The following is a 46086-nucleotide window of genomic DNA, read 5'->3' as shown; positions in this document are numbered from 1 at the left end:
CCGGGGGGGGGCGCCCGCCGTCCCGGCGGCCGCCCGGGTCGAGGCGACGACGACGATGGCGGACGCCGGGGGAGCGGACGTGGCCGCGTCGTGCGCCACACGGTCCGCGGCGTCCGCGGACGGCGCGGCGCCGGCCTCTCCCGGGCGTCGCCACTCGCCGCGCTTGCCGCCGCTCTTCGCGACGACGCGCACCTCGGTGAGGACGGCAGCGGGATCCACGGCCTTGACCATGTCGTGCAGGGTGAGCCCGGCCACGGCGACGGCCGTGAGCGCCTCCATCTCCACTCCCGTGCGCCCGCGGGTGCGCGCCACGGCCTCGATGGCGACGGACCCGTCCTCGCGGTCGAGGGCGAAGTCGACGCGCACCGAGCTCAGCGGGAGGGGATGGCACAGGGGGATGAGGTCGCTGGTGCGCTTCGCGCCCGCGATCCCGGCGATGCGGGCGGTGGCGAGCACATCGGCCTTGGGGAGGTCGTCGGCGGCGATCGCCGCGACCACGGCCCGCGTGGTGCGGAGCAGACCGCGCGCGACCGCTTCGCGATCGGTCTCGGCTTTGCCGCCCACGTCGACCATGCGTGCGCGTCCGTCGGCATCCAGGTGACTGAACTCGGTCATAGGGTCCAGACTGTCACGTCGGCTCCGGCCCGCAGCGACTCCACGTCGGCGGGAACGTCGATCAGCACATCGGCGCGGGCCATCGCCGCGACGAGGTGGGAGCCCGGTCCCGAGACGGGCGCCACGACCCCGTCCGCCCACCGCCCGCGCAGGAACTGGCGCTTGCCGGGAACCGAGTGCACGGCGTCGGCCAGGCGGGCGCGCTCCGGACCGATCGGCGGCAATCCGGCCGCATCGCGCAGCGGCCCGCGCAGGAACACCACGAACGACACCTGCGTGCTCACCGGGTTGCCGGGGAAGCAGAGCACCGGAACGCCGTCCACCACGGCGGTCGCCTGCGGTCCGCCCGGCTGCATCGCCACGGTGGTGACGACCGCGCCACGCGGCTCGAGCACCTCCCTGACGACTTCGTAGGCTCCGCGCGAGATTCCACCGGATGTGACGACGAGATCGCTGTCCGCGACGGCACGGTCGAGCAGCCGAGCGAACGTGGCGGGGTCGTCGTCGCTCGCCTCCTGCGATGACACCACCGCACCTGCCTCTTCGACCAGCGCGGCCAGGGCGATGCCGTTGGCGTCGAAGATCCGGCCGAACGCGGCCGGGCCGCCGTCGGTCACCAGCTCGGAGCCCGTGGTCAGGATGCCCACCCGCAGCCGCGACCGCACCGGCACACTCCGCACCCCGGCGGCGGCGAGGGCGGCCAGGTGGCGGGGTGCGAGGAGGGTTCCCGCGGGCACCAGCACCTCGCCGCGGCGCAGGTCGCTGCCCCGCTCGCGCACGTACTCACCGGGACGGCGCGGTCGGCGGATCTCCACGACGGCGCCGCGGAGGTCGTCGTCGCGACCGAGCACGAGCTCGGTGTCCTCGACGGGCACGACCGCGTCGGCGCCGTCGGGCATCGGCGCGCCCGTCATGATGCGGATGGCCGTCCCGGAGACGTGGCGCACGGCGACGACATGTCCGGCGGGGATGTCTCCGGCGACCTCGAGGGCCACCGGCGTCCGCTCGACATCGGCCGCCCGAACGGCGAAGCCGTCCATCTGCGCGTTGCGGAACAGAGGAAGATCGACCCCGGAGCGAACGTCGGACGCGGTGATGCGGCCCCGTGCCTCCGCCACCGGCACCGCGTCGATGGCGGGTCCGGCCGCCCGGGCGAGCAGCCTCGCGACGGTTGCGGCGTGCTCGTCCACTGTCGGGCTCATGGCTCCCAGTATCGCGCCTCGTCGCCGGAGGCGGGTCAGGCGACCGTGACGGTGATGCTGTGCAGGCCCGTCGCGCCGTCCGGGACGACGTCCTGCCGCTTCGCCGTCTGGACCGTCCCCCGGGCATCGGTGGCGCGCACCGTCAGGGTATGGGTGCCCCGTTCGGCCGCCCACTCGTACTTCCACTGCCGCCAGGTGTCGATGGAGATGGCGTCGGCGAGTTGCGCAGGGGCCCAGTCGCCGTCGTCCACGCGCACCTCGACGGCACTCACGCCGACGTGCTGCGACCAGGCGACGCCGGCGACGGCCACGGTCCCCGCCTTCACCTGGCGTCCCTCCGCAGGGACGTCGATGCGGGACGACAGCTTGACGGGGCCGCGCTCGGACCATCCCCGATCCGTCCAGTAGGAGGTGACGGCGTCGAATCGGGTGACCTGCAGTTCCACCACCCACTTCGTCGCCGAGACGTAGCCGTAGAGGCCGGGGACGACCATGCGCACCGGGTAGCCGTGCTCGAGCGGGAGCGGCTGGCCGTTCATCCCGACCGCCAGGATGGCCGCTCGATCGTCGGTGAGCGCCTCGATCGGCGTGCTCGCCGTCCAGCCGTCCTGGCTGCGCGAGAGCACCATGTCCGCCCGCGCGGTCGGAGCGGCGCGGGCGAGCAGATGCCGGATCGGGTAGCCCAACCACCGCGCGTTGCCGATGAGGTCGCCCCCGACCTCGTTCGAGACGCAGGTGAGGGTGGTCACCGACTCCTCCAGCGGCAGCGCCAGGAGCTCGGCGTACGTCAGCTCCACCTCGTGCTCCACCATCCCCGTGATGCGCAGCCGCCAGTCCTGCGGCTGGACCCCGGGAATCTGGAGTGCGGTGTCGATCCGGTAGAAGTCCGCGGCGGACGTGACGATGGGGGACAGGCCCGGGACCGCGAACGACGCTCCCGCCGGGATCGGCGGCGCGGCCGTCGCGGGCGCCGGGAGGTGGAAGGCCGCCCGGGCCGCCGCGGCCGCCCGGTATCCCGTCGCCACGATCTGGCCTGCCAGGACGCCGATCGCTCCCGCCACGGCCGTGCCGGACGCCGCCAGAACGAACCGCCGCCTGGTCACCGCGCCGCGCGGCGCCACCCTGGTCGGTTCGGTGCCGCGCAGCAGCCGGATCAGCCACGCGAGGATCAGCACGCCCACGAGCCCCGCGAGGACCGAGGGGACGGCATCCACGATCCCCGCACCGGACCGGGTCAGGGCGGCCAGCACACCGACTCCTGCGCCGACCGCCACGAGGACCCGCCCGAACGGCGGACGACGCAGCTCCAGCCAACCGGCGAGCGCACCACCGACCAGGACCAGCAGGGCGAGCAGTGCGACCAGGAACACCTTGTCGCCCGTGCCGAACAGGCCGATCACGGCCTCCTTGACCCACGCGGGCGCCAGGTCGATCACCAGCGACCCGACAACGAGCACCGGGCTGCCGTCCTGCACCACGAAGGCGCTCACCAGCTCGGCGGCCCCGACGCCGCCGACGACGCTCGCGAGACCGGCCAGGGAGGCACGCGCGCGCATCGACATCATGATCGAAGCGTAGGGGCGCCGGCTGTGCGCCGGAAGAGAAGCCGGCGCGCGGCATGAGAGCCTTGGAGTCATCATGACGTCTCCTGCACCCGTCCGGCTCCGCGTCGACGACATCCCCGGGCACACCGGGCCCGGCACCGCCGACGAGGACGCCGTCTACGACACGTTCGTCTCCTGGGCGGAAGCCGGCGGCATCTCCCTCTACCCGGCGCAGGACGAGTCCGTCATCGAGATCGTCGCCGGCGCGAACCTGATCCTCAGCACGCCGACGGGCACCGGCAAGTCCCTCGTCGCCGTCGCCGCCCACTTCGCCGCACTCGCCCGGGGGGAGCGCAGCTACTACACCGCGCCGATAAAGGCGCTCGTCTCGGAGAAGTTCTTCGCCCTGGTCGACATCTTCGGCGCCGAGAACGTCGGGATGATGACGGGCGACTCCGCCGTCAACGCCGACGCCCCGATCATCTGCTGCACCGCCGAGATCCTCGCCAACCTCGCCCTCCGGCACGGGGACGAGACACCCGCCGGCCAGGTCGTGATGGACGAGTTCCACTTCTACGCGGATCCCGACCGCGGGTGGGCCTGGCAGGTGCCCCTCCTCACGCTCCCGCACACCCAGTTCGTGCTCATGTCGGCGACCCTGGGCGACGTGACCGCGCTCGCCGCGGACCTGACGCGCCGCACCGGCCGCGACACGGCGACGGTCACCGGCGTCGAGCGGCCCGTGCCGTTGCACTACTTCTACGAGCTCTCGCCCATCCACGAGACCATCGACGACCTCCTGCACACCGGGCAGGCGCCGATCTACGTCGTCCACTTCTCGCAGCTCGCGGCGCTCGAACGCGCGCAGTCGCTCTCGAGCGCCAAGATCGCCGACCGCGAGCAGCGCGACCGCATCGCGGAGCTCATCGGAGACTTCCGCTTCACGACCGCCTTCGGCAAGACCCTCTCCCGGCTCCTGCGCCAGGGCATCGGCGTGCACCACGCGGGCATGCTCCCCAAGTACCGTCGGCTGGTCGAGCAGCTCGCGCAGCGCGGGCTCCTGCGCGTGATCTGCGGCACCGACACCCTCGGCGTCGGGATCAATGTGCCGATCCGCACCGTGCTGCTCACCGCGCTGACGAAGTTCGACGGAACGCGGATGCGGCAGCTCAACGCCCGCGAGTTCCACCAGATCGCGGGCCGCGCCGGTCGCGCGGGCTTCGACACGGCCGGCACCGTCGTCGCGCAGGCGCCCGAGCACGAGAGCGAGAACCTCAAGGCGATCGAGAAAGCGGGCGACGACCCGAAGAAGCGGCGCAAGATCGTCCGGAAGAAGGCCCCGGACGGCTTCGTGTCGTGGGGCGAGCCGTCGTTCCGCAAGCTGATCGAGGCGGAGCCCGAGACGCTCGCCTCGTCGATGCAGATCACCAGCGCCATGCTGATCAACGTCATCGGCCGCGGCGGGGACGTCTACGGGCATGTGCGCGCACTCGTGTTCGACAACCACGAACCCTGGAAGCGGCAGCTCGCCCTGGCCCGGCGGGCGATCGAGCTGTACCGCTCCCTCCTGACCGCCGGAGTGATCGAGAACGTGGCAGGCGAGATCCGGCTCACGGTCGACCTGCAGCCCAACTTCGCCCTCAACCAGCCGCTCTCTCCGTTCGCGCTCGCCGCGTTCGAGCTCTTCGACGCCGCGTCGCCGCAGTTCGCTCTCGACATCGTCTCGGTCGTGGAGGCGACGCTGGACGATCCGCGTCCGGTGCTCTCGGCGCAGCAGTTCCAGGCGCGCGGGGAGGCGGTCGCCGCGATGAAGGCCGAGGGAATCGAGTACGACGAGCGCATGGAGGCGCTCGAGCAGGTCACGCATCCGAAGCCGCATGCGGAGCTGCTCGAGGACGCCTTCGCGACCTACGCGTCCAGCCAGCCCTGGGTGGCCGACTTCGAGCTGAGCCCCAAGTCCGTCGTGCGGGACCTCTACGAGCGCGCCATGACGTTCGGCGAGTTCATCGCGTTCTACAAGCTCGCACGCTCGGAGGGCGTCGTGCTCCGCTACCTCTCCGATGCGTACCGTGCGCTCGGGCAGACCGTGCCGCTCGACCTGCGCACGGAGGAGCTGCGCGACATCATCGAGTGGCTCGGCGAGCTGGTGCGGCAGGTGGACTCCAGCCTGCTGGACGAGTGGGAGGAGCTCGTGCACCCCGACGCCGCCCGCCATGCCGCCGAGGCCGGCGCACTCGCACCGCCCGCGCCGCGCACCGTCACCACCAACCGGCGCGCCTTCTTCGTCCTCGTGCGCAATGAGCTGTTCCGGCGCGTGCAGCTGGCCGCCCTCGACCGGGTGCCGGAACTCGGGGTGCTGGAGGCCGAGGCCGCCGCACTGGCGGAGTCCGCCGCCCCCTCCTTCACGGAACAGGAGTGGGATGCCGCGCTCGAGGACTACTACGCGGAGCACGACGAGATCCTGACGGACGCGGCCGCGCGCTCCGGCGCGATGATCGTGGTGGACGAGTCGACCGCCGCCGCAGAGGGTGTCTGGCGGGTGCGTCAGATCCTGTCCGACCCGGCCGGGGACCACGACTGGGGGATCAGCGCCGACGTGCTGCTGGAGGCGTCCGCGCGGGCCGGGGTGGCCGTCCTCCGTGTCACCGCGGTGGGGCGTCTCTGACGATTTTGACGCCGGACCGCAGGCGTGTGAGTATCTACACGGTCGCTTGATGGCGCGCCAGGTCACTTGCATGACATCCCGGTGAACGGTTGGATCGGGGTGGACCGCATCCCCCACACGAGAAAGTATCCGGTGGACCTCACCCTCATCATCGTGCTGGTCATCGCGCTGGCCTTGTTCTTCGACTTCACGAACGGTTTCCACGACACCGCGAACGCGATGGCGACCCCCATCGCGACCGGCGCCATGAAGCCGAAGGTGGCCGTCGCCCTGGCCGCCGTCCTCAACCTGATCGGCGCGTTCCTGTCCACGGAGGTGGCGAAGACCATCTCCGGCGGCATCATCCGGGAGGGCTCCGGCGGGGTGCAGATCACACCGGAGCTGATCTTCGCCGGCCTCGTCGGCGCGATCGTCTGGAACATGGTCACCTGGCTGTTCGGGCTGCCCTCGTCGTCCAGCCACGCGCTGTTCGGCGGTCTGATCGGCGCCGCCATCGTCGGGGCGGGTATCGGGGCGGTGGACTTCGTCGTCGTGCTCGACAAGGTCATCCTCCCCGCCCTCATCGCGCCGGTCACCGCCGGTGTCGTGGCGTACTCGGCCACGAAGCTCGCCTACTGGATCACGCGACGCTATGACGGCCGTCCCGACGGGCGCGGAGGGTTCCGGTACGGCCAGATCTTCTCCTCGTCGCTCGTCGCACTCGCGCACGGCACCAACGATGCCCAGAAGACGATGGGCGTCATCACGCTCACCCTCATCGCCGCCGGACTCCAGACGGCGGGAACCGGCCCCGAGCTGTGGGTGGTCGTCTCCTGCGCCCTCGCCATCGCGATCGGCACGTACTCGGGCGGCTGGCGCATCATCCGCACCCTCGGTCGCGGCCTCACCGAGGTCAAGCCCGCACAGGGCTTCGCGGCCGAGACGAGCACCGCAGCGACGATCCTCGCCTCCAGCCACCTCGGCTTCGCCCTCTCGACCACGCAGGTCGCTTCCGGTTCGGTCATCGGGTCGGGCCTCGGCCGTCGCGGTTCGTCGGTGCGCTGGGGGACGGCAGGGCGCATCGCGATCGGCTGGCTGCTCACCCTTCCCGCGGCGGCCATCGTCGGCGCCGTCGCCGCGCTGATCGCGGGACTCGGCCCCGTGGGCATCCTCGTCGACACCGTGCTCGGCGTGGTCGTCGTCGCCCTCATCTTCTGGCTGTCGCGGCGCAACCAGGTGCACAGCGCCAACGCGGTCGAGCCCGCCCCCGTGCAGGGTCAGAGCGAGGTCGCCGCCTCGGGCCGCGCCGTCAAGATCAAGAAGGTCAAGCCGCTCAAGAAGGAGCGCGCTCGCAAGGAGTCCGCATGAACGGCATCGACTGGGTCGCCTTCCTCATCGTCTTCGCGGCCGCCATCGTGGGGGCGTGCGTCGTCGTGAGCCTCTACGCACTCGGCACGCGCCTGCTCGCCGTCGCCGGGCGCGCGCTCTTCGTCGAGCCGGTGGAGTTCACGGACGCGATCACGGTGATCACGCCGGAGGAGGCCGCGAAGGCCCAGCGCAAGGCCGCCAAGGCCCGCAAGAAGAACCCGCTGACGGACGGCCAGAAACGATTGGCCCTCACCGGCGCCTACGCCTGTTTCGTGCTCACCGGCTGCGCCGTCCTCTACGGCCTCTACCTCATCATCCCGTTCTTCCACGCCTGAGGTGCCGCGAGGTTCACGTCCTTGCGCTCAAATCGCGGATCTAGCGGCAACGACGTGAACTTCGGCGGCGGTCGGGTCAGTCGGTTCCGCGGAGGCGGGCGACGGTGCGCATGAGGTGGTACACGACGATCGCCGCGATGGTGCCGAGGGCGATGCCGTTGAAGGTGAGCTGACCGAGATTGAGCGTGAAGTCGGCGATGCCGACGACCAGCGCGGTCGCCGCGGTGAACTGGTTGACGGGCTTGGAGAAGTCGACCTTGTTGTCGAGCCAGATCTTGACGCCGATGATTCCGATCAGGCCGTACAGGGCCGTCGTCACGCCGCCCAGCACACCGGCCGGGATGGTGTTGATGACCGCGCCGACCTTGGGGGAGAGGCCGAGGAGCACTGCGACGATGCCGGCCACCCAGTACGCGGCCGTCGAGTAGACCTTGGTCGCCGCCATGACGCCGATGTTCTCGCCGTACGTCGTCGTGCCGGAGCCGCCGAAGAATCCGGCGACGGTGGTCGCGAGGCCGTCCGCGAAGAGGGCGCGGCCGGTGAGCTTGTTGACGGACGGGTCGGTCAGCTGTGCGACGCCGCGGATGTGCCCCACGTTCTCGGCGACGAGCACGAGCACGACCGGCAGGAACGCCGGCAGGATGCCGAAGGTCGCCCCCGGATTCTCGAAGGGGTTGGCAGGCAGGGCGAAGGTCGGGAGCCCGATCCAGTCCGCCTTGGCGACCGCCGAGAAGTCGACCTCTCCCATGACGACGGCGAACACGTAGCCGACGGCGACGCCGACGAAGATCGACAGCCTCCCGAGCAGGCCCTTGAAGAGCACCGTGCAGAGGATGACTGCGAGCAGGGTGACGAGGGCCGTCCACGGCGCCTGGACGAAGTTGTTCTTGGCCGCGGGAGCCAGGTTGAAGCCGATCAGCGCCACGATCGCACCGGCCACGACGGGCGGCATGAGCGCGTCGATCCAGCCCGTGCCGGTGAGGATGACGATGCCGCCGACGAGAGCGAGCAGGATGCCGACCGCGACGATGCCGAAGAGCGCGCTGCCCATCCCGTTGCTCGCCGTCGCCGCCGTGATCGGCGCGATGAAGGCGAACGACGAGCCCAGGTAGCTCGGGAGGCGGTTGCCGGTGATGAGCAGGAACAGGATGGTGCCGACACCGGAGAAGAGCAGTGTCGTGCTGGGCGGGAAGTGCGTGAGCACCGGGACCAGGAAGGTCGCGCCGAACATGGCGACGACGTGCTGGGCGCCGAGCCCGATGGTGCGGGGCCAGCTGAGACGCTCGCCGGGGAGCACGATCTCGTGGGCGCCGACGTTCTTTCCGTCGCCGTGCAGGGTCCAGGGCAGGGCCATTCAGGGTGTCCTTCGCTCGTGGAAATGGGAATTAGGCTTGAGTGCGGCGCGTCGCGCCCGCGAATCCGCTCCGAATGTTCAGAGCACGTTCATCGACACATCCGCTTTCGAGATAGTACGGGAGATCACCATTTCCGAATCGACCACCGCACCAGCGCCGACCGGCACGGGGCGCCTCGACCGGTTCTTCGAGATCACCAAGCGCGGCACCACCTGGGCGACCGAGGTGCGCGGAGGTGTGCTCACGTTCGTGACGATGGCGTACATCGTCATCCTCAACCCGCTCATCCTCGGCGGGACCCCGGACGTCTCCGGCCACTCGCTGCAGGGCGCGCAGGTCGCGGCCGTCACCGCGCTGAGCGCCGGAGTCATGACCGTGCTGTTCGGTCTCGTGGCGCGCCTGCCGTTCGCGTTCGCCGCAGGCCTCGGCATCAACTCCTTCCTCGCGGTGAACGTGGTGCAGGTGCTGACGTGGCAGGAGGCGATGGGCCTCGTCGTCATCAACGGTCTGATCATCGTGCTGCTCTCGGCGACCGGCCTGCGCAAGCTGATCTTCAACGCGGTCCCCGCACAGCTCAAGACGGCGATCACGGTCGGCATCGGCCTCTTCATCGCCTTCATCGGCTTCGTCGACAGCGGCTTCGTCCGCAGCACGAACATGTCGTCGCCGCCCGTGCAGCTCGGCGAGGCGGGATCGATCGCGACCGTCCCGACCCTGATCTTCCTGCTCGCCCTGGTCATCATGGGCGTGCTCATGGCGCGCAAGGTGAAGGGCGCCCTGCTCATCGGCATCGTCGCGGCCACCGTCGTCGCGATCATCGTCGAGGCGATCTGGCCGGTCGGACCGTCGCTGGGCGGCAAGAACGCGGGAGGCTGGAACCTCACCGTCCCGCAGCTCCCGAGCTCGCTGGTCTCGCTCCCGAACCTCGGCCTCGTCGGGCAGGTGGACGTGTTCGGCTCGTTCGGCCGGATCGGCGCACTGGCCGCGATCATGCTCGTCTTCACGCTCGTGTTCACGAACTTCTTCGACGCCATGGGCTCGATGACGGGGCTCGCGCGCAGCGCCGGCCTGGCGAAGGAGGACGGCACGTTCCCGCGCCTGCAGCCCGCGCTCATCGTGGAGGGCGTCGGCGCCGTGGTCGGCGGTGCGACCTCCTCGTCGTCCAACACGGTCTTCGTCGAGTCCGCGTCGGGAATCGGCGAGGGCGCCCGCACCGGGTTCGCGTCCGTCATCACCGGCGTGCTGTTCCTGCTGGCGATGTTCTTCACACCGCTGACCCAGGTGGTGCCGCTCGAGGTCGCCGCCGCCGCCCTCGTGATCGTCGGTGCGCTGATGGTCGTGCAGATCCGGCACATCGACTTCGGCGAGTTCTCGAGCGTGCTGCCGGTGTTCCTGACGATCATCGTCATGCCGCTGACCTACTCGATCGCGAACGGCATCGGGGTCGGCTTCATCAGCTGGGTGCTCGTGCGCTCGCTGTCGGGCAAGGCCCGCGAGATCAGCCCGCTGCTCTGGATCGTGGCCGCCGGCTTCCTGATCTACTTCGCGCGCGGTCCGATCGAGGCGTTCCTGCCGCACTGAACGCGGTGATCCGGCTCGGGGTAACCCCCGAGCCGGATCCGGGGGTTTCCCCGATGCCGCGGGCCCGAGCGCTCCGCTTGACTGGAGTCATGACCAGCACCACCACCAGCACCCCTCCCTCGACCGCCCCCGCCGCCGTCCCCGCTGCAGCCCGCACGCTCAGCGTGACGAGCTTCGTGCTCGGCCTCGCGTCGATCGTGTTCGGCTGGACGTTCGTCGCCCCGATCGCGGGCCTCGTCGTCGGCATCCTGGCCCTCGGCCGTGAACCGCTCGGCCGGACGTTCGCCATCTGGGGAATCGTCCTCAACGCGCTCATGCTCTTCGGCGTCCTCATCGGCCTCGTGCTGGCCCTCGCAGGCATCGGTCTGGGCCTGACGTTCCTGCCGTTCGCGTTCCTCTGACCGGCCGGGGTCGTCCCTCCTGAGAGAATGGAGGGATGGAACAGTCCCCCCTCGGCCCCCGCAGCTACGTCGTCCGCGGCCGCAAGACCGAAGCGCAGCAGCGCGCGATCGATGAGCTCTGGCCCGTCTACGGCGTCGAGTTCGACGGCTCTCCGCTCGACCTCGACACGCTGTTCGGCCGTGTCGCCGAGCGGACGGTCGAGATCGGCTTCGGCAACGGGGAGAACCTCCTGACGCTCGCGGAGCGGCATCCCGAGCGGGACTTCCTCGGTGTGGAGGTGCACGGGGCCGGCGTCGGGCGGGTCCTGGCGGGGGCGCGCGACCGCGAGCTCACCAACATCCGCATCGTGCGCCACGACGCCGTCGAGGTCTTCCACACCGGGCTCGCCGCGGGCGGCATCGCCGAAGTGCTGATCTTCTTCCCCGACCCCTGGCCGAAGGCGCGGCACCACCGGCGCCGCCTGGTGCAGCCCGAGTTCGCGAAGCTGATCGTGCGTGCCCTCGCCTCCGACGGCGTCCTGCGGCTCGCGACCGACTGGGAGCCGTACGCCGAGCACATGGTGGAGGTGCTCGACGCCGAGCCCGCCCTCGTCAACGTGGCGGGCGCAGCGCACTACATCCCGCGGCCGGAGGACCGCCCCGTCACGAAGTTCGAGCGACGCGGCGAGAGGCTGGGCCACGCGATCTTCGACCTGGAGTACCGTCCCCGTCCGTAGGATGGGCGCATGACCACTGGGCTCACCGCCATCGGGCAGACCGTCGCCGCTCTGCGCACCGCCTTCGACAGCGGGGCGACGAAGCCCCTCGGCTGGAGGGTCGCACAGCTGCGTGCCCTGCGCCGACTGCTCACCGAACGGGCGCCGGAGCTCGAGGACGCCCTGCTGGCCGACCTCGCGAAGAACCCGACCGAGTCGCAGATCGCCGAGATCGGCTTCGTCGTGGGCGAGATCGACCACATGCTGCGCAACCTGCGCCGCTGGCTGCGCCCGAGGCGCGTGAGCGTGCCCGGCGCGCTCCTGCCCGCGAAGGCGTCGACGATGCTGGAACCGGTGGGGGTCGTGCTGATCATCGCGCCGTGGAACTACCCGGTGCAGCTCCTGCTCGCGCCGCTGGTCGGTGCGCTGGCGGCCGGGAACGCCGTGCTCCTGAAGCCGTCCGAGCTCGCGCCCGCCACGTCCGCGGCGATGGCTCGGCTGATCCCGCAGTACCTGGACACCCGGGCGGTCGCGGTCGTCGAGGGCGCCGTCGACGAGACCACCGAGCTGCTGACGCACCGGTGGGACCACATCTTCTTCACCGGCAACGGGCGCGTCGGCCGCATCGTCGCGACCGCGGCCGCCCAGCACCTGACGCCCGTCACCCTGGAGCTCGGCGGCAAGTCGCCGGTCTACGTGGACGATTCGGTCGACCTGGGCGCGGCCGCCCGCCGGATCGCGTGGGGCAAGTTCATGAACGCGGGCCAGACCTGCGTCGCGCCCGACTACGTGCTCGCGACCGCCTCGGTCTCGGCCCGGCTCGCGGACGCGCTCCGCGTCGCCGTGCACGAGCTCTACGGCGACGACCCCGCGCAGAGCCCCGACTACGGCAGGATCGTCGACGACCGGCAGTTCCGCCGCCTCGCCGGGCTGCTCGACGGCTCGGGGACGACGGCCCTGGGCGGTGCTCGGGAGGCGTCGAGCCGCTACCTCGCCCCGACCGTGCTCACCGATGTCCCGCGTGAGGCGGCGGTGATGCGCGAAGAGATCTTCGGTCCCATCCTGCCGATCGTCCCCGTCGCCGACCTCGACGACGCCATCCGGTTCATCCGGGCGGGGGACAAGCCGCTCGCGCTCTACGTGTTCACCGAGCGCGCCTCCGTCCGCCGTCGTCTCCTCACCGAGACGAGCTCCGGCGCGGTCGGCTTCGGCGTCCCGGCCGCGCACCTCGCGGTCGGCGGACTGCCGTTCGGCGGTGTGGGGGAGAGCGGCGTCGGCGCCTATCACGGCGAGCGGTCGCTCCGCGCTTTCAGCCACGAGAAGGCGGTGCTGAGCAAGTCCCTCGCGCCCGACACGATGAAGCTGATCTACCCGCCGTACACGGAGGGCAAGGACCGCTTCGCGCGGGGACTGCTGCGCAAGCTGGGCTGACCTGCGACGTCTCGGATTCGAGACGGATCGTCCACCGCGCGGGCAGGGGCGGGAGGTAGGTTGGATGCTGTCGGCGGCCACGAACGGCCGACACCCCGCGCCGGGAGACTCCGGCGAGCCAACCGCACAACGAGAGGCAACGGTGCTGACCGTGAACCCCACAGCCCAGATGGACGAATCCCCGACGAAACCGATCCCGGTGCTCCCGACCGCCGTGGTCGACGCGTCCGAGAATGTCTCGGACGTCCCCGATCCGAGCGCGTCCGGCGGACCGACCCGCACGGAGACCGACTCGCTCGGCAGCCGTGAGATCCCGGCGGACGCCTACTGGGGCGTCCACACCTCCCGTGCGCTCGAGAACTTCTCGATCGCCAAGCGTCCCATCTCGGTCTACCCCGACCTCATCGTCGCCCTGGCCAGCGTCAAGCAGGCCGCCGCGCGCGCCAACCTCGAGATCGGCGTGCTCGAGCCGCACAAGGCCGACCTGATCGACCGCGCCTGCCAGCTCATCATCGACGGCCGCTTCCACGACCAGTTCGTCGTCGGCGTCATGCAGGGCGGTGCGGGCACCTCCACCAACATGAACGCGAACGAAGTCATCGCCAACGTGGCGCTGGAGCTCGACGGCCGCCCGAAAGGCGACTACGCCGCGCTCAGCCCGATCGACGACGTCAACCGCAGCCAGAGCACCAACGACACCTACCCGACGGCCATCAAGATCGCGTTGACGTTCGCCCTCGACGATCTGCTGCGTGAGCTGGGCGAGCTGCGCGACTCCTTCTCGCGCAAGGGACGGGAGTTCCGCCACATCCTCAAGGTCGGCCGCACGCAGCTGCAGGACGCGGTCCCGATGACCCTCGGGCAGGAGTTCCACGGCTTCGCGACGACCCTCACCGAGGACCACGCACGCCTCACCGAGACCAAGTGGCTGCTGGCGGAGATCAACCTCGGCGCCACGGCGATCGGCACGGGCATCACGGCCGACCCCGGCTATGCGGCGGCGGCGGTGGCGCACCTCAACGCCATCACGGGTCTGAGCCTGGAGACCGCGCCCGACCTGATCGAGTCGACCAGCGATGCGGGTGCGTTCATGTCGTTCTCCGGTTCGCTCAAGCGCAGCGCCATCAAGCTCTCGAAGATCTGCAACGACCTGCGGCTGCTCTCGTCGGGCCCGCAGGCCGGTCTCGGTGAGATCAACCTCCCACCGCGGCAGGCCGGGTCGAGCATCATGCCCGGCAAGGTCAATCCGGTGATCCCGGAGGTCGTCAACCAGGTGGCGTTCTCGGTCGCCGGCGCCGACGTCACGGTGACCATGGCGGCGGAGGGCGGCCAGCTCCAGCTCAACGCCTTCGAGCCGGTGATCGCGCACTCGCTGCTGCAGAGCATCACCTGGATGACCCAGGCGTTCCACACGCTCCGGGTCAACTGCGTGGACGGTATCACCGCCAACGAGGAGCGCCTCGGCGCGATGGTCGGGTCGTCCGTCGGCGTGATCACGGCGCTCACGCCGCACATCGGCTACGCCGCTGCCGCCGCGCTCGCCAAGTCGGCGCTGCTCACCGGCCACAACGTCGCCGACCTGGTGGTGGACGCCAAGCTGATGAGCCGCGACGAGGTCACGCGGCTGCTGTCGCCGGCGCGTCTGAGCGGTCTGGAGGCGATCACGACGGCGATCCCGGTGATCGCACCGGAGGAGTCGGCGGAGTAGCGCTCCGGCGCTCGGCCGCGAGGCGGCGCGCCGTCAACCGCGCGCTTCGGCCTCGCGGAACAGCGCCAGCATGTCGCGCCCGAGCTGGTGCGGCGCCGTCTCGCACGGGCTGTGGCCGGTGCGGTAGACCGCGAGGTGCGCGCCGAGCGCGTCGGCGTTCTCGGCGTGGAGGCGAGTCGGCCACAGGTCGTGGTCGCCGGTGGCCACGAGCACGGGGATTCCGCTGGCGGCGACGCGGGCACGCACATCCGGCACACGCTTCATGAGGCCGACCATGTCGTCGACGCTGGACCGGCGGGTGAGGTCGAACCGCGAGCGGACGAAGGCGAGGCGACTCGGCGGCACCTTGTTCTTGTTGGTCACGATGCCCCAGATCATGAGCCCGGCGCCCTGGTGGCCGTTCAGCAGCCAGCTCAGCCAGCCGATCACGCGGACCCCTCGGAAGGCCTGCCCCGGCTCGGGCGGCGTGGTCAGCAGCGTGAGGGAGCGGAAGAGGCCGGGCTGGTCGACGAGCGCCAGCTGCGCCACGATCCCGGCGAAGGAGTAGCCGAGCACGTGTGCGGGGCCGCCGTCGCGCAGAAAAGCGACGAAGTCCGCGACCAGCAGCTCGTACGTGTAGTGGCCGCCCGGCGGAGGTCCTGCGTCGGCGGACTCGTACTGGCCGGCGAGGTCGTAGCTCTGCACGTAGTAGCCGGCGGCCGCGATGATCGGTGCGAGCAGGAAGAAGTCCTCCTTGGAGCCGGTCGCACCCGGGACCATCACGACGCGCGGATGCGCAGGGTCGCCGAGGGAGGCGACGGCGAGCCGGCCGCTCGGGGCGTCGAACCGGGAGAACACCGTGCCCACCGGCGCGACGGACCAGTCGATGTCGGGCAGGGCCGCGTCGAGCCGGGCGCACTCGTCGCCGCCGCCCGTGATTCCGGGGCGTCTCTCACCGATGGACATGCCCTCACGCTAGCCGACGGCGTGCGCGAATGCAGGCAATGCCGTCAGGTGACGCGGCAGTAGGTCGTCAGATAGCCGATGCCGCCGATCGAGACGGTGACGGTCGACTTGTCGCGCAGGAACACCGGGGGAGTGCGCGAGTAGCCGGCTCCGCCCGGGCTCCCGGTCGAGATCAGCGTGCCCGGCTGGATGGTCGCCGAGTGCGAGAGGAACTCGATGATCTGGGCGACCGAGCGCACCATGTCCGCGGTGGAGGCGTCCTGCAGGATCGTCCCGTCGACGTTCGTCGTGAGCCACAGGTCTTGCGGGTCGGCGATCTCGTCGGCGGTCACGACGACCGGGCCGTTCGGGGTGAAGCCGTCGAACGACTTGCAGCGCGACCACTGCGCCTCGGAGAACTGGAGGTCGCGGGCCGTGATGTCGTTGACCACCGTGTACCCGAAGACGTAGTCGAGCGCGTCGCGAGCGGAGACGTTGCGCGCCGGTCGCCCGATGATCACGCCCAGCTCTGCCTCGTAGTCCACCTGCGTAGTGAGGTCCTCCGGCCAGGACGTGGTGCCGCCGTGACCGGCGAGCGAGTTCGGCCAGAGCGAGAAGACGGTCGCGGCCTTCTCGCTGCGCAGCTTGAGCTCGGAGGCGTGGGCAGCGTAGTTGGCGCCGATGGCGATGACCTGTGGCGGACGCAGCACGGCGGAGGCGTGGCGCAGCTCATGGACCGGGCTGAGCGGCCGGCCGGTGGCGACCGCCGCATCGACGAGCGCGCGCACGTCGGCCAGCGCGCCCTCACCGCGTTCGATCAGATCCTGCAGGTCGCGTGGCGCGTCCGGCATGATCTCGTCGAGGAAGAGGGCGCCGTCGGCGACGACGGCGGCCAGACGCGGCGACGCATCGGGGGTGGCGCTGAGGTGCGAGAATCTCACACCTTCCAACCTAACGGGGACGCGGGGTCAGTGGTACTCGACAGTCCGTCGGTCGGCGACCGTACCGGTCGACGCGGTGTCGAAGGGTGGGGTGCGTCAGGCGACGGCGCCGGGAGCCTGTTCCGCGTGCTCCTCGCGCCAGCGCCGGCGCGCGGCCCGGCGGCGCCACGGCGACTCCTCCGGCAGGTGCAGCCAGAGCGTCCCGAACGCCCAGGAGAGCCGTCGTCCGAAGCCGCGCCACGTCGAGAAGGGCCGCGCCGAGATGCCGACGGTGAGCCGTTCGTCGTAGCGGACGATCACGCCGGGGTCGAGATGGAAGGCGAGGTCGAGATCGTCGTGCACCTCGCGCATCCCGCTGTGCACGGCGTCGCGCGCGCCGGCCCACACTTCCCGGCGCATGGCGAAGTTGGAGCCGAAGATCGGCGGATGGCCCAGCCAGATCTCCATCGACCAGAAGTAGCCGCCGATGTAGAGCACTTGCCCGAGCCCGGCGATCAGCGGGTTGCCGTCGTAGAAGACGCCCGGCCCCGTGAGCACTCCGATCTCGGGGGAGTCGACGAACTCGGCCTCGATGTGGAGGAGCCAGTCGACGGGTGGACGGGAGTCGGCGTCGATGCGCGCGATGATGTCGCCCGTGGCGGCGTCGTATCCCGTTGCCGCAGCAGGCCAGATGCCGCGGACCGGCTGCTCGATCACCCGTGCGCCGGCGGCGCGGGCGACCTCCGCCGTGTCGTCGGTGCTGCCGTTGTCGACGACGATGATCTCGTCGGCTGGACGGAGCTGTGCGGCGAGGTCCGCGAGGCTGGTGCGCAGCATCTCCGCGTCGTCAAGCGCGGGGATGACGACGGTGATCGAGAGCACTGCTCGCCTCACCCCTCCCCTGCGTACTACCGGTTGTAGTGCGATCCTACGCTCAGGCGGCCCGCCAGAGGTGCATTCCGGCGTAGCTGCGCCAGGGGGCCCAGCGCGCTCCGTGGGCGCCCAGCCCCCGGGGGTCGGAGGGGAGCCCGAGGTTCGCGGCGCCGTGGCGCAGGGCGAGGTCGCCGGTGAGGAGGATGTCGGGGCTGCCCAGGACACGGAGTGCGATGTAGCCGGCGGTCCAGGGGCCGATCCCGGGCATCGCGAGGAGGCGGGACTCGAGCTCGTCGCGCGATTCGCCGACGTCGACGCGGAGCGAGCCGTCCGCGAGGGCCGCAGCGACGCCGACGATCGATGCGACGCGGCGGGCGGGGCCGCGGAGGACATCGTGTCCGTGCTCGGCGATGGCGGCGGCGGTCGGGAAGAGGCGGGTGAAACCGTCGAGGTCGATGCGCTCGCCGAGCACCTCGGTGAGCCGCGAGAGCGCGGTGCGCGCGGCGGATACGGAGATCTGCTGGCCGATGAGCGCACGGAAGACGATCTCCTCGGCGTCGACCGCGCCGGGCACGCGACGCCCGGGGGCGTCGAGGACACTGGGCGCGAGTGCCGGGTCGGAGGCGAGGGCGGTGTCGATCGCAGCGGCGTCCGCGTCCAGGTCGAGAAGTCGGCGCACCCGGGAGACGAGCGGGGCCAGGTCGGCGACGTCGGCGAGGGTGGCGTCGCACTGCACGGCGGGGGCCTCGGCCGTGCCGGTGAGGCTCAGACGCACGACGGCGGGACCGTGCGGGAGCCGGAGGGCGCGGGCGTACGAGGTGTCGCCTCCCGCCTCCAGGCCGGCCACGGAGCGCGCGGAGAGGAAGGCGAGCAGCGCGCGGCCGTCGAACGGCGCGCGGGCGGGCAGGCGAAGGCTCAGAGTGGCGCCGCCGCCCTCTGACGGCGCGGCAGGAGTCGGGCGGCGGGCCGCTGCACGGATGCCTCCCGGGGTCGTCCGGTAGATCTCGGAGATCGTCTCGTTGAACTGACGCACGCTGGTGAAGCCGGCCGCGAAGGCGACGTCCGTGATCGGGAGGTCGGTGCCGGTCAGCAGCAGGCGCGCGGTCTGGGCACGATGCGCGCGGGCGAGGGCGAGCGGGCCGGCGCCGAGCTCGGCGGTGAGCACACGTCCGAGGTGACGAGGGGTGTAGCCGAGACGCTGGGCGAGACCGGGCACGCCCTCCCGCTCGACCGTGCCGTCCGAGATCAGGCGCATCGCGCGGGCGGCGAGGTCGTCGCGCATGTTCCACTCGGGCGAACCGGGGACGGCATCGGGCAGGCAGCGCTTGCACGCGCGGAGCCCTGCCTCGTGCGCGGCCGCCGCGGTGAGGTAGAAACTCACGTTCCCGGGCTTCGGGGTGACGGCCGGGCAGCTCGGGCGGCAGTAGATGCCGGTGGAGTGGACGCCGGTGATGAACTGCCCGTCGAACCGGGAGTCACGGGCGTTCATCGCGCGGTAGCGCTCGGCGAAGACGGGGTCGTCGAGCGGGTCGGGGCGGGGGCCGGTGGTGCGTGCCATTGCCTCAGCCTGACACGCTCCACCGACTTCGGATAGCGGAAATCGGACATGAGCGCGGTCGCCGCTCACCGGTCCCGGCCACAGCCGCGCGGCCTCGCTAGCCTGGGGGCATGGATGTTCTCGACTGGCTGGCGGCGGCCCTCGGCGACGAGGCGATCGCGGCGGGCGTGCTCACCACGGACCCGGCCCTCCTCGACGCGGTCCGCACCGACCGGTCGGGCTGGTGGGCCGACGGCTCCCCGCTCGCCCTGGTCAGCGCCACGACGATCGAGCACGTGCAAGCCACCCTTCGCGCGGCGAGCGAGTTCCGCGTGCCGGTCGTCCCGCGTGGCGCGGGAACGGGTCTGGCCGGCGGCGCCAACGGAACGCAGGGGGCCATCGTCCTCTCGGTCGCCGGCATGAACCGGATCCTCGAGGTGTCAGCGGAGGACCAGCTCGCCGTGGTCGAACCCGGCGTCGTGAACTCCGATCTCAATGACGCCCTGGAGCCTTCCGGGCTCTTCTTCGCCCCCGACCCCGCCAGCCGCGCGATCTCCACCGTCGGCGGCAACATCGCCACGAACGCGGGCGGCCTGCTCTGCGCCAAGTACGGCGTGACGCGGGAGGCCGTGCTCGCCCTCGATGTCGTCCTCTCCGACGGCCGTCTCATCCGCACCGGCCACCGCACGGTGAAGGGCGTGACCGGCTACGACCTCACGGCGCTCTTCGTCGGCTCGGAGGGGACGCTGGGCGTGATCGTCGGCGCGACGGTGCGACTCGTCCCGATCCCCGCCGGGGAGCCCACGACCCTGGGCGCGATCTTCTCGGACGTGCGCTCCGCCGCGGACGCTGCGGCCCGGGTCACCGCCGCCCGGCTGCGTCCGGCGATCATGGAGCTCGTCGACGGCCCGGCCCTCGAACGTATCTCGGCCCATCTCGGCGAGCAGACGCTTGCCGCGGCGTTCGGCACGACCGGGGGAGGCGCGTTCCTCCTGGTGCAGTTCGACGGCCCGTCGGCAGCCGCGGATGCCGCGACGGCGGGCGGGCTGATCTCCGCCGCGGGCGGGGCGGTGCGGGTCGCGGCCGATCCGGCGGAGGGGGAGCATCTGCTGGCGATCCGCCGCGCCTTCCACCCGGCCCTCGCCGCGAGCGGCGAGGTGCTCATCGAGGACGTCGCCGTCCCGCGCTCCCGGATGCCGGAGATGTTCGAGGCGATCGAGCGGATCTCGCAGCGCCACGGCATCCCCATCCCGACGGTCGCTCACGCCGGCGACGGCAACCTCCACCCGAACTTCGTCTACGCGGGGGAGGAGCCGCCGCCCGCGGTATGGGAGGCGGCGGGCGAGCTCTTCCGCACGGCGATCGAGCTCGGCGGCACCCTGACGGGCGAGCACGGTGTGGGCGTGCTCAAGCGGCGGTGGCTGGCCGACGAGCTGGGCCCGGACTCCTACGAGCTGCAGGTGAAGCTGAAGTCGGTCTTCGACCCGCTCGGCATCCTCAACCCGGGCAAGGTGTTCGGCTAGACCCGCTGCGCCAGCACCGGCTCCGCATCCGCGAAGGCGCCGGCTTCGTCGTGGGAGGGCGTGTCGAAGACGTGGGCCGTGCGCACGGCCGACGTGACAGGGGCCCAACCGGGTTCGCCAGTGCGGATGAAGGAGACCGCGGCGCCGTGCACGTCGTCGGCGAGCGACTGCGGCGGATTCGCGCCGGCGAGATCCTCCACCCGCTCGAGGTCGAGTCCGTCGAACCAGAACGGCACGTCGAGGCAGTGGGAGGCCGTGCCGTTCGCCCCGGAGCGCCAGGCGAACCGGTAGAGCCAGGTCGGTGCGTCCGCCTGCCCCCTGGCCAGGGCGACGGCCAGCGCCGGTGCGCGGAAGAGGGTGTCGGTCACGAACTGGCCCACGAGGTCGGCCGTGTCGGCGTCCGGGTGCGCGGCGCTGTACGCCCCGATCGTCGCCTCCGGGACGCCGAACGAGGACAGGAGGGCGGCGGCGGGAACCGTCGCCAGCTGCTCGCGGAACGGCGTCAGAGCGCCTGTGAACTCCTGGTCGGTGGCACCGAGCAGGAGTGACTTGTCCGCGCCGGCTCCGTCGCGGAGCGCGTCGACGACCGGCTGCGGGAGGAGGTCGCCGTCGATGACGGGGCTCCACGTCAGCCCGCCGGAGATCAGCTGTCCGATTCCGGCGAGCGGATCCCCGTCTGCGCCGTCGGGAGCTGTCGCACGCGCCTGCAGTCCGAGGATGGTCTGCTCGTCGAGGGTGGAGAGCCCGGCCCTCGTCGGCTCCACTCCGCCCAGTTCCGCGACGCGGCGTCCGAGCGTCTCGGCCTCGTCGACGGCCAGGCCGCCCGCCGCCCCTGAGATGCTGATCGCCCGGTGGAAGAGCCCGGCGGCCCGCGGGACGCCGAGCAGCGTCAGCACCGCGCCGCCGCCCGCGGACTGCCCGGCGATAGTTACGGCGTCCGGGTCTCCGCCGAAGCGGGCGACGTTGTCGCGCACCCACTCCAGGGCGAGCAGCCAGTCGAGGACGGCTCGGTTGGCCGGGGCGTCCTCGATCCAGCCGAAGCCGTCGAACCCGAGCCGGTAGGAGACGGAGACGGTGACGACGCCGTCCCGGTTGAACGCCCGGCCGTCGTACCAGGGGCTCGCGGGGGAGCCGGCGACGAACCCGCCCCCGTGGATGTACACGAGCACGGGCAGCTTCGCGGCGGTGTCGCCGGGCGCGGGGGTGAACACGTTCACGTTCAGTGTCGAGTCGCCGGGGATGCTCGGCTCCGGGATCGCGGTCACCTCGGCCAGTGCCACCCGCTGGGGCGTCGGTCCGTACGCCGAGGCGTCGCGCACTCCGTCCCACGGCGCATGCGGAACGGGCGCGGCGAAGCGGAGGTCGCCGACCGGGGCCTCCGCGAACGGGATGCCGAGAAAGGCGGCGGACCCGTGGCGCCAGACGCCGGCGACGCGGCCGGACGCGGTGGGGACGACGGGAGGGGTGGGGTTCGACACGGGCGGGCTCCTTCGATCGCTTCGGGGTCGAGGCCAGCCTGCCACAGAAAACCGAGCAATGGTTGGGAAGTTCGCCGGCGGGGGTGAACCCGTTAAAAGACTCGACGCCCGGTGGTGCGGCGATGCCTGCAACGCTCCCGGGACGTCGAGTTATACCTCTAGCGTGCTCCTCCTCGACGCGATCCGCAAGACCCTTCTGCGTCGGCTCCGGCTGCGCGCACAGCGAACGGCTTTGACGCGGTGCCCGCGCACGGGTTGGATGGTGCGCATGGCAGAGAACACCAACCAGAAGCCCGAAGTCGACGCGCCCGAGGGCCCGGCTCCGGCGACGCTCGAGATCGTCGACATCGTGGAGGGGGCCGGCGCCGAGGCGACGCCGGGCGCCAAGGTCGACGTGCACTACCTCGGCGTGGAGTACGAGACCGGCGAGGAGTTCGACTCCTCGTGGAGCCGCGGGCAGTCCATCAACTTCCCGCTCAACAACCTCATCAAGGGCTGGCAGGAGGGCATCCCCGGCATGAAGGTCGGCGGCCGTCGCAAGCTCACGGTGCCGCCGGCGCTCGCCTACGGCCCGGCCGGCGGCGGTCACCCGCTGTCGGGCAAGACCCTCATCTTCGTCATCGACCTGCTCGGCGTCAGCTGAGCCGACCGCACGACGCGACGCGCCCCCTCCGGCTGCCGGAGGGGGCGCGTCGTCGTCCGGGGCTCTAGCCGTTCGGGAGGATCACCGCGCGGCCGCGGATCCTCCCCTCGTGCAGTCGTTCGTATGCCTTCGGTGCCTCGTCGAGCGAGTAGGTCTCGATCTCGACCTCCACCTGGCCGGTGCGCGCCAGATCGAGCACCTCGATCAGCTCGGCCCGGGAGCCCCAGTACGGCGTGCGGACGGCGGCGTCGTAGGCGATGCGGCCGAAACCGACCGCGAGCGCGCCGCCGCCGATGCCGACGATGGTGACATCGCCCTCCGCCGCGACCATCCCGCCCGCGAGGTCGACGGTCGGCTGCACGCCCACGAAATCGAACACGGCGTCGGCGCCGCGCCCCCCGGTGAGATCGCGCACGGCCGCCACCGCGTCGGGGTTCGACAGCAGGGTGTGCTGTGCACCGACCGTCGTGGCCAGGTCGAGCTTCTCCTGGTTGACGTCGAGGGCGACCACCGTCGCCCCGCTGATCGCACGCAGGATCTGGATGCCCACGTGACCGAGTCCGCCGGTGCCGATGACCACGGCGGTCGTCCCGGCGCCGAGCTTCGGCAGTGAGTTCTTGATCGCGTGATAGGGGGTGAGCCCGGCGTCGGTGAGGGAGACGTTGCGCACGGGGTCGAGGCCGTCGAGCGGGACGAGGTGGCGCTCGCTGTCGACGATCATGTACTCGGCCATCGAGCCGGGAGCGCCCAGCCCCGGCGGGCGGATCTGCTCCGCCTCGGCGTTCAGGCAGTAGTTCTCCTTGCCCTGTGCGCACATCCGGCACCGGCCGCAGCCCCACGGTCCGTAGACCGCGACCGCGTCTCCGGCGCGCACGCCGGTGACTCCCGCGCCGACCGCCTCGACGATGCCGGCGCCCTCGTGGCCGAGGGTGAGCGGCAGGCCGTACACGTACTGCTCGGCCGGGAGGCTCATGATGAACTCGTCGGAGTGGCACACGCCGGCGGCGGTGACCTTCAGGAGGACCTGCCCGGGTCCGACCTCCGGATCGGGGACCTCGACGACCTCGGGGCGAGAGCCGATCTCGCGATACTGCAATGCCTTCATGCCTCGGACGCTACCCGGTGCCCGCGCGGCTCTCTAGGGCCGATCGGCCCTCCGCCGGCGTGGGTCCCTCACCGCCGTCTGGTAGACTCGTCAGGTTGCCGTCTAACGGCCGCGGAGAAAGAGAGCCCAGGCATCAGGCCCCGGGCACCGCGCAACGAGAGGAAGGGGATCCCGTCTATGGCACTGGATGCTGATATCAAGAAGGCGATCATCGAAGAGTACGCTACCCACCCCGGTGACACCGGATCCCCCGAGGTCCAGGTCGCGATCCTGACCAAGCGGATCAAGGACCTCACCGAGCACCTCAAGGAGCACAAGCACGACCACCACTCGCGTCGTGGCCTGCTCCTCCTGGTCGGTCAGCGCCGCCGCCTGCTGGGCTACCTGTCGGACATCGACATCAACCGCTACCGTTCGCTCATCGAGCGCCTCGGTCTGCGTCGCTAGTCCTCGCAGAGGCAGCTCTTCGCTGACACCGCGAACTTCTTACGGACGGGCCGTCACCTTCGGGTGGCGGCCCGTTCGTGTCATCGGTCACGCGGATCCGCGCCGGGCCTCACCGCGGCGTCGTCGCGGATGTCGATCCGTGTGCGGCCGTCTTCGCCCGGGCCGATCTCGACACGTGGCTCGGCGTCCTCCTCCGTCGCCTTCGGGGCGGTGGTCAACTGGTCGGTGCGGGCGTCGTCGTGGGGCTTCTCCGGCATGGTCCCTCCTCGTTCGATCCCACCGTCCCGCGACGAGCGCCGCGGGGCAACCCCTCGGCATCCTGTTCGGCTCCCTCGTCACTCGTCGCGCAGGGCCGTGGCCTTCCGGGCCGCGAACGCGCGGTCGACCAGCGTCGCCGCGACGAGTGCCGCCGCGACGAGCGCGATCCCGATCGTCACACCCACGAGCCCCAGCACCGGCGACGCGAGGGGGAGGAGCAGCACGAGCAGGATCGCCGCGGCGGTCTTGAGCGGGCGGATCACGACCTCGGACACCAGCGGTGCGTGCAGCACGTAGAGCATCAGCAGGAACACGGCGACCGGGACGGCGACGGCGTACTCCACCGCCGTGTCCGACCCGCCGTGGTGCTCGGCGCCGGCCTGCACCGCGACTTCGAGGCCCGCACCGAGCGCCGCCAGCGAGGCGAACACGACGTAGTGTCCGTAGCCCCAGAAGAACGACAGATTGCGGCGGTTCGCCAGCCCTTCTGCCGCGGGCTCGAGGAAGTACAGCCACCAGAGCGCGAACAGCAGCACCAGGCCGGCGGCGGCGATCCAGACGAGGGCGGCGGAGAACCCGTGCGCTGCCAGGGCGTTCTGCACACCGATCGCGCTGGCCGACACGGACTCGCCCAGCACGATGATGGTGAACAATCCGTAGCGCTCCGCGATGTGGTGGGGATGCCAGGACGTCATCCCCGGCCGCTCCGCCCACAGCGGCACCGACAGCTCGAGAGCCGCGCCGACGAGGAACAGCCACGGGCGGGCGTCGACGGGGAGGAAGCCGAAGGCGACCCAGAACACCTGCACCACGGCGATACCGGAGGCGTACCGGATCGCCGTCGACCGCCCGTCCGGATGCTCGACGGCCGCGCGGATCCACTGGCCGACGAGCGCCAGCCGCATGATCAGGTACCCGATGATGATCGCCGTGAAGTCGGAGCTCTCGAACGCCGCGGGGACGCCCGCCGCGAGCACGAGCACGCCGCCCATCTGCACCAGCGTCATCACCCGGTAGGGCACGTCGTCCGTGTCGTACGCCGAGGCGAACCAGGTGAAGTTCATCCACGCCCACCAGATGGCGAAGAACACCATGAAGTATGGGCCGAGTCGTGCGAGCGCCTCGCCCGCCTCCTCGGCGTGGGCGAGCTGGGAGGCGACCTGGGCGATGGCGACGACGAAGGTGAGGTCGAAAAGCAGCTCGAGCGGGCTGGAGACGCGATGCCGTTCGTCGGAGGAGCGACCGGACATCGGGATGCGGAACGCGATGCTCATGTGCGCAAGCATAGGAGGATGGCCCGCCGCGTCCTCACCCTCCTCGCCGCCGTGTACCTGCTCGCGGTCGCGTGGATCACGCTGAACCCCTTCCCGCCGGACCCCCACCGCAACGGGATGCTGACCTCGCTGCTCGCCCTGTTCGCGGAGACGCCCCTGCTGACCTGGGTCGACGACGACGTCGTCGAGTTCTCGGCGAACATCCTCCTGTTCGTGCCGATGGGCGCCCTGCTGACACTGCTGCTCGGCCGGGAGCGCTGGTGGCTGGCCCTCGCCCTGGGCGCGATGGCGACGCTGACGATCGAGTTCGTGCAGCTCTTCATCCCTGCACGTTTCAGCGACGCCCGCGACCTCCTGGCGAACACGCTCGGGACGCTCGTCGGCATCGCGATCGTCTTCGCGGTCACGGCCGCGGCGGCGGCCCGGGGGCGACGCGCCGCCGCGACCGGATCGTAGCGGGAGGGCGCCGCCGTCGCGCCGGGATGCGCGCGCCCTCCCGCGGTCCAGGTGGTCTCGCAGGTCCTCTCCGTCGTCAGACCAGCCCGAAAGCCGACAGCTCTGCGTCGGTGAGCATCCGGGAGCGGATGAGGAACCGTTTCCCTTCCGGAGCCTCCGCCGAGAAGCCACTGCCGCGGCCGTCGACCAGATCGATCGTGAGGTGGGTGTACTTCCAGTACGCGTACTGCGACGCCGACATGTAGACGCGCACCGGATCGATGCCGTCCACGTCGAGCGCGCCGAGCAGGACGTCCGCGGAGCCGACGCGGAACATCCCGACCGGGTAGCACATCGGCGAGGAGCCGTCGCAGCAGCCGCCCGACTGGTGGAACATGAGCGGGCCGTGCGTCTCCGCCAGCCGCCGCAGCATGTCTGCGGCGGCCGGGGTGACGTCCACCCGCGTCTCGGCAGCGTCGGACACCGCGACTCCTAGAAGAAGCCCATCGGGCCGTCGGCGTACGAGACGAGGAGGTTCTTCGTCTGCTGGTAGTGGTCGAGCATCATGCGGTGGTTCTCCCGACCGATGCCGGACTGCTTGTAGCCGCCGAACGCCGCGTGCGCCGGGTACTGGTGGTAGGTGTTCGACCAGACGCGTCCGGCCTCGATGGCGCGGCCTGCCCGGTACAGCTGGGAGCCGTTGCGGCTCCATACGCCCGCGCCGAGGCCGTAGAGCGTGTCGTTGGCCATCGCGATGGCGTCATCGAAGTCGGAGAAGCTGGTGAGCGCGAGCACCGGCCCGAAGATCTCCTCCTGGAAGATGCGCATCGAGTTCTGGCCCTCGAACACCGTGGGCTGCACGTAGTAGCCGCCCGCGAGGTCGCCGCCCAGATCGGCGCGCTCGCCGCCGGTCAGCAGTTTCGCCCCCTCCTTCTTGCCGATGTCCATGTACGACAAGATCTTCTCCAGCTGGTCGTTGGACGCCTGCGCGCCGATCATCGTCGAGACGTCGAGCGGGTTGCCCTGCGTGATGCGCTTGACCCGTTCGAGGCCGTCGGCGACGAATCCGTCGTAGATCGATCGCTGCACGAGGGCGCGCGACGGGCAGGTGCAGACCTCGCCCTGGTTGAGCGCGAAGAATGAGAAGCCCTCGAGCGCCTTGTCGTAGAACGAGTCGCGCTCGGCCGCGACGTCGTCGAAGAAGATGTTCGGGCTCTTGCCGCCGAGCTCGAGCGTGACCGGGATCAGGTTCTCGCTCGCATACTGCATGATGAGCCGGCCCGTGGTGGTCTCGCCGGTGAAGGCGACCTTGCGGACGCGCGGGTGCGACGCCAGCGGGGCGCCGGCCTCGAACCCGAATCCGTTGACGATGTTGAGCACGCCGTCCGGAAGGAGGTCGCGCACGAGATCGAGCCAGACATGGATGGACGCCGGAGTCTGCTCCGCCGGCTTCAGGACCACGCAGTTGCCCGCGGCGAGGGCCGGCGCGAGCTTCCAGGTCGCCATGAGGAGGGGGAAGTTCCACGGGATGATCTGCGCGACCACGCCGAGCGGCTCGTGGAAGTGGTACGCGACGGTGTCGTGGTCGATCTCGCTGATGCCGCCCTCCTGAGCGCGCAGGGCCCCGGCGAAGTAGCGGAAGTGGTCGATCGCCAGCGGGATGTCGGCGGCGAGCGTCTCGCGCACCGGCTTGCCGTTGTCCCAGGTCTCGGCGACCGCGAGCAGCTCGAGGTTGGCCTCCATGCGGTCGGCGATACGGGTGAGGAGCAGGGCGCGTTCGGCGACGGAGGTCTTGCCCCAGGCCGGGAAGGCAGCCCAGGCCGCGTCCACGGCGCGATCGACGTCGGCGGCGGTGCCGCGGGCGATCTCGGTGAAGGGGCGGCCGGTCACCGGGGTGACGTCCTCGAAGTACTGGCCGCTCGCCGGGGCGACGTACCGGCCGCCGATGTAGTGGTCGTACCGGGTGGCGTAGTTGACGACGGCGCCCTCCGTGCCGGGCTGGGCGTACACGCTCGGCGCCTCCGCCGCGGGTGCGGGCGCCTCCGGGGCGCCGGTCTGCTCGGGGGTCAAGGTCATGACAGTCTCCTTCGACTCGCGCGGCCCGCGCCGTCGCGTGCCGTCGGTCCTGACGCTACGCAGCCTCACGTTGCATCCCGTTGCGTGGACACGCGCCTGCACATTCGGACCGAATGTGCACTCTGAGTGCGCGAATCACGACATTTGGTCCAAATGCGAGGGGGCGCTCTCAGCGCTCGAGGGCGAGGAGCCGCGCGACGACCTGGGCGCGGCGCGGCGAGTGCGGCGGCAGCGCCTGCAGCGCAGCGCGCCAGATCTCGTCGTCGGCCGACCCGCGCTCGGTCTCGCCCCAGGCGATCAGCAGGTCGGCGGACCCCGACTCGAGCAGCGCCTCCCGCAGCCGGGCGACCACATCCTCCCGCAGCTCCTCGAGCCCCGGGGCGTCGGAGCCGGGGAGGGGGCCGCCGCCATACGCGGCGACCGCCGCCCGGTGCGCGCCGCGCCGTTGCAGGTCGACCACCCCGCCCAGATCCGTCTCCAGCGGAGCGGCGAGCCGGTACGGCCGCGCGAGCGGCCCGAGCTCGGGAGCGACGCCCGCGAGCGCTCGCCGCAGGCGCACCATCTCGGCACGCAGGGTCACGATGCTGCGCGGGTCGCCGTACACGAGCTCGGCGAGGCGCTCGGCCGAGAGCCCGTCCCGGTGCCAGGCCAGAAGGGTGAGCAGCTCGCTGTGCCGGCTGCTCAAGGTCCCCGAGCGTCCGCTCGTGCCCGTGAGCTCCCCGGTATCGCGGCCCAGCACCCGCAGCGACGGGATCGCCGGGCGCGGCCGTTCGCGCCGGCCGCGGCCTCCCGCGCTCGCCTCCCGCAGGCGGGCGATAAGCAGTTCGCGCTCCACCGCGGCCACCGTCGCCTCCAGCATCGGCAGGACGTGCGGCGCCGCGACCTGGTCGCCTCCGGTCACGTCCAGCACCCCGATGATCTCGCCCGTCTCGGGGTCGTGGACGGGCACGGCCGTGCAACTCCACGGCTTCACCTCGAATGAGAAGTGCTCCGACCCGCGGATCTGCACGCCGCCGCCGATGGCCAACGCCGTTCCCGGCGCCGAGGTGCCCACGTCGCCTTCGGCCCAGGCCGCCCCGGGGACGAACAGCATCCCCTCCGCCTGCTGGCGCAGCACGGGGTCGCCCTCCACCCAGAGCAGGCGCCCGCGCGCGTCGCCCACAGCGACCACCACGCGGCTGTCCGGCTCTGCGTCGCGCACCAGCAGCTGACGGATGACAGGGAGCGCCGCCGCGATGGGATGCGCACGACGCGCGTCCTCGAGCTCGGGGCCGTCGAGCACCAGCGGCGCGCTCACCCGCTCGGGGTCGAGGCGGGCCCGTTCGGCGCGCCGCCACGACGCGCCCACGAGCGGGCGCACACTGCGCGAGACTCCCTCGTCCATGCGCAGATCGTACGCCGCGTAGCCTGGAACGCGTGCAGACCATCGTGAAGGAGCGCCGTGACGCGCCCGACCGGTTCTTCGAGGCGGAGGCCGCGGGACTCGCCTGGCTCGCCGCCGCCGAGAGCGAGGGTGGAGCGCGCGTCGTGCGGGTCGCGAGCGTCGCCCCCGGACGGATCGAGCTCGAGCGCATCGCCGAGGCGCGCCCCTCGGCCGGGGCCGCGTGCGACCTCGGCGCCGGGCTCGCCGCGACCCACGCCGCCGGCGCCGACGCGTTCGGCGCGCCGCCGGACGGATGGGGCGGTCCGCTCTACATCGGACGCCGGACGCTCCCGATCGCCCATGAGACGTCCTGGGGCCGGTTCTACGCCCGTGATCGCATCCGGCCGTACCTCGACGTCGCCGTGGAGGCCGGCACCGTGACGGCATCGCAGCTCCCGGTCATCCGGGCGGCCGTCGAGCGCGTCGAGTCCGGCGAGCTCGACGACGACGAGGCGCCCGCCCGCCTCCACGGCGACCTGTGGAACGGCAACGTGCTCTGGTCGCCTCATGGCGCCGTGCTCATCGACCCGGCCGCGCACGGCGGACACCGCGAGACCGATCTCGCGATGCTGGCGCTCTTCGGTGCCCCTTTCCTCGACGACATCGTGGCGGGGTACGACGCCGCGCGCCCGCTGCGTGCGGGCTGGCGCGCGCGCCTCCCGCTGCACCAGCTGCACCCGCTCGCGGTGCACGCGGCCGGCCACGGCCCGGCCTACGGCGCCGCGCTCGCCGACGCGGCGCGGGCGACCCTGGCGCTCTGATCCGCCCCATCCGCCGCCGAGGCGGCCTCGACTGATAGGATGCTGGGTGGTCGGCCGTGCGCCGGCCGACCGGAGCAGGCCGGCAGGAGCTGGTCCTCGGTGGTGGTATCCGGATGCCCGCGACGACAGCGTCGACGGAGCAGCCGTGTATTTCTACTGATGGCCAGACGGGCTCAGCCCACGCATTCGCCTGGGATGCCGCGTACACGCACAACTGTGTCGAACTGCCTGCTCGCTCCTTGGAGAGTCGCGCCCACACGGGGCCGCGACGTTAAACAAAGGAGAAAGACCTCTTGGAAGGTCCCGAAATCAAGTTCGCCGAAGCCGTGCTCGACAACGGCCGCTTCGGCACCCGCACCGTCCGGTTCGAGACCGGACGCCTCGCCCAGCAGGCGCAGGGCGCCGTCGCCGCGTACCTCGACGAGGAGACGATGCTGCTGAGCGCGACGAGCGCCAGCAAGCACCCGAAGGACAACTTCGACTTCTTCCCGCTGACCGTCGACGTGGAAGAGCGCTCGTACGCTGCCGGCAAGATCCCCGGCTCGTTCTTCCGCCGTGAGGGCCGCCCCTCGACCGAGGCGATCCTCGTCTGCCGCCTGATCGACCGCCCGCTGCGCCCGTCGTTCGTCGACGGCCTCCGCAACGAGGTGCAGATCGTCATCACCGTCCTGAGCATCGCTCCCGACGAGTTCTACGACGCGCTCGCCATCAACGCGGCCAGCGCCTCGACGCAGATCTCCGGTCTGCCGTTCTCCGGCCCGATCGCGGGTGTGCGCCTTGCCCTCATCCCCGGCAACGGACAGCACGAGGACCAGTGGATCGCCTTCCCGAAGGCGTCGCAGCTCGAGGAGGCCGTGTTCGACCTCGTCGTCGCGGGCCGCGTGCTCACCAACGAGGACGGCTCCGAGGGCGACGTCGCGATCATGATGGTCGAGGCCGAAGCCACCGAGAACAGCTGGAACCTCATCCAGGGCGGCGCCGTCAAGCCCAGCGAAGAGGTCGTGGCGCAGGGCCTGGAGGCGGCGAAGCCGTTCATCCGCCAGCTCGTCGGCGCCCAGACCGTGCTCGCCTCGCAGTCCGCGAAGGCGATCGCCGACTACCCGGTGTTCCTGCCCTACTCGCAGAACACCTACGACAACGTCGCCGGTCTCGCCTACGACGAGCTCGTGAACGTCTACCAGATCGCCGACAAGATCGAGCGCCAGAACGCCGACGACGCCCTCAAGGAGCGCGTCAAGGTCGCCCTCACCGAGAAGGTGGAGGCCGGCGTGCTCGACGCGGAGGTCCTCACCCAGTTCTCCGCGGCGTACAAGTCGGTCTCGAAGGTCGTCATGCGCGGTCGCGTGCTGCGCGAGGGCATCCGCATCGACGGCCGTGGCCTGACCGATATCCGTCCGCTCGACGCCGAGGTGCAGGTCATCCCGCGCGTCCACGGCTCGGCGATCTTCCAGCGCGGCGAGACCCAGATCCTGGGCGTCACCACGCTGAACATGCTCAAGATGGAGCAGCAGATCGACTCGCTCTCGCCGGTCACCAAGAAGCGCTACCTGCACCACTACAACTTCCCGCCCTACTCGACCGGTGAGACCGGTCGTGTGGGCTCGCCGAAGCGTCGCGAGATCGGGCACGGCTTCCTCGCCGAGCGCGCCCTCGTGCCGGTGCTGCCGAGCCGCGAGGAGTTCCCGTACGCGATCCGTCAGGTGTCCGAGGCCCTCGGCTCCAACGGCTCGACCTCGATGGGCTCCGTCTGTGCCTCCACCCTCTCGCTGCTGAACGCCGGCGTGCCGCTGCGCGCCCCGGTCGCAGGCATCGCGATGGGCCTGATCTCGGACGTCGTCGACGGTGAGACCCGCTACGCGGCGCTCACCGACATCCTGGGCGCGGAGGACGCGCTCGGTGACATGGACTTCAAGGTCGCGGGCACCAGCGAGTTCGTCACCGCCATCCAGCTCGACACCAAGCTCGACGGCATCCCGTCGTCGGTCCTGGCCGGCGCGCTGACCCAGGCGAAGGACGCCCGCACCACGATCCTCAGCGTCCTGAACGCGGCGATCGACACGCCCGACGAGATGGCCCCGACCGCGCCCCGCGTGATCTCGGTCCAGATCCCGGTCGACAAGATCGGCGAGCTGATCGGCCCGAAGGGCAAGACGATCAACGCCATCCAGGACGAGACCGGCGCCGACATCTCCATCGAGGAGGACGGCACCGTCTACATCGGCGCCGTCGACGGACCGTCGGCCGAGGCCGCCCGCGCGCAGGTCAACGCGATCGCGAACCCGACCAACCCGGAGATCGGCGAGCAGTTCCTCGGAACCGTCGTCAAGATCGCCGCGTTCGGCGCGTTCGTCTCGCTCCTGCCGGGCAAGGACGGCCTGCTGCACATCTCCGAGGTGCGCAAGCTCGCCGGCGGCAAGCGCGTCGAGAACGTCGAGGACGTGCTCGGTGTCGGCCAGAAGATCCTCGTGGAGATCACCAAGATCGACGACCGTGGCAAGCTCTCGCTCGCCCCGGTGATCGCGGACGAGGCCGACACGCACGGCCGCGACGCCGCGTCCGAGGGCCCCTCGGAGCCCGCGGAGGGCTGAGCCCCGCTCTGATCGCAGCCGAAGGCCGCGTCGACCACTGGTCGGCGCGGCCTTCGCGCGTCCACCCGGGATGCGCAAGGATGAGAGCATCCCACGACCGGAGGAGAGACCATGGCGGATGTGCGCGAACTGCTGGACGGCAACCTGCGACGCGTGTTCGGCGAGCGTGACGCCGCCGCCCGCCGCGGAGCGATCGACGAGGTCTACTCTGAGGACGTGCGCTTCAGCGACCCGGAGGGTTCGGTCGTCGGTCGCGACGCGCTGGCCGAGAAGGCCGCCGCGCTGCTCGACGGCGCTCCGGAGACCTTCGTCTTCGTCGCGGACGGACCCGTGTACGCTGGTGCCGACACCGGTGCGCTGGCCTGGGCCTTCGGTCCTGAGGGCGACCCGGTCGCCCGCGGCATCGACATCGTCACGGTCCGGGACGGCCGCATCGCGGAACTGCGCACGCTGCTGAGCTGAGGCGTCGCGCATTCACCGAGAGGGCCAGAAATGGGGCCGAATCCGCCGAGGCGGCTGACTCTGGGCCGCCTCGGCGACCGTCCGGGTCAGTCGCGGGTGAGCAGGGGGCGCAGGCGGTAGGGGATGAGCTCGCCCATGTCGAGCGAGGTCTCTGCGCGGACCACGCCCTCCGTCGACTGGATGGCGCCCGTGATCCGGAAGAGGTCCTCCGCGTCGCGGCTCACGACCCGCAGCAGCAGGTCCGACGCGCCGGACAGGCCGTGCGCCTCCACGATCTCGGGAATCGCCGAGAGGCGGTCCACGATCGCGGCGAGCTTCTGCTGCTGCACGTGCACCGTGACGTACGCGGCCAGCGGGTAGCCGGCCGCGCGCACGTCGATGCGCCGCTCGAACGACAGGAAGGCGCCGCTGCGCTCCAGCTCGGCGACGCGCGCCTGCACGGTGTTGCGGCTGAGGCCGAGCCGGTCGGCGAGGGAGACGTTGGTCGAGCGCGGGTCATCGGCGAGGGCGACGAGGATGCGGCGGTCGGTGCTGTCGAACGTGCGCATAGTGTGAAAGGTAGCACGGTCGTCCGCGCCCGGACAGTGCAGAGTGCACGGTCGACACGCCGTTGGTTGTGCGCCCTGATCGCGCAGCGTAGCCTTCCGAGTGATTCCGGCAATGAGGCCGGATGCCGGAGCCGGCCGCCACAAGCGCGTCGCTCCGGGCGTGAGAGTGAAGGTTGCGTGAACCGTGACGATCGACAATCAGCCTGGTGTGCACCTCGGCCGCGACGGCGGCCTCGATGACGTCCGCCTCCCCGCGGGCGCCGACACGGTCCAGCTCCTGACCCCGGCAGGGGAGCGGTTGAGCGACGTGCGGTACGACGCCTGGATCTCGGACATCGGCCACGACCAACTGCTCGACCTCTACGAGGACATGGTCGTGATCCGCCGCATCGACGCCGAGGCGACCGCTCTGCAGCGGCAGGGTGAGCTGGGGCTGTGGCCGCCCCTCCTGGGCCAGGAGGCCTCCCAGATCGGGTCGGGGCGCGCCCTGCGCTCGGACGACTTCGTCTTCTCCAGCTACCGCGAGCACGGTGTCGCCTACTGCCGCGGTGCGGGACTCGTCGACCTGCTGCGCGTCTGGCGCGGATCGGCGCAGAGCGGCTGGAACCCCTACGACATCAACATGGCGACGCCGCAGGTGATCATCGGCGCGCAGACGCTGCACGCGACGGGATACGCGCTGGGCATCCAGGCCGACGGGACGGACGCGGTCGCGGTCGCCTACTTCGGCGACGGCGCGACGAGCGAGGGGGACGTCAGCGAGGCGCTCATCTTCGCCGCGACGTACTCCGCGCCCGTCGTGTTCTTCTGCCAGAACAACCAGTACGCGATCTCGGAGCCGGTCGGCCTGCAGGCTCAGCGGCCGATCGCCGAGCGCGCGCCCGGATTCGGCGTGCCGAGCATCCGGGTCGACGGCAATGACGTGCTCGCCGTCCTCGCCGCGTCGCGTGCGGCGCTCGACCGTGCCCGCTCCGGAGGCGGGCCGACCTTCATCGAGGCGGTCACCTACCGCATGGGGCCGCACACGACCGCCGACGATCCCACGCGCTACCGCGACCCTGCGGAGCTCGACGAGTGGCGCGGGCGCGACCCGATCGCGCGTGTCGAGGCACACCTGGACGGCCTGGGACGGCTCGACGAGGCCCGTCTGACGGCCATCCAGGAGAAGGCCGACCGGGTCGCCGCGGAGATGCGGGCCGGCTGCCTGGCGCTGCAGGACCCGGACCCGCTCACCGTCTTCGACAACGTGTACGCCGAGTCCCACTCCGGCCTGGCCCGGCAGCGCGATCACTATTCGCGCTACTTGCGCACCTTCGTCGGAGGCGACGGACGATGACCGCTCTCACGATGGCGAAGGCCATCAACGCGGGCCTGCGCAAGGCCCTCGCCGACGACCCGCACGTCGTGCTGATGGGGGAGGACATCGGGACGCTGGGCGGCGTCTTCCGCGTGACGGATGGGCTGCAGACGGAGTTCGGCCCCCGCAGGGTGATGGACTCGCCTCTGGCCGAGTCGGGCATCCTGGGCACCGCCGTGGGGATGGCCTACCGCGGCTACCGGCCGGTGGTCGAGATCCAGTTCGACGGCTTCGTGTACCCCGCGTTCGACCAGATCGTCAGCCAGGTCGCGCGCATGCACTACCGGACCGCCGGCGCCGTGCGGATGCCGATCACGATCCGCGTGCCGTTCGCCGGGGGGATCGGCGCTGCCGAGCACCACTCCGACTCTCCCGAAGCGTACTTCGCGCACGCGGCGGGGCTGCGGGTGGTGAGCCCCTCGGATCCGCAGGACGCGTACACGCTCATCCAGCAGGCCATCGCGTCGGACGATCCCGTGCTCTACTTCGAGCCCAAGCGCCGCTACCACGCCAAGGGGGAGGTGGACGAGGAGGCCGCGCTCGCGGACGCCCGCCCGATGGGGACCGCGCGCGTCGTCGCAGAGGGCGGCGACGTCACGCTGGTCACCTACGGCGGTCTCGTGCAGCTGGCGCGGGATGCGGCCGTGGCGGCGGGCGACGAGGGCGTCTCGGTCGAGGTCGTCGACCTCCGCTCGCTCTCGCCGCTGGACCTGGACACGCTGGTCGCATCGGTGCGCAAGACCGGCAGACTGGTCGTCACGCACGAGGCCGCGCTGTCGGGCGGACTCGGCGCGGAGATCTCCGCCTCGATCACGGAACGCTGCTTCTACCACCTCGAGCACGCGCCGGTGCGGGTCACCGGCCACGACATCCCCTACCCGGCGGCCCGGCTGGAGCACGCACACCTGCCCGACCTGGACCGCATCCTCGACGGCATCGATCGCGCGATGGACCGGCCGAACTCGCTCACGGGGGTGGAGGACTGATGGCGGTCAAGGATTTCGCCCTGCCGGATCTCGGGGAGGGCCTCACCGAATCGGAGCTGGTGAGCTGGAAGGTCGCCGTCGGCGACAGTGTGCGGCTCAACCAGATCATCGCCGAGGTCGAGACGGCCAAGGCATTGGTGGAGCTGCCCGCGCCCTACGACGGGCGGGTGTCGCGGCTCTACGTCGAGCCGGGCGTGACGGTCGCGGTGGGGGAGCCGCTCGTCGCCTTCGAGGTGGCGGGTGCGGAGCCGGAGACCGCTCCCGCTGCCGCCTCCGGTGGCCAGGCCGAGGTGCCGGAGCCGACCCTGGTCGGCTACGGTGCCCGGCCCGACGCGACGTCGCGACCCGTGCGCCGGGCGCGGCCGGGCCTGACCGGGGCGCCCGGCGCGGCGTCGCACGGGCAGACCGCGTCCCCGATCGCTTCGACCGCCATCGCAGCCGCCACCGCCGCCGCCGCCGAGCGCCCGCGGGCCACACCGCCGGTGCGCAGACTCGCGCGGGAGCGCGGCATCGACCTCGCCACCGTCACCGGGACGGGCGAGCGCGGCCTCGTCACCCGCCAGGATCTCGACGCCGTGACCACATCGCCTCGCATGTCCGAGACCTCTGGAGCGAACCGCCTCCCGGTGGCCGCGGCCACGACGGCGCCCGCCCGGGGCGACACCCGAATCCCGATCCGCGGCGTGCGCAAGGCGACCGCCGAGGCCATGGTCCGCAGCGCGTTCTCCGCCCCGCAGGCGACGGTGTTCGTCACGGTCGATGTGACCGCCACCTCGCAGCTCGTCGAGCGGCTGCGGGCGCGCACGGAGACCGCCGAGGCCCGGCCGGGGCTCCTCGCCGTCGTCGCCAAGGCGCTCTGCCTCGCGATCCGTCGCACGCCCGACGTCAACGCGCGCTGGGACGACACCGCCCAGGAGATCGTGCAGTCGGGTGCGGTGCACCTGGGCATCGCCGCCGCCACGCCGCGCGGCCTGCTCGTCCCGGTCGTCCGCGACGCTGACCTGCTGCCGCTGCCGGAGCTCGCCGCCGCGATCCGCTCCCTGGCGGAGACGGCCCGGGCGGGACGAACCGCGCCGGCCGATCTGACGGGCGGCACGATCACGATCACCAACGTCGGCGTGTTCGGGGTGGACGCGGGCACGCCCATCCTGACGCCGGGGGAGGCCGCCATCCTGGCCCTCGGCGCTGTGCGCCGTCAGCCGTGGGAGCACGACGGGGCCATCGCGCTGCGCGACGTGGTCACGCTCGCCCTGTCGTTCGATCACCGGATCGTGGACGGCCAGCAGGCCTCCCGATTGCTCTCCGACGTCGGCCGCATCCTGCACGACCCGGGATCGGTGCTCGCCCTGGTGTGAGGGCGCGACCGTCAGGCGTGCAGCGCCGCGTTGAGCTCGACGCCCGAGCCGGCGCGGCGCAGCACCTCGACGGCTCCGCTGACGGAGTTGCGGCGGAAGAGCAGGCCGGGAACGCCTGACAGCTCGACGGCCTTGACCGTCTGGGGGCGGCCGTCGGCGGTGGGGGCCGCGTCGACGACGATGACCTTCGTGCCGGCCGTGACGTAGAGGCCCGCCTCCACGACGCTGTCGTCGCCGATGGAGATGCCGATGCCGGAGTTGGCGCCGAGCAGGGCACGTTCGCCGATCGCGACGCGCTGGGTACCCCCGCCGGAGAGTGTGCCCATGATGGAGGCCCCGCCGCCGATGTCGGACCCGTCGCCCACGACGACGCCCTGCGAGATGCGGCCTTCGACCATGGAGGAGCCGAGCGTGCCGGCGTTGAAGTTGACGAAGCCTTCGTGCATCACGGTCGTGCCCGGCGCGAGGTGCGCGCCGAGGCGCACGCGCGAGGCGTCGGCGATGCGGACGCGGTCGGGTGTGACGTAGTCGAGCAGGCGCGGGAACTTGTCGATGCCCGTGGCGTGGATGCCGGCGCGTTGCAGGGCCGGGCGCAGGCGGTCGAAGTCGGCCGGGAGGACCGGGCCGGCGTTCGTCCAGGTGACGATCGGGAGGTGGGCGAAGACGCCGTCGAGGTTGACCGTGTTCGGCGCGACGAGGAGGTGCGAGAGCAGGTGGAGGCGCAGGTAGGCGTCCGGCGTGGTGGCGGGGGGAGCGTCGAGGTCGATCTCGACGGTCACGATGTCGATGCGGACGTTCCGGCGGGCGTCTTCGCCGGCCAGGGCCTCGAGCTCGGCCGGGGCGATCCACGGCTCGCGACCGGCCGGGATGCCGCCGAGGCGCGGCGACGGGTACCAGGTGTCGAGCACGGTGCCGTCGCCGGCGACCGTCGCGAGTCCGTATCCCCACGCGGTGCGGGAGGCGGCGGGCGCGGGGGACTCGTCAGCAATCTCGGAAGGCATGGCTCTAGATTAGTAGGGTGCCTCTCGACCTCAGCGCCACCTCCACCGACCTCACCCGCCAGATCTGCGACATCGAGTCCGTCTCCGGGAACGAGAAGGAACTGGCCGACGCCATCGAGGAGGCCCTCGCCGGCCTCGACCACCTCGAGGTGATCCGGGACGGCGACACGATCGTCGCCCGCACGAACCTCGGACGGGATCGCCGTGCGCTGATCGCCGGCCACATCGACACCGTTCCCCTCAACGGCAACCTGCCGACGCGCTTCGAGACCGAGGGCGGTATCACCTATCTGTGGGGCCGCGGGACCGTCGACATGAAGGCCGGCACCGCCGTGCAGCTGAAGCTCGCCGCCGAGCTCACCGATCCCGCGATCGACGTGACGTGGATGTGGTACGACCACGAGGAGGTCAACGCCGAGCTCAACGGCCTCAACCGGCTCTCGCGCAACCGCCCCGATCTGTTCGCCGGAGACTTCGCGATCCTCGGGGAGCCGAGCAACGGCGTCGTCGAGGGCGGCTGCAACGGCAACCTCCGCGTCGAGGTGCGCGCCTTCGGCCTGCGTGCGCACTCCGCCCGCGGCTGGGTGGGCGAGAACGCCATCCACAAGGTCGCGCCCGTCCTCGACATCCTCGCCGCCTACGAGGCGCGCGAAGTGGAGGTCGACGGGCTCGTCTACAAGGAGGGGCTGAACGCGGTCGGGATCTCCGGCGGCATCGCGGGTAACATCATCCCCGACGAGGCGATGGTGCACATCAACTACCGGTTCGCACCCTCCCGCAGCTCGCAGGAGGCCATCGACCACATGCACGAGCTGTTCGGCGACTACGAGATCACCGTCGTCGACCGGGCGGACGGCGCACGCCCCGGCCTCGACGCACCGCTCGCACAGGAGTTCGTCGCTGCGGTCGGCGGCGTGGCCAAGCCGAAGTACGGCTGGACCGATGTCGCGCGGTTCAGCGCACTCGGCATCCCCGCCGTCAACTACGGCCCGGGCGACCCGCTGAAGGCGCACGCCGACGACGAGCGCGTCGACGTGGAGCAGATCGTCGCGGTGGAGGCGGGGCTCCGTGCCTGGCTCACCGGCGCAGGCTCCCGCTGAGCCGTCCGCCGCCGCGCGCTCCGCGGCGGCGGCGGCGCCGTGGTGGACCCGCTGGTGGGTCCGCGTGCTTGCGATCTTCGTCGCGAGCCGCGTCGTCACCACCGTCATTCTGCTGATCTTCGCGGCGAACCAGGGTCAGAACCCCTGGACCGGGCCGAAGCCGGACTACTTCTCGTTCGCGACCATCTGGGACGGCCTCTGGTACAACATCATCGCCGTCTCGGGGTATCCCTCGACGCTGCCGACCGACGGCGGGCACGTGACCGAGAACGCGTGGGCGTTCATGCCGGTGTACCCGGGCGTCGTGAACGCCGTCATGTTCGTCACGCGGTTGTCGTGGGCGCCCGCTTCGGTGCTGGTCTCCGTCGCCTGCGGTGCGGGCGCTGCGTTGGTGTTCCACCGCCTGCTGCGGCGCGTCGGGCTCTCGGAGTCCACCGCGCTGTTCGCGATCGTGCTGTTCTGCGTCGCACCGGTCTCGCCGCTGTTCCAGGTCTCGTACGCCGAGTCGCTGGGCATCCTGCTGCTGGCGGTCGCGCTGCTGCTGCTCGTCGAGCGCCGGTACGGCTGGCTGTTCCCCGTCACGCTCGTGATGGCGTTCACCCGCCCGAGCGGCCTCGCCTTCGCCCTCGCCCTCGGCCTCCACGTGATCTACCGCTGGGCGCGCCGCGGCACCGACCCTTTCCCGGTGCGCGAGCGCGTGCTGAGCGTGTCCCTGACGGTGTTCAGCGGGCTCGCGGGCCTCGCGTGGCCCGCGATCGCCGGGCTCGTGACGGGGTCGTGGACGGCGTACACCGACACGGAATTCGCCTGGCGCGCCGCGTACATCGGCTACGTGCACCTCGTGCCGTTCGCGCCCTGGTTCCAGGGGGCGCAGTGGTGGTCCACCGTGATGCTCGGCATCCCGGGCTGGGTCGGCATCGTCGCCCTGGTGGTGATCGTCGCGCTCTACGCCGTGCTGCTCTTCTCGCCCCCGGTGCGCCGGCTCGGACCCGATCTGCTGTTCTGGGTGATCGCGTACTCCGTGTACCTCTTAGCGGTCTTCTTTCCGCAGTCGAGCACGTTCCGGCTCCTCCTGCCCCTGTTCCCGCTCCTCGGTGTGCTGGCGCTGCCGCGCAGCCGCGTCTACCGGGTCCTGATGGTCGTGCTGTTCCTCGCGATGCAGGTCGGCTGGATCGCCATCTGCTGGGGCGTCGCGGGCGCCGACTGGTCGCCGCCGTGATCTCTGCGACCTTCGGCGTACGTCCTCGATTTCCACAGGTCGGCGCCGATGTCGGATAATAGGGGGACATCCACGAAAGGGGAGCTGCATGGCGGCCATGAAGCCGAGGACCGGGGACGGGCCAATGGAGGCTGTGAAGGAGGGACGGCTCATCATCGTGCGTGTGCCGCTCGAAGGCGGCGGACGACTGGTGGTCTCCGTCAACGACGCGGAAGCCAAAGAACTCCACGATGCTCTGGCGAGCGTCGTGAGCGCCTCCTAGACACGAACACCTCGAACGGACCCTGAGCGATCAGGGTCCGTTCGTCGTTTCCCGAGTGCGTGGCCCCGCCGGCGTGGCCGGGGCGCGGCTCACGGGGTCAGCTTGGTGAGCTGCAGGAGGCCGTCGCCCGCGGGCGAGAGGGCGCTGATGACAGCGCCGGAACCGGCCGTCTCGGTGATGAGGGTGCGGAACCCGGTCGCGATGTCGTCGCGGGCGGCCGGGTCGGCGACGCGGCCGCGCCAGAGCGCGCGGGCAACGAGCACCGTGCCGCCCGGGCGAACGAGCCGCAGACCGTGCTCGACGTATTCGATGACCGACTGCGGGTCCGCGTCGATGAAGACGATGTCGTAGGAGTTCTCGTTCATCCGGGGCAGGACGTCGAGCGCACGGCCCGTGATGAGGCGCACCCGGTTGGAGGCGATGCCCGCCTCGGTGAACGCGGTGCGCGCGTGCTGCTGGTGGTCGAGCTCCTGATCGATGGAGGTCAGCTGAGCGTTCGTCCCGCCGGTGAGCAGCCAGAGGCCGGAGACGCCGACACCGGTGCCGATCTCGACGATGTTCTCGGCGGCGGTGGCGGCGACGACGACGGCCGCCTGAGCCCCGGTGCTGGGCGAGATCGGGTCGACTCCCAGTTCCAGCGACTGCTGGCGGGCCCGCGCGATCACCTCGCTCTCGACGATGACGTCGTCGGCGAATCTCCAGTTCGAGTCCTTGTCTGACACAGCGCTCCTTGCCTCCGGTCCAGGATACGGCCCGGGAACCCAGCATCCGCGCAAGCCGGCACGATACTCTGAACGTGTGTTCGGTCTGACCTTCGACAAGCTGCTCATCGTCGCGGTGATCGCTGCCTTCGTCATCGGTCCCGAGCGGCTCCCCACCTACGCAGGCAAACTCGGCCAGTTCGTGCGCTCGCTGCGCGACTTCGCCAACGGAGCCAAGAGCCGCATGCGCGACGAGATGGGCCCCGAATTCGACGAGGTCGACTGGAAGAAGCTCGACCCCCGCCAGTACGACCCGCGCCGCATCATCCGCGAGGCGCTCCTCGACGACGCCCCCGCGCCCGCCAGCGCCATCAAGCCCGCGAGTCCCAGCGCCGCGGCACGCCGCGCACTGCCGGCGGGCGCCGTGCCGCCGTTCGACGCCGAGGCGACGTAGCCGGGCATCCGACCCCGCATCCAATACGATGCGGACATGATCGCATCGGAGCAGACGCTCACCCGGCCGACGGTCGCCCGGTACGCCATCGGTTCGCTGGGCACGGGTGGCTTCGCCACGCTCCCCGGACTCGTGCTGGTCTACTACCTGACGGACAGCCTCGGGGTGGCCGCACTGGTGGCCGGCGTCGTCGTCACGGTCGCGAAGGTGTGGGACGTGATCATCGATCCGGTCATCGGGGCGCGGAGCGATCGGATGCTCGCGGCGCGGGGATCGCGGCGGCCGATGATGGTGCTGGGGGCGATCGCCCTGCCCGTGTTCTTCCTGCTCACGTTCGCCGTGCCGCCGGGCACGCCGGAGGCGGTGGCGGCGACGTGGGTGCTGGTCGCGTTCGTGCTCACGGCCACGGCGTTCAGCCTGTTCCAGGTGCCGTACATCGCGCTCCCGGCCGAGCTCGCGAGCGGGTACGACGAGCGGACCCGGCTCCTGACCTGGCGGGTGGTCGTGCTGACGTTCGCCATCCTGCTGTTCGGAGCGGGAGGGCCGGCGCTGCGGTCGCTCGGCGGCTACGCGGTCATGGCCCTGATCGCCGGTGTCGCCATCGGCGGCGGGATGCTCATCTCGGCGTTCGTCGCTCCGCGGCAGGCTCCCGCAGCGGTCGCGCCGCCCCGCGAGTCGGTGCTGGTCACACTGCGCACCAACTACGCGGCCGGGGTGCGCGTGCTGCGGGACAGCCAGCCCTTCCGCGCGCTGCTGTTGACGTTCCTCTTGCAGGGGCTGGCGACGGGTTTGATGCTCGCCGGCGCGAACTACGTCGCCACCTGGGTGCTGCACTCGGAGGACGCGGTGACGTTCCTCTTCCTCGCGCTGATCGGTCCCGCTCTCATCGTCACCCCGCTGTGGGGCGTGGTCGCGCGGCGCATCGGCAAGGAGCGGGGATTCGTGGCGGCGAGCATCCTGTTCGGGCTCGCATCGCTGTCGATGGTCGCGCTGCTCTGGGCGCCGGGCGACTGGGTCTACGCCCCCGTCGCCGTCGCCGGCGCCGCGTACGCGGGCATGCAGTCTCTGCCGATGGCGATGCTGCCGGACGTGATCTCGCACGATGCCCGCCGCAACGGGCCGGGCCGGGCCGGCACCTTCGGCGGCATGTGGACCGCGGGGGAGACCACCGGCATGGCTCTCGGCGCGACCGTGCTCACCGTCGTGCTCGCCGTGACCGGATATGTCGTGCGCTCTGCGGACCCGACCGTCGTCGTGGCCGGCGCGTCGCAGCCCGCCGCCGCGGTGGCGGGGATCGTGCTCGCCTTCAGCGCCGTGCCGGCGGCGCTCCTCGCCCTCAGCCTCCTCCCGCTCACTCGCTACCGCCTCCGGAAGGACGACATCGATGGTCTCGTTTGACTCCCGCGCCGTGCTCGCCCGCCTCGCCGCCCTCCGCGCGGCCGATGCGCCGACCCACGGCGGCCGCGTCCTCAGCTACGTCTACGACTCGGGCGTGGCCGAGATCGACGAGCTCGCGGCTTCGGCCATGCGGCTCGTGCAGCCGGTCAACGGGCTCGATCCGACCACGTTCACCTCGGTGGGGGTGATGGAGCGCGAGGTGGTCGGATTCGCCCGCGAGCTGCTGCACGGCGGCGATGACGTGGTCGGCTCGGTGACCTCGGGCGGCACCGAGTCATGCCTCCTCGCCGTCAAGACGGCGCGGGACGCGTGGCGCGCGGCCGGAGGGGAGGGGCGTGCCCGCCTCCTCGCCCCGGTGACCGTGCACGCGGCGTTCCAGAAGGCGGCCGAGTACTTCGATCTGGCGCTCGACCTGGTGCCGGTCGACCCGGCCACCGGGCGGATCGACCCGCGGCGTCTCCTGGAGCGTCTCGCGCCGGACGTCGCGCTCGTCGTCGTCTCCGCGCCGTCGTACCCGTACGGAGCGCTGGACCCGGTCGAGATCGTCGCCGAGGGGTGCGCCGAGGCGGGCGTCGCGCTGCACGTCGACGGCTGCATCGGCGGGTGGATCCTGCCCTTCTGGCGCGAGGCGGACGGCTCGGCGCTTCCCCTGTGGGACTTCCGCCTGCCCGGGGTGACCAGCGTCTCGGCCGATCTCCACAAGTTCGGCTACGCGCCCAAAGGCGCGAGCGTGCTGCTGCAGCGCGGTCGCGACCGCCAGCGGCTGCAGTATTTCGCGACGACGGGATGGCCCGGCTACCCCGTCGTGAATCCGACCCTCCTCGGCTCGAAGTCGGCCGCGGCGCTGGCGGCGTCGTGGGCGATCGTCCAGGCGCTCGGGGCCAGGGGACTGGCGGAGCTCGCGGACTCGTGCCGCCGGTCGACGGCCGCCCTGACGGACCTCGTCGCGGACATCGAGGGTCTCCGCGTGCTCGGGACCCCGACGGGGCCCCTCCTGGCCGTGACGACGGACGAGTCCCTGCCCCCGGAGCGGCGGGTGGACCCGCATCACTGGGCCGACCGCGCACGGGCGCGCGGCTGGCACCTCCAGCTGCAGCCGGGCCTCACCCAGGCGGACGGCACCCGACTGCCGCACACCACCCACCTCACGATCACCCCCGTCACGGGATCGCGGCTGGACGAGCTGGAGGCGGCGCTGCGTGGTGCGGCCGACGAGGCGCGCGGCATCCCGCCGGTCGATCCCGCCGCGGTCCTGGACACGCTCCCCGACGGCCTGGCGGAGAGCCCTCTGGACTCGGATGCGGCGGTCGCCGTGCTGCAGGCGGTGGGGATCGGCGGAAGCGGAGACGGCGCCCTCCCGGACGATCAGGCGCCTCTGCTCGCCATGATCGAGGCGCTCCCGAGGTCGTTGACGGAGCGGCTGCTGGTCGAGCTGCTCGCACGCCTCGTGGAGCCGGTGTGACCGCGGGCCCTCCCGCTACTTCAGGCTGAGGCCGAGCTTGCGCCCGGCGAGTCCTCGGCTCCGCGTCGCGAGCCGCTCGGCGACCAGGCGGATCGCGGCGGCTGCCGGATCCTGCGGATCCGTCACGACGATCGGTGCCCCGGTGTCGCCTCCGGAGCGCAGCGGGATGCTGAGCGGCACGGAGGCGAGCAGCGGCACCTCGGACTCCTGGCCCGCGGACAGCCGGCGGGCCACCTCCTCGCCGCCCCCGCTGCCGAAGAGCTCGAGGACGCTGCCGTCGGGCTGCACCAGGCCGGCCATGTTCTCGATCACGCCGACGACCGTCTGACCGGTCTGCCGGGCGACGACGCCGCTGCGCTCCGCGACGTCCGCCGCGGCCGGCTGAGGCGTGGTGACGACGACGACCTCGGCCTGCGGGAGGAGCTGACCGACCGAGATCGCCACATCCCCCGTGCCGGGCGGCAGATCGAGCAGCAGCACGTCCAGGTCGCCGAAGAAGACGTCGGTCAGGAACTGCTGAATGGTGCGGTGCAGCATCGGCCCGCGCCACGCGACCGCGGCCGACGGGGAGTCGACGAACATTCCGATGGAGACGACCTTCACGCCGTAGGCGACGGGCGGGAGGATCATGTCGTCG

General features: G+C 71.5%; 43 protein-coding genes (1 of these 43 running past the window's edge). 24 read left to right on the top strand and 19 right to left on the bottom strand.

The annotated features are described in order from the left end of the window. The 3 genes from moaC to LLS1_RS06225 form a co-directional block, all read right to left on the bottom strand. A partial coding sequence (moaC, locus tag LLS1_RS06235) for a cyclic pyranopterin monophosphate synthase MoaC (protein WP_308443796.1) occupies positions 1-615 on the bottom strand: 615 nt, incomplete at its 3' end. Next, positions 612-1817, bottom strand: a complete 1206-nt coding sequence (gene glp / locus LLS1_RS06230) for a gephyrin-like molybdotransferase Glp (protein WP_226654026.1) — start codon at positions 1815-1817, stop codon at positions 612-614. The genes moaC and glp, both read right to left, overlap by 4 nt. Before the next feature lie 35 nt (positions 1818-1852). Further along, entirely contained in the window at positions 1853-3382 is a 1530-nt protein-coding gene (locus LLS1_RS06225; protein WP_374758241.1) for a molybdopterin-dependent oxidoreductase, read from the bottom strand. A 73-nt stretch (positions 3383-3455) separates the two neighbouring features. Here LLS1_RS06225 and LLS1_RS06220 point away from each other — a divergent pair, with 73 nt between their 5' ends. The 3 genes from LLS1_RS06220 to LLS1_RS06210 all read left to right on the top strand — a co-directional run bounded on the left by LLS1_RS06220 (position 3456) and on the right by LLS1_RS06210 (position 7708). Continuing rightward, positions 3456-6026: an RNA helicase gene (locus LLS1_RS06220; protein ID WP_226654025.1), complete on the top strand. Its 2571-nt coding sequence runs from the start codon at positions 3456-3458 to the stop codon at positions 6024-6026. Positions 6027-6158: 132 nt separating this feature from the next. Further along, on the top strand, positions 6159-7373 hold the full coding sequence (locus tag LLS1_RS06215) for an inorganic phosphate transporter (RefSeq protein WP_223360400.1): 1215 nt from the start codon (positions 6159-6161) through the stop codon (positions 7371-7373). After that, positions 7370-7708, top strand: a complete 339-nt coding sequence (locus tag LLS1_RS06210; RefSeq protein WP_226654024.1) for a peptidase — start codon at positions 7370-7372, stop codon at positions 7706-7708. The genes LLS1_RS06215 and LLS1_RS06210 overlap by 4 nt, the downstream gene beginning before the upstream one ends. 76 nt (positions 7709-7784) lie before the next feature. On the opposite strand, the gene LLS1_RS06205 is transcribed toward LLS1_RS06210, so the two are convergent. Beyond that, positions 7785-9062, bottom strand: coding sequence for a uracil-xanthine permease family protein (locus LLS1_RS06205; RefSeq protein WP_223360402.1), 1278 nt, complete (start codon positions 9060-9062; stop codon positions 7785-7787). A gap of 124 nt (positions 9063-9186) precedes the next feature. On the opposite strand from LLS1_RS06205, the gene LLS1_RS06200 reads away from it, so the two are divergent. From LLS1_RS06200 to LLS1_RS06180, 5 genes are all read left to right on the top strand, one after another. Beyond that, positions 9187-10644 carry an NCS2 family permease gene (locus LLS1_RS06200; protein WP_374758248.1) on the top strand — a complete coding sequence of 486 codons (1458 nt, stop codon included), beginning with the start codon at positions 9187-9189 and terminating at the stop codon, positions 10642-10644. A gap of 89 nt (positions 10645-10733) precedes the next feature. Then, positions 10734-11045: a hypothetical protein gene (locus LLS1_RS06195; protein ID WP_226654023.1), complete on the top strand. Its 312-nt coding sequence runs from the start codon at positions 10734-10736 to the stop codon at positions 11043-11045. 35 nt (positions 11046-11080) lie between these two features. Then, positions 11081-11761 (top strand): tRNA (guanosine(46)-N7)-methyltransferase TrmB, encoded by a 681-nt coding sequence (gene trmB, locus LLS1_RS06190; RefSeq protein WP_226654022.1) that lies wholly within the window; start codon positions 11081-11083, stop codon positions 11759-11761. A 9-nt stretch (positions 11762-11770) separates the two neighbouring features. Then, complete coding sequence (locus tag LLS1_RS06185) at positions 11771-13171, top strand: aldehyde dehydrogenase family protein (RefSeq protein ID WP_226654021.1); 1401 nt, start codon at positions 11771-11773, stop codon at positions 13169-13171. Positions 13172-13340: 169 nt separating this feature from the next. Beyond that, positions 13341-14879, top strand: a complete 1539-nt coding sequence (locus LLS1_RS06180; RefSeq protein WP_226654051.1) for an aspartate ammonia-lyase — start codon at positions 13341-13343, stop codon at positions 14877-14879. A gap of 33 nt (positions 14880-14912) precedes the next feature. Here the strand turns inward: LLS1_RS06180 and LLS1_RS06175 are convergent, their stop codons facing one another. The 4 genes from LLS1_RS06175 to LLS1_RS06160 all read right to left on the bottom strand — a co-directional run bounded on the left by LLS1_RS06175 (position 14913) and on the right by LLS1_RS06160 (position 19154). After that, positions 14913-15824: an alpha/beta fold hydrolase gene (locus LLS1_RS06175; protein ID WP_223360406.1), complete on the bottom strand. Its 912-nt coding sequence runs from the start codon at positions 15822-15824 to the stop codon at positions 14913-14915. A 44-nt stretch (positions 15825-15868) separates the two neighbouring features. Next, positions 15869-16744, bottom strand: a complete 876-nt coding sequence (locus tag LLS1_RS06170) for a fumarylacetoacetate hydrolase family protein (RefSeq protein ID WP_223360407.1) — start codon at positions 16742-16744, stop codon at positions 15869-15871. A 96-nt stretch (positions 16745-16840) separates the two neighbouring features. Further along, complete coding sequence (locus LLS1_RS06165; protein WP_226654020.1) at positions 16841-17605, bottom strand: glycosyltransferase family 2 protein; 765 nt, start codon at positions 17603-17605, stop codon at positions 16841-16843. A gap of 52 nt (positions 17606-17657) precedes the next feature. After that, a complete protein-coding gene (locus tag LLS1_RS06160) occupies positions 17658-19154 on the bottom strand; it encodes an AlkA N-terminal domain-containing protein (RefSeq protein WP_226654019.1) in 1497 nt (498 codons plus the stop codon). A gap of 110 nt (positions 19155-19264) precedes the next feature. On the opposite strand from LLS1_RS06160, the gene LLS1_RS06155 reads away from it, so the two are divergent. After that, positions 19265-20656, top strand: a complete 1392-nt coding sequence (locus LLS1_RS06155; protein ID WP_226654018.1) for an FAD-binding oxidoreductase — start codon at positions 19265-19267, stop codon at positions 20654-20656. On the opposite strand, the gene LLS1_RS06150 is transcribed toward LLS1_RS06155, so the two are convergent. Beyond that, positions 20653-22134, bottom strand: coding sequence for a carboxylesterase/lipase family protein (locus LLS1_RS06150; protein ID WP_226654017.1), 1482 nt, complete (start codon positions 22132-22134; stop codon positions 20653-20655). The genes LLS1_RS06155 and LLS1_RS06150 overlap by 4 nt on opposite strands. 268 nt (positions 22135-22402) lie before the next feature. On the opposite strand from LLS1_RS06150, the gene LLS1_RS06145 reads away from it, so the two are divergent. After that, on the top strand, positions 22403-22777 hold the full coding sequence (locus LLS1_RS06145) for an FKBP-type peptidyl-prolyl cis-trans isomerase (protein WP_223360412.1): 375 nt from the start codon (positions 22403-22405) through the stop codon (positions 22775-22777). A gap of 64 nt (positions 22778-22841) precedes the next feature. On the opposite strand, the gene LLS1_RS06140 is transcribed toward LLS1_RS06145, so the two are convergent. After that, the gene (locus LLS1_RS06140; RefSeq protein WP_226654016.1) at positions 22842-23882 is read right to left on the bottom strand and encodes an NAD(P)-dependent alcohol dehydrogenase; all 1041 of its coding nucleotides are present in this window, start codon (positions 23880-23882) and stop codon (positions 22842-22844) included. Positions 23883-24059: 177 nt separating this feature from the next. Here LLS1_RS06140 and rpsO point away from each other — a divergent pair, with 177 nt between their 5' ends. Further along, positions 24060-24329, top strand: a complete 270-nt coding sequence (gene rpsO, locus LLS1_RS06135; RefSeq protein WP_226654015.1) for a 30S ribosomal protein S15 — start codon at positions 24060-24062, stop codon at positions 24327-24329. An 80-nt stretch (positions 24330-24409) separates the two neighbouring features. Here the strand turns inward: rpsO and LLS1_RS06130 are convergent, their stop codons facing one another. Beyond that, entirely contained in the window at positions 24410-24586 is a 177-nt protein-coding gene (locus LLS1_RS06130) for a multidrug transporter (RefSeq protein WP_226654014.1), read from the bottom strand. Positions 24587-24664: 78 nt separating this feature from the next. After that, the gene (locus tag LLS1_RS06125; RefSeq protein ID WP_226654013.1) at positions 24665-25861 is read right to left on the bottom strand and encodes a low temperature requirement protein A; all 1197 of its coding nucleotides are present in this window, start codon (positions 25859-25861) and stop codon (positions 24665-24667) included. 18 nt (positions 25862-25879) lie between these two features. Between LLS1_RS06125 and LLS1_RS06120 the strand changes: the two genes are divergently transcribed. Further along, positions 25880-26317: a VanZ family protein gene (locus LLS1_RS06120; protein ID WP_226654012.1), complete on the top strand. Its 438-nt coding sequence runs from the start codon at positions 25880-25882 to the stop codon at positions 26315-26317. Positions 26318-26393: 76 nt separating this feature from the next. On the opposite strand, the gene LLS1_RS06115 is transcribed toward LLS1_RS06120, so the two are convergent. From LLS1_RS06115 to LLS1_RS06105, 3 genes are all read right to left on the bottom strand, one after another. Beyond that, positions 26394-26729, bottom strand: a complete 336-nt coding sequence (locus LLS1_RS06115; RefSeq protein WP_223360923.1) for a DUF779 domain-containing protein — start codon at positions 26727-26729, stop codon at positions 26394-26396. Between the two features lie 59 nt (positions 26730-26788). Beyond that, on the bottom strand, positions 26789-28372 hold the full coding sequence (locus LLS1_RS06110; RefSeq protein ID WP_226654011.1) for an aldehyde dehydrogenase family protein: 1584 nt from the start codon (positions 28370-28372) through the stop codon (positions 26789-26791). Between the two features lie 169 nt (positions 28373-28541). Then, on the bottom strand, positions 28542-29756 hold the full coding sequence (locus LLS1_RS06105) for a helix-turn-helix domain-containing protein (protein ID WP_226654010.1): 1215 nt from the start codon (positions 29754-29756) through the stop codon (positions 28542-28544). A gap of 41 nt (positions 29757-29797) precedes the next feature. Between LLS1_RS06105 and LLS1_RS06100 the strand changes: the two genes are divergently transcribed. The 3 genes from LLS1_RS06100 to LLS1_RS06090 all read left to right on the top strand — a co-directional run bounded on the left by LLS1_RS06100 (position 29798) and on the right by LLS1_RS06090 (position 33606). Then, complete coding sequence (locus tag LLS1_RS06100; RefSeq protein ID WP_226654050.1) at positions 29798-30556, top strand: fructosamine kinase family protein; 759 nt, start codon at positions 29798-29800, stop codon at positions 30554-30556. 293 nt (positions 30557-30849) lie between these two features. Beyond that, positions 30850-33144 carry a polyribonucleotide nucleotidyltransferase gene (locus tag LLS1_RS06095; RefSeq protein WP_223360420.1) on the top strand — a complete coding sequence of 765 codons (2295 nt, stop codon included), beginning with the start codon at positions 30850-30852 and terminating at the stop codon, positions 33142-33144. Positions 33145-33255: 111 nt separating this feature from the next. Then, positions 33256-33606 carry a nuclear transport factor 2 family protein gene (locus LLS1_RS06090; RefSeq protein ID WP_226654009.1) on the top strand — a complete coding sequence of 117 codons (351 nt, stop codon included), beginning with the start codon at positions 33256-33258 and terminating at the stop codon, positions 33604-33606. 86 nt (positions 33607-33692) lie between these two features. On the opposite strand, the gene LLS1_RS06085 is transcribed toward LLS1_RS06090, so the two are convergent. Continuing rightward, complete coding sequence (locus LLS1_RS06085; RefSeq protein ID WP_223360421.1) at positions 33693-34154, bottom strand: Lrp/AsnC family transcriptional regulator; 462 nt, start codon at positions 34152-34154, stop codon at positions 33693-33695. A gap of 184 nt (positions 34155-34338) precedes the next feature. On the opposite strand from LLS1_RS06085, the gene pdhA reads away from it, so the two are divergent. Genes pdhA through LLS1_RS06070 form a run of 3 tightly spaced genes read left to right on the top strand, consistent with a single transcriptional unit; the run spans position 34339 to position 37852 of the window. Next, positions 34339-35490: a pyruvate dehydrogenase (acetyl-transferring) E1 component subunit alpha gene (gene pdhA, locus LLS1_RS06080; protein ID WP_374758240.1), complete on the top strand. Its 1152-nt coding sequence runs from the start codon at positions 34339-34341 to the stop codon at positions 35488-35490. Continuing rightward, complete coding sequence (locus LLS1_RS06075) at positions 35487-36497, top strand: alpha-ketoacid dehydrogenase subunit beta (RefSeq protein ID WP_226654008.1); 1011 nt, start codon at positions 35487-35489, stop codon at positions 36495-36497. The genes pdhA and LLS1_RS06075 overlap by 4 nt, the downstream gene beginning before the upstream one ends. Further along, positions 36497-37852, top strand: a complete 1356-nt coding sequence (locus LLS1_RS06070) for a dihydrolipoamide acetyltransferase family protein (RefSeq protein WP_226654007.1) — start codon at positions 36497-36499, stop codon at positions 37850-37852. The genes LLS1_RS06075 and LLS1_RS06070 overlap by 1 nt, the downstream gene beginning before the upstream one ends. A gap of 11 nt (positions 37853-37863) precedes the next feature. Here LLS1_RS06070 and dapD read toward each other — a convergent pair whose 3' ends face one another. Continuing rightward, a complete protein-coding gene (dapD, locus tag LLS1_RS06065) occupies positions 37864-38853 on the bottom strand; it encodes a 2,3,4,5-tetrahydropyridine-2,6-dicarboxylate N-succinyltransferase (RefSeq protein ID WP_223360424.1) in 990 nt (329 codons plus the stop codon). A 17-nt stretch (positions 38854-38870) separates the two neighbouring features. On the opposite strand from dapD, the gene dapE reads away from it, so the two are divergent. The 3 genes from dapE (at position 38871) to LLS1_RS06050 (ending at position 41434) form a co-directional block, all read left to right on the top strand. Beyond that, a complete protein-coding gene (gene dapE, locus LLS1_RS06060; RefSeq protein WP_226654006.1) occupies positions 38871-39953 on the top strand; it encodes a succinyl-diaminopimelate desuccinylase in 1083 nt (360 codons plus the stop codon). Beyond that, on the top strand, positions 39922-41172 hold the full coding sequence (locus tag LLS1_RS06055; protein WP_226654005.1) for a hypothetical protein: 1251 nt from the start codon (positions 39922-39924) through the stop codon (positions 41170-41172). Before dapE ends, LLS1_RS06055 begins: the two co-directional genes overlap by 32 nt. Before the next feature lie 88 nt (positions 41173-41260). Next, positions 41261-41434 carry a DUF3117 domain-containing protein gene (locus LLS1_RS06050; RefSeq protein ID WP_021764147.1) on the top strand — a complete coding sequence of 58 codons (174 nt, stop codon included), beginning with the start codon at positions 41261-41263 and terminating at the stop codon, positions 41432-41434. 89 nt (positions 41435-41523) lie between these two features. Here the strand turns inward: LLS1_RS06050 and LLS1_RS06045 are convergent, their stop codons facing one another. Further along, positions 41524-42156, bottom strand: coding sequence for an O-methyltransferase (locus tag LLS1_RS06045; RefSeq protein ID WP_226654004.1), 633 nt, complete (start codon positions 42154-42156; stop codon positions 41524-41526). A gap of 76 nt (positions 42157-42232) precedes the next feature. Between LLS1_RS06045 and LLS1_RS06040 the strand changes: the two genes are divergently transcribed. Genes LLS1_RS06040 through LLS1_RS06030 form a run of 3 tightly spaced genes read left to right on the top strand, consistent with a single transcriptional unit; the run spans position 42233 to position 45449 of the window. Next, a complete protein-coding gene (locus tag LLS1_RS06040; protein WP_226654003.1) occupies positions 42233-42589 on the top strand; it encodes a twin-arginine translocase TatA/TatE family subunit in 357 nt (118 codons plus the stop codon). A 36-nt stretch (positions 42590-42625) separates the two neighbouring features. After that, positions 42626-43987 carry an MFS transporter gene (locus LLS1_RS06035; RefSeq protein WP_226654002.1) on the top strand — a complete coding sequence of 454 codons (1362 nt, stop codon included), beginning with the start codon at positions 42626-42628 and terminating at the stop codon, positions 43985-43987. Beyond that, complete coding sequence (locus LLS1_RS06030) at positions 43974-45449, top strand: aspartate aminotransferase family protein (protein ID WP_226654001.1); 1476 nt, start codon at positions 43974-43976, stop codon at positions 45447-45449. Before LLS1_RS06035 ends, LLS1_RS06030 begins: the two co-directional genes overlap by 14 nt. 15 nt (positions 45450-45464) lie before the next feature. Here the strand turns inward: LLS1_RS06030 and LLS1_RS06025 are convergent, their stop codons facing one another. Next, a protein-coding gene (locus tag LLS1_RS06025; protein ID WP_226654000.1) for an Mrp/NBP35 family ATP-binding protein crosses the window boundary here: on the bottom strand, positions 45465-46086 show its 3' portion. The gene runs 521 nt beyond the window's last position; only the last 622 of its 1143 coding nucleotides appear in the window; the start codon falls outside the window, past its right edge; it ends in the stop codon at positions 45465-45467.

The organism is Leifsonia sp. LS1 (assembly GCF_020521355.1).
In the GTDB taxonomy this organism is placed as follows: Bacteria; Actinomycetota; Actinomycetes; order Actinomycetales; family Microbacteriaceae; genus Leifsonia.
Note: the sequence above shows the minus strand (reverse complement) of the source record. Positions and strands in the feature narration are given on the sequence as shown.

Coding starts and splice junctions, on each gene's coding strand:
- glp (WP_226654026.1), bottom strand. CDS start 1,817: ATGAGCCCGACAGTGGACGAGCACGCCGCAACCGTCGCGAGGCTGCTC.
- LLS1_RS06225 (WP_374758241.1), bottom strand. CDS start 3,382: ATGATGTCGATGCGCGCGCGTGCCTCCCTGGCCGGTCTCGCGAGCGTC.
- LLS1_RS06220 (WP_226654025.1), top strand. CDS start 3,456: ATGACGTCTCCTGCACCCGTCCGGCTCCGCGTCGACGACATCCCCGGG.
- LLS1_RS06210 (WP_226654024.1), top strand. CDS start 7,370: ATGAACGGCATCGACTGGGTCGCCTTCCTCATCGTCTTCGCGGCCGCC.
- LLS1_RS06205 (WP_223360402.1), bottom strand. CDS start 9,062: ATGGCCCTGCCCTGGACCCTGCACGGCGACGGAAAGAACGTCGGCGCC.
- LLS1_RS06195 (WP_226654023.1), top strand. CDS start 10,734: ATGACCAGCACCACCACCAGCACCCCTCCCTCGACCGCCCCCGCCGCC.
- trmB (WP_226654022.1), top strand. CDS start 11,081: ATGGAACAGTCCCCCCTCGGCCCCCGCAGCTACGTCGTCCGCGGCCGC.
- LLS1_RS06185 (WP_226654021.1), top strand. CDS start 11,771: ATGACCACTGGGCTCACCGCCATCGGGCAGACCGTCGCCGCTCTGCGC.
- LLS1_RS06180 (WP_226654051.1), top strand. CDS start 13,341: ATGGACGAATCCCCGACGAAACCGATCCCGGTGCTCCCGACCGCCGTG.
- LLS1_RS06175 (WP_223360406.1), bottom strand. CDS start 15,824: ATGTCCATCGGTGAGAGACGCCCCGGAATCACGGGCGGCGGCGACGAG.
- LLS1_RS06160 (WP_226654019.1), bottom strand. CDS start 19,154: ATGGCACGCACCACCGGCCCCCGCCCCGACCCGCTCGACGACCCCGTC.
- LLS1_RS06155 (WP_226654018.1), top strand. CDS start 19,265: ATGGATGTTCTCGACTGGCTGGCGGCGGCCCTCGGCGACGAGGCGATC.
- LLS1_RS06145 (WP_223360412.1), top strand. CDS start 22,403: ATGGCAGAGAACACCAACCAGAAGCCCGAAGTCGACGCGCCCGAGGGC.
- LLS1_RS06140 (WP_226654016.1), bottom strand. CDS start 23,882: ATGAAGGCATTGCAGTATCGCGAGATCGGCTCTCGCCCCGAGGTCGTC.
- rpsO (WP_226654015.1), top strand. CDS start 24,060: ATGGCACTGGATGCTGATATCAAGAAGGCGATCATCGAAGAGTACGCT.
- LLS1_RS06130 (WP_226654014.1), bottom strand. CDS start 24,586: ATGCCGGAGAAGCCCCACGACGACGCCCGCACCGACCAGTTGACCACC.
- LLS1_RS06125 (WP_226654013.1), bottom strand. CDS start 25,861: ATGAGCATCGCGTTCCGCATCCCGATGTCCGGTCGCTCCTCCGACGAA.
- LLS1_RS06120 (WP_226654012.1), top strand. CDS start 25,880: ATGGCCCGCCGCGTCCTCACCCTCCTCGCCGCCGTGTACCTGCTCGCG.
- LLS1_RS06115 (WP_223360923.1), bottom strand. CDS start 26,729: ATGCTGCGGCGGCTGGCGGAGACGCACGGCCCGCTCATGTTCCACCAG.
- LLS1_RS06110 (WP_226654011.1), bottom strand. CDS start 28,372: ATGACCTTGACCCCCGAGCAGACCGGCGCCCCGGAGGCGCCCGCACCC.
- LLS1_RS06105 (WP_226654010.1), bottom strand. CDS start 29,756: ATGGACGAGGGAGTCTCGCGCAGTGTGCGCCCGCTCGTGGGCGCGTCG.
- LLS1_RS06090 (WP_226654009.1), top strand. CDS start 33,256: ATGGCGGATGTGCGCGAACTGCTGGACGGCAACCTGCGACGCGTGTTC.
- LLS1_RS06085 (WP_223360421.1), bottom strand. CDS start 34,154: ATGCGCACGTTCGACAGCACCGACCGCCGCATCCTCGTCGCCCTCGCC.
- LLS1_RS06075 (WP_226654008.1), top strand. CDS start 35,487: ATGACCGCTCTCACGATGGCGAAGGCCATCAACGCGGGCCTGCGCAAG.
- LLS1_RS06070 (WP_226654007.1), top strand. CDS start 36,497: ATGGCGGTCAAGGATTTCGCCCTGCCGGATCTCGGGGAGGGCCTCACC.
- dapD (WP_223360424.1), bottom strand. CDS start 38,853: ATGCCTTCCGAGATTGCTGACGAGTCCCCCGCGCCCGCCGCCTCCCGC.
- LLS1_RS06050 (WP_021764147.1), top strand. CDS start 41,261: ATGGCGGCCATGAAGCCGAGGACCGGGGACGGGCCAATGGAGGCTGTG.
- LLS1_RS06035 (WP_226654002.1), top strand. CDS start 42,626: ATGATCGCATCGGAGCAGACGCTCACCCGGCCGACGGTCGCCCGGTAC.
- LLS1_RS06030 (WP_226654001.1), top strand. CDS start 43,974: ATGGTCTCGTTTGACTCCCGCGCCGTGCTCGCCCGCCTCGCCGCCCTC.